50 protein-coding genes and 1 pseudogene (1 of these 51 cut by a window edge) are annotated in these 55,802 nt (G+C 69.0%); 25 read left to right on the forward strand and 26 right to left on the reverse strand.

The features are described from left to right. Together HLH35_RS05070 and gpmI are read right to left on the reverse strand one after the other, a co-directional pair. Nucleotides 1–1,330 carry the 5' portion of a murein hydrolase activator EnvC family protein gene (locus tag HLH35_RS05070; protein ID WP_338029295.1) on the reverse strand. Its footprint begins 2 nt before the window's first position, so only the first 1,330 of its 1,332 coding nucleotides appear in the window; it begins with the start codon at nt 1,328–1,330; its stop codon straddles the left edge of the window (only 1 of its three bases is visible, at nt 1). A gap of 364 nt (nt 1,331–1,694) precedes the next feature. Next, complete coding sequence (gpmI, locus tag HLH35_RS05075; RefSeq protein ID WP_182978108.1) at nt 1,695–3,245, reverse strand: 2,3-bisphosphoglycerate-independent phosphoglycerate mutase; 1,551 nt, start codon at nt 3,243–3,245, stop codon at nt 1,695–1,697. 116 nt (nt 3,246–3,361) lie between these two features. On the opposite strand from gpmI, the gene msrB reads away from it, so the two are divergent. The 3 genes from msrB (at nt 3,362) to HLH35_RS05090 (ending at nt 4,757) form a co-directional block, all read left to right on the forward strand. Beyond that, nucleotides 3,362–3,775: a peptide-methionine (R)-S-oxide reductase MsrB gene (gene msrB, locus HLH35_RS05080; RefSeq protein ID WP_182978109.1), complete on the forward strand. Its 414-nt coding sequence runs from the start codon at nt 3,362–3,364 to the stop codon at nt 3,773–3,775. A gap of 51 nt (nt 3,776–3,826) precedes the next feature. Beyond that, nucleotides 3,827–4,483: a uracil phosphoribosyltransferase gene (gene upp, locus HLH35_RS05085; protein WP_182978110.1), complete on the forward strand. Its 657-nt coding sequence runs from the start codon at nt 3,827–3,829 to the stop codon at nt 4,481–4,483. Between the two features lie 61 nt (nt 4,484–4,544). Further along, entirely contained in the window at nt 4,545–4,757 is a 213-nt protein-coding gene (locus HLH35_RS05090; RefSeq protein WP_182978111.1) for a dodecin, read from the forward strand. Nucleotides 4,758–5,100: 343 nt separating this feature from the next. Here HLH35_RS05090 and HLH35_RS05095 read toward each other — a convergent pair whose 3' ends face one another. The 4 genes from HLH35_RS05095 to carA form a co-directional block, all read right to left on the reverse strand. Then, a complete protein-coding gene (locus HLH35_RS05095; protein ID WP_182978112.1) occupies nt 5,101–6,297 on the reverse strand; it encodes a threonine ammonia-lyase in 1,197 nt (398 codons plus the stop codon). Nucleotides 6,298–6,308: 11 nt separating this feature from the next. Further along, the gene (gene greA / locus HLH35_RS05100) at nt 6,309–6,782 is read right to left on the reverse strand and encodes a transcription elongation factor GreA (protein WP_182947311.1); all 474 of its coding nucleotides are present in this window, start codon (nt 6,780–6,782) and stop codon (nt 6,309–6,311) included. 132 nt (nt 6,783–6,914) lie between these two features. After that, nucleotides 6,915–10,169 carry a carbamoyl-phosphate synthase large subunit gene (gene carB / locus HLH35_RS05105; RefSeq protein ID WP_182978113.1) on the reverse strand — a complete coding sequence of 1,085 codons (3,255 nt, stop codon included), beginning with the start codon at nt 10,167–10,169 and terminating at the stop codon, nt 6,915–6,917. Between the two features lie 13 nt (nt 10,170–10,182). Further along, nucleotides 10,183–11,607, reverse strand: coding sequence for a glutamine-hydrolyzing carbamoyl-phosphate synthase small subunit (carA, locus tag HLH35_RS05110; protein ID WP_182978114.1), 1,425 nt, complete (start codon nt 11,605–11,607; stop codon nt 10,183–10,185). Nucleotides 11,608–11,814: 207 nt separating this feature from the next. On the opposite strand from carA, the gene HLH35_RS05115 reads away from it, so the two are divergent. The 8 genes from HLH35_RS05115 (at nt 11,815) to HLH35_RS05150 (ending at nt 19,930) form a co-directional block, all read left to right on the forward strand. Next, the gene (locus HLH35_RS05115; RefSeq protein ID WP_182978115.1) at nt 11,815–12,270 is read left to right on the forward strand and encodes a GatB/YqeY domain-containing protein; all 456 of its coding nucleotides are present in this window, start codon (nt 11,815–11,817) and stop codon (nt 12,268–12,270) included. Nucleotides 12,271–12,274: 4 nt separating this feature from the next. Then, complete coding sequence (gene dnaG, locus HLH35_RS05120; protein WP_182978234.1) at nt 12,275–14,107, forward strand: DNA primase; 1,833 nt, start codon at nt 12,275–12,277, stop codon at nt 14,105–14,107. Nucleotides 14,108–14,325: 218 nt separating this feature from the next. Continuing rightward, nucleotides 14,326–16,263 carry an RNA polymerase sigma factor RpoD gene (gene rpoD / locus HLH35_RS05125; RefSeq protein ID WP_182978116.1) on the forward strand — a complete coding sequence of 646 codons (1,938 nt, stop codon included), beginning with the start codon at nt 14,326–14,328 and terminating at the stop codon, nt 16,261–16,263. Between the two features lie 187 nt (nt 16,264–16,450). Continuing rightward, entirely contained in the window at nt 16,451–17,017 is a 567-nt protein-coding gene (locus HLH35_RS05130; protein WP_182978235.1) for a GNAT family N-acetyltransferase, read from the forward strand. 153 nt (nt 17,018–17,170) lie between these two features. Further along, nucleotides 17,171–17,647, forward strand: coding sequence for a 30S ribosomal protein S6 (gene rpsF, locus HLH35_RS05135; RefSeq protein ID WP_182978117.1), 477 nt, complete (start codon nt 17,171–17,173; stop codon nt 17,645–17,647). A 6-nt stretch (nt 17,648–17,653) separates the two neighbouring features. Further along, nucleotides 17,654–17,929: a 30S ribosomal protein S18 gene (rpsR, locus tag HLH35_RS05140; RefSeq protein ID WP_114726487.1), complete on the forward strand. Its 276-nt coding sequence runs from the start codon at nt 17,654–17,656 to the stop codon at nt 17,927–17,929. Between the two features lie 12 nt (nt 17,930–17,941). Further along, complete coding sequence (gene rplI / locus HLH35_RS05145) at nt 17,942–18,508, forward strand: 50S ribosomal protein L9 (RefSeq protein ID WP_182978118.1); 567 nt, start codon at nt 17,942–17,944, stop codon at nt 18,506–18,508. Nucleotides 18,509–18,670: 162 nt separating this feature from the next. Then, nucleotides 18,671–19,930, forward strand: coding sequence for an SAM-dependent methyltransferase (locus tag HLH35_RS05150; RefSeq protein ID WP_182978236.1), 1,260 nt, complete (start codon nt 18,671–18,673; stop codon nt 19,928–19,930). A gap of 22 nt (nt 19,931–19,952) precedes the next feature. Here the strand turns inward: HLH35_RS05150 and rsmA are convergent, their stop codons facing one another. The 9 genes from rsmA to cysQ form a co-directional block, all read right to left on the reverse strand. Further along, a complete protein-coding gene (gene rsmA / locus HLH35_RS05155) occupies nt 19,953–20,789 on the reverse strand; it encodes a 16S rRNA (adenine(1518)-N(6)/adenine(1519)-N(6))-dimethyltransferase RsmA (RefSeq protein WP_408870097.1) in 837 nt (278 codons plus the stop codon). Between the two features lie 20 nt (nt 20,790–20,809). Continuing rightward, nucleotides 20,810–22,129, reverse strand: a complete 1,320-nt coding sequence (locus tag HLH35_RS05160) for a peptidylprolyl isomerase (protein WP_246384853.1) — start codon at nt 22,127–22,129, stop codon at nt 20,810–20,812. Between the two features lie 70 nt (nt 22,130–22,199). Next, on the reverse strand, nt 22,200–24,548 hold the full coding sequence (locus tag HLH35_RS05165; protein WP_408870098.1) for an LPS-assembly protein LptD: 2,349 nt from the start codon (nt 24,546–24,548) through the stop codon (nt 22,200–22,202). Further along, on the reverse strand, nt 24,548–25,657 hold the full coding sequence (lptG, locus tag HLH35_RS05170; protein WP_182978121.1) for an LPS export ABC transporter permease LptG: 1,110 nt from the start codon (nt 25,655–25,657) through the stop codon (nt 24,548–24,550). Before lptG ends, HLH35_RS05165 begins: the two co-directional genes overlap by 1 nt. Continuing rightward, the gene (gene lptF / locus HLH35_RS05175) at nt 25,654–26,799 is read right to left on the reverse strand and encodes an LPS export ABC transporter permease LptF (protein ID WP_246384854.1); all 1,146 of its coding nucleotides are present in this window, start codon (nt 26,797–26,799) and stop codon (nt 25,654–25,656) included. Before lptF ends, lptG begins: the two co-directional genes overlap by 4 nt. A gap of 279 nt (nt 26,800–27,078) precedes the next feature. Beyond that, nucleotides 27,079–28,527, reverse strand: a complete 1,449-nt coding sequence (locus HLH35_RS05180) for an FAD-binding oxidoreductase (protein WP_182978123.1) — start codon at nt 28,525–28,527, stop codon at nt 27,079–27,081. A gap of 127 nt (nt 28,528–28,654) precedes the next feature. Next, the gene (locus HLH35_RS05185; protein ID WP_182978124.1) at nt 28,655–29,200 is read right to left on the reverse strand and encodes a hypothetical protein; all 546 of its coding nucleotides are present in this window, start codon (nt 29,198–29,200) and stop codon (nt 28,655–28,657) included. 49 nt (nt 29,201–29,249) lie between these two features. After that, the gene (locus HLH35_RS05190) at nt 29,250–30,221 is read right to left on the reverse strand and encodes an L-threonylcarbamoyladenylate synthase (protein WP_182978238.1); all 972 of its coding nucleotides are present in this window, start codon (nt 30,219–30,221) and stop codon (nt 29,250–29,252) included. Between the two features lie 51 nt (nt 30,222–30,272). Beyond that, complete coding sequence (cysQ, locus tag HLH35_RS05195; RefSeq protein WP_182978125.1) at nt 30,273–31,073, reverse strand: 3'(2'),5'-bisphosphate nucleotidase CysQ; 801 nt, start codon at nt 31,071–31,073, stop codon at nt 30,273–30,275. Between the two features lie 172 nt (nt 31,074–31,245). Between cysQ and HLH35_RS05200 the strand changes: the two genes are divergently transcribed. The 9 genes and pseudogenes from HLH35_RS05200 to HLH35_RS05240 form a co-directional block, all read left to right on the forward strand. Then, nucleotides 31,246–32,715 carry a leucyl aminopeptidase gene (locus tag HLH35_RS05200; RefSeq protein WP_182978126.1) on the forward strand — a complete coding sequence of 490 codons (1,470 nt, stop codon included), beginning with the start codon at nt 31,246–31,248 and terminating at the stop codon, nt 32,713–32,715. Between the two features lie 19 nt (nt 32,716–32,734). Beyond that, nucleotides 32,735–33,184 carry a DNA polymerase III subunit chi gene (locus tag HLH35_RS05205; RefSeq protein ID WP_182978127.1) on the forward strand — a complete coding sequence of 150 codons (450 nt, stop codon included), beginning with the start codon at nt 32,735–32,737 and terminating at the stop codon, nt 33,182–33,184. Between the two features lie 103 nt (nt 33,185–33,287). Continuing rightward, nucleotides 33,288–34,142 (forward strand): aldo/keto reductase, encoded by an 855-nt coding sequence (locus HLH35_RS05210; RefSeq protein WP_182978128.1) that lies wholly within the window; start codon nt 33,288–33,290, stop codon nt 34,140–34,142. Between the two features lie 70 nt (nt 34,143–34,212). Continuing rightward, nucleotides 34,213–35,976 carry a hypothetical protein gene (locus HLH35_RS05215; protein ID WP_182978129.1) on the forward strand — a complete coding sequence of 588 codons (1,764 nt, stop codon included), beginning with the start codon at nt 34,213–34,215 and terminating at the stop codon, nt 35,974–35,976. Continuing rightward, the gene (locus HLH35_RS05220) at nt 35,973–36,929 is read left to right on the forward strand and encodes a hypothetical protein (RefSeq protein WP_182978130.1); all 957 of its coding nucleotides are present in this window, start codon (nt 35,973–35,975) and stop codon (nt 36,927–36,929) included. Before HLH35_RS05215 ends, HLH35_RS05220 begins: the two co-directional genes overlap by 4 nt. After that, nucleotides 36,929–37,483: a hypothetical protein gene (locus HLH35_RS05225; protein WP_182978239.1), complete on the forward strand. Its 555-nt coding sequence runs from the start codon at nt 36,929–36,931 to the stop codon at nt 37,481–37,483. Before HLH35_RS05220 ends, HLH35_RS05225 begins: the two co-directional genes overlap by 1 nt. After that, nucleotides 37,480–38,658, forward strand: a complete 1,179-nt coding sequence (locus HLH35_RS05230; RefSeq protein WP_246384855.1) for a hypothetical protein — start codon at nt 37,480–37,482, stop codon at nt 38,656–38,658. The genes HLH35_RS05225 and HLH35_RS05230 overlap by 4 nt, the downstream gene beginning before the upstream one ends. Continuing rightward, on the forward strand, nt 38,655–40,163 hold the full coding sequence (locus HLH35_RS05235) for an NADH-quinone oxidoreductase subunit D-related protein (RefSeq protein ID WP_182978131.1): 1,509 nt from the start codon (nt 38,655–38,657) through the stop codon (nt 40,161–40,163). The genes HLH35_RS05230 and HLH35_RS05235 overlap by 4 nt, the downstream gene beginning before the upstream one ends. 11 nt (nt 40,164–40,174) lie before the next feature. Continuing rightward, nucleotides 40,175–40,615 (forward strand): annotated as a pseudogene (locus HLH35_RS05240) (NADH-quinone oxidoreductase subunit B family protein); the annotation flags it as partial. Here the strand turns inward: HLH35_RS05240 and HLH35_RS05245 are convergent. The 3 genes from HLH35_RS05245 to HLH35_RS05255 form a co-directional block, all read right to left on the reverse strand. Then, nucleotides 40,507–41,481 carry a CDP-alcohol phosphatidyltransferase family protein gene (locus HLH35_RS05245; RefSeq protein WP_246384856.1) on the reverse strand — a complete coding sequence of 325 codons (975 nt, stop codon included), beginning with the start codon at nt 41,479–41,481 and terminating at the stop codon, nt 40,507–40,509. The pseudogene HLH35_RS05240 and the gene HLH35_RS05245 sit on opposite strands and share 109 nt — an antisense overlap. Before the next feature lie 5 nt (nt 41,482–41,486). Next, the gene (locus HLH35_RS05250) at nt 41,487–42,164 is read right to left on the reverse strand and encodes a phosphatidylserine decarboxylase (protein ID WP_246384857.1); all 678 of its coding nucleotides are present in this window, start codon (nt 42,162–42,164) and stop codon (nt 41,487–41,489) included. 84 nt (nt 42,165–42,248) lie between these two features. Next, nucleotides 42,249–42,974 (reverse strand): methyltransferase domain-containing protein, encoded by a 726-nt coding sequence (locus HLH35_RS05255; protein WP_182978133.1) that lies wholly within the window; start codon nt 42,972–42,974, stop codon nt 42,249–42,251. 72 nt (nt 42,975–43,046) lie between these two features. Between HLH35_RS05255 and gloB the strand changes: the two genes are divergently transcribed. Further along, nucleotides 43,047–43,775, forward strand: coding sequence for a hydroxyacylglutathione hydrolase (gene gloB, locus HLH35_RS05260; RefSeq protein ID WP_182978134.1), 729 nt, complete (start codon nt 43,047–43,049; stop codon nt 43,773–43,775). Here the strand turns inward: gloB and HLH35_RS05265 are convergent. The 3 genes from HLH35_RS05265 to dhaL form a co-directional block, all read right to left on the reverse strand. Further along, complete coding sequence (locus tag HLH35_RS05265) at nt 43,772–44,527, reverse strand: GolD/DthD family dehydrogenase (RefSeq protein WP_182978135.1); 756 nt, start codon at nt 44,525–44,527, stop codon at nt 43,772–43,774. The two genes, gloB and HLH35_RS05265, sit on opposite strands and share 4 nt — an antisense overlap. A 45-nt stretch (nt 44,528–44,572) precedes the next feature. Further along, nucleotides 44,573–45,955 (reverse strand): MFS transporter, encoded by a 1,383-nt coding sequence (locus HLH35_RS05270; RefSeq protein ID WP_182978136.1) that lies wholly within the window; start codon nt 45,953–45,955, stop codon nt 44,573–44,575. A 134-nt stretch (nt 45,956–46,089) separates the two neighbouring features. Next, nucleotides 46,090–47,862: a dihydroxyacetone kinase subunit DhaL gene (dhaL, locus tag HLH35_RS05275; protein ID WP_182978137.1), complete on the reverse strand. Its 1,773-nt coding sequence runs from the start codon at nt 47,860–47,862 to the stop codon at nt 46,090–46,092. A 347-nt stretch (nt 47,863–48,209) separates the two neighbouring features. Between dhaL and HLH35_RS05280 the strand changes: the two genes are divergently transcribed. The 4 genes from HLH35_RS05280 (at nt 48,210) to phaR (ending at nt 51,221) form a co-directional block, all read left to right on the forward strand. Further along, nucleotides 48,210–48,659 (forward strand): RpiB/LacA/LacB family sugar-phosphate isomerase, encoded by a 450-nt coding sequence (locus HLH35_RS05280; RefSeq protein ID WP_182978138.1) that lies wholly within the window; start codon nt 48,210–48,212, stop codon nt 48,657–48,659. 4 nt (nt 48,660–48,663) lie between these two features. Beyond that, nucleotides 48,664–49,728 carry a sugar-binding transcriptional regulator gene (locus HLH35_RS05285; protein ID WP_182978139.1) on the forward strand — a complete coding sequence of 355 codons (1,065 nt, stop codon included), beginning with the start codon at nt 48,664–48,666 and terminating at the stop codon, nt 49,726–49,728. A gap of 48 nt (nt 49,729–49,776) precedes the next feature. Next, nucleotides 49,777–50,373, forward strand: a complete 597-nt coding sequence (locus HLH35_RS05290) for a glutathione S-transferase family protein (RefSeq protein WP_182978140.1) — start codon at nt 49,777–49,779, stop codon at nt 50,371–50,373. A 233-nt stretch (nt 50,374–50,606) separates the two neighbouring features. Continuing rightward, nucleotides 50,607–51,221, forward strand: a complete 615-nt coding sequence (gene phaR, locus HLH35_RS05295; protein ID WP_246384858.1) for a polyhydroxyalkanoate synthesis repressor PhaR — start codon at nt 50,607–50,609, stop codon at nt 51,219–51,221. Nucleotides 51,222–51,232: 11 nt separating this feature from the next. On the opposite strand, the gene HLH35_RS05300 is transcribed toward phaR, so the two are convergent. From HLH35_RS05300 to HLH35_RS05320, 5 genes are all read right to left on the reverse strand, one after another. Beyond that, entirely contained in the window at nt 51,233–52,333 is a 1,101-nt protein-coding gene (locus HLH35_RS05300) for a DUF2125 domain-containing protein (RefSeq protein ID WP_182978142.1), read from the reverse strand. 307 nt (nt 52,334–52,640) lie between these two features. After that, nucleotides 52,641–53,411, reverse strand: a complete 771-nt coding sequence (locus HLH35_RS05305) for a lysophospholipid acyltransferase family protein (protein ID WP_182978143.1) — start codon at nt 53,409–53,411, stop codon at nt 52,641–52,643. 99 nt (nt 53,412–53,510) lie between these two features. Beyond that, nucleotides 53,511–54,134 carry a YdcF family protein gene (locus HLH35_RS05310; RefSeq protein WP_182978241.1) on the reverse strand — a complete coding sequence of 208 codons (624 nt, stop codon included), beginning with the start codon at nt 54,132–54,134 and terminating at the stop codon, nt 53,511–53,513. A gap of 11 nt (nt 54,135–54,145) precedes the next feature. Continuing rightward, the gene (locus HLH35_RS05315) at nt 54,146–55,126 is read right to left on the reverse strand and encodes a cell division protein FtsX (RefSeq protein WP_182978144.1); all 981 of its coding nucleotides are present in this window, start codon (nt 55,124–55,126) and stop codon (nt 54,146–54,148) included. Next, nucleotides 55,119–55,799 (reverse strand): cell division ATP-binding protein FtsE, encoded by a 681-nt coding sequence (locus HLH35_RS05320; RefSeq protein WP_182978145.1) that lies wholly within the window; start codon nt 55,797–55,799, stop codon nt 55,119–55,121. The genes HLH35_RS05315 and HLH35_RS05320 overlap by 8 nt, the downstream gene beginning before the upstream one ends. Nucleotides 55,800–55,802: the final 3 nt, after the last annotated feature.

Raw genomic sequence — 55,802 nt, forward strand, 5'->3', positions numbered from 1 at the left:
ATAGAAACGGGGCGGGGTCGACCGCGCCGCCGCCGTGCCGCAACTGCACGAACAGGGTCGGCCGGGCGCCCTGGCCGCTCCAGTCCGGCATGCGGCCGACCGGGGCGCCACGGGCCAGTGCCTGGCCGGTCGAGACGGCCAGCCCCCCCAGCCCCGCCATGACGAAACGATAATGGCGCCCGCAATTGAGGATGACCATCTGGCCGTAGGAGCGGAACGCGCCTGCGAAATCGACCTGGCCTGCGCAGGGGGTGCGCACGGCGGCGCCGGAGGGCGGGGCGTAGGTGATGCCGGTGGCCGGCCCGGCCTCGGTCGCGGCCCCCCAGGCGGTGACGATCGTGCCCGGGACGGGGGCGCCGCGCCCGGCCGGCGTGCCGGGTGAGGTGGTGCTCAGCCCTGGGCCCGGCCCCTGGGCAATGGCGGCGGCCCGGGCGCGGGCGGAGGCGGCCTCGTCGGCGCGGTGGGCCCGGGCGGCGGCCTGGGCCGCCTGTTCCAACTGGTCCTCGGCGGCTTTTTCCAGCGCCTCGATCCGGTTGACGGCGTCTTGCAGGCTGCTGGCCCTGCGGGTCGCGTCCTCGACCTGGCGGGCGGCCTGGGTGGCGGCGCTGTTCGAGCGCTGCTGGGCCTGGCGGGCGGCCTCGGCGGCGCGGGCGACGCTGTCGCGCTGGGCTGCCTGCTGCTGCTGGAGGTCCGACAGCCGCGCGCCTTCGCGCGCCAGGTCGGCGTCCAGCCCGGCCAGGACGGCACGGCGGGCGCGGATGGCACCGGCCCGTTGTTCGAGTTGCGCGGACAGGCCCTGGATGACCAGCAACCCGGCGATGGCGCGGTCGGGCGGGACCGGGGCGGCCAGCAGTGTGTCGGCCGGGTAGCGCGCCAGCCGCGCCGCCAGCGGCAGCATTGGCGTGACGGACGCCGAATCGCGCGCGAGTTCCGTGCGCAGCCGGGTCTGTTCGGCGCGCAGGGCGGCGACTCGGTCGCCGAGTTCGGCGGTCTGCTGTTCGGTCTGCTGCAACTGGGCGGTGGCGTCGACCGTCGCATCCGACAGGGCAGCGGCCCGGGCGGCGTCCTGACGTGCCTGGGCGCGGGCGGCGTCGCGGGCGGCGGTGCGGGCTGCCAGGTCGCGGGCCTGAAGCTGCTGGCGGGCGATCAGGGCCTGCTGGGCGGCGCGGGCCTGCGCCACCGCGCGGCGCGCGGTGGCGGCTGCGTTATCGGCGGCCGCGCCTTGGCTGGAATGCCGGGCGGCATGGTGATGTGGGCTGTTCTGGGGTGGGTGGGGCGAGGCTGCGTGGGACGGGCCGGGGACTAGCCCGGCGAGCAGGCTTGTGGCCACCGCCGCCAGCGCGCTTTGGCAAAATGGTGGGGAATGTCTGTCCGGAAACGTGGGCTGGTGAGTGAGAGCGGCCCATAGGGGGGCCGCGCCCGGCGTGTGTTTCCGAGCACCGAAGCGGAGCGGCCTTGATGGAAGTGAGCATCGGAGCACAGGAAACGCGCGTCGGATCGCCGCCAGCGCGTTTTGGCAAAATGGTGGGGAATGTCTGTCCGGAAACGTGGGCTGGTGAGCGAGAGCGGCCCATAGGGCCGCGCCCGTCGTGTGTTTCTGAGCACCGAAGCGGAGCGGCCTTGATGGAAGTGAGCATCGGAGCACAGGAAACGCGCGTCGGATCGCCGCCAGCGCGCGTTTACGGGCAGACATTTCAGAAGCCGTGTTTGGGGGCCAGCAGTGAGACGCCCGTCATCGCTTCCGGCTTCGGCAGGCCCATCAGGGCCAGCAGGGTAGGGGCGAGGTCGGCCAGGCGGCCGTCGTGCAGTTCCACTTCCCGCACGCCGGACAGCACCACCGGGACCACGTTGAGCGTGTGGGCCGTGTGCGGGCCGCCAGTTTCCGGGTCGAACATGGTTTCGGCGTTGCCGTGATCGGCGGTGACCAGGATGGCGCCGCGCTGGCGATGGATGGCCTCGACCAGTTGCTTCAGCCCCCGGTCCACGGCCTCGATCGCCTTGACCGCCGCGCTGAAGATTCCGGTATGCCCGACCATGTCGGGGTTGGCGTAATTGAGGATGATGAGGTCGTAAGTGCCGCTGTTGATGGCCTGGACGGCCTTTTCGGTCAGTTCGGGCGCGGACATTTCCGGCTGGAGGTCATAGGTCGCGACCTTGGGGGAGGGGACCATGATCCGGTCCTCGCCCGGCAGTTCCCCTTCCTTGCCGCCGTTGAGGAAGTAGGTGACGTGGGGATATTTCTCGGTTTCGGCCATGCGGAGCTGGCGCAGGCCGGCCTTCGAGACCACGTCGCCCAGCAGATCGTCCAGCGATTGCGGCGGGAACAGCACGCCGATCAGCGCCGCCAGGCGGTCGCTGTAGCGGGTCATGCCGACGGCGGCGGAGACATGGACCACGCGCGAGCGGGGGAAGCCCTGGAAATCCTTCTCCAGCACCGCGTCCAGCAACTGGCGGATGCGGTCGGCGCGGAAATTGAAGGACAGGATGGCGTCGCCGTCCTTGATGCCCTTATAGCCGCCGAGGACGGTCGGCGGCAGGAATTCGTCGGTGGTGCCGGCCTTGTAGGCGGAATCGAGCACCGCCAGCGGGTCGTCGCCATGCGGGCCCTGGGCCGAGACGATGGCGTCGTACGCCTTTTCCACCCGGTCCCAGCGGCGGTCGCGGTCCATGGCGAAATAGCGGCCCGAGATGGTGGCGATGGTCACGGTGGGCGGCAGGTCGGCGATCAGGCGGGCGACAAAGTCGCGGCCCGAATGGGGCGGCGTGTCGCGCCCGTCGGTAAAGATATGGAAGGCGACCGGCACGCCGTTATTGGCGAGGATCTTCGCCAGGGCCACGGCGTGGTCCTGGTGGGAGTGGACGCCGCCGGCGGAGACCAGGCCCATCAGGTGGCAGGTGCCGCCGGTCTTCTTCACGGCCGCGATCAGGTCGGTCAGGGCCGGGTTGGCTGCCAGGCTGCCGTCACGGATGGCGGCGAAGATGCGCGGCAGTTCCTGCATGACGACACGGCCGGCGCCGATATTGAGGTGGCCGACCTCGGAATTGCCCATCTGCCCTTCCGGAAGGCCGACATCCTCGCCACATGTCTTGAGGAAGGCGCGCGGTCCCTCCTGCCACAGGCGGTCGAAGGTGGGGGTATAGGCCGCGCGCACGGCGTTGTCGGCCACGTCCTCGCGCCAGCCGAACCCGTCGAGGATGACGAGCATGACGGGACGGCGGGGGTGAAGCTGGGTCTGGTCGGCCATGGGTATTCTCTCCCGTTATTTTGTCGTCCATGATGGCACCAATTGCCGGGATTGCGAATGGCCCGGAATGGGGCCGGCCCCGGTGGTGTCGGCGCCCCCCGGATGGAGGAAGCGTGATGACAGCGAATGAAGCGGACCCGACGGAGGGACCGGCCTGCGGTAGCGGCTGCGGCCCGCTGACGCCGGAGCAGATCCGGGTGATGCGCGACCACGGAACGGAGCGTGCCGGATCGAGCCCCCTGAACCATGAAAAGCGGGCGGGGTTGTATCGTTGCGCGGCCTGTGGGACGCCCCTGTTCCGCTCGGAGACCAAATATGACAGCGGCAGTGGCTGGCCGTCTTATTATGACGTGCTGCCCCATGCGGTGGAAAGCCGAACCGATGCCAGTCACGGGATGGTCAGGACCGAGATCCATTGTGCTTCCTGCAAGGGGCATCTGGGGCATCTCTTTCCCGACGGGCCGAGGCCGACTGGGTTGCGGTACTGCATCAACGGGCTTGCACTGAATTTTGTGCCCGATGCCGCCTGAGAAGGCGGGTAGCCCTTTCGATTCCGCCATGATCTGCCGTAAAAGGGCAATATGAGCGAGAATGTGATAACCCCCCCGTCCGCGCCCGTGGTGGTGCTGGATCATCCGCTGGTCCAGCACAAGCTGACCCGGCTGCGCCAGGCGAGCACGTCCACCGCCGGTTTCCGCCGCCTGACGCGCGAGATCAGCCTGCTGATGGCCTATGAGGCGACGCGTGAACTGCCGCTGGAGACGGTGGAGATCGAGACGCCGCTGGAGCACATGGAAGGGCGGCTGCTATCCGGCAAGAAGCTCTGCCTGGTGTCGATCCTGCGGGCCGGCAACGGCATCCTGGACGGCATGCTCGACCTGCTGCCGGCGGCCCGGGTGGGGCATATCGGCCTGTTCCGCGACCCGGAATCGCTGGAGCCGGTCGAATATTACATGAAGCTGCCCGAGGATATCGATGCGCGGTTCTGCATTGTCGTCGACCCGATGCTGGCGACCGGGCACAGTGCGTCCGCCGCGATCGACCGGCTGAAGGCGGCGGGCGTGCGGCAACTGGTCTTTGTCTGCCTGCTGGCGGCACCCGAAGGGGTGGCGTTTCTGTCGGTGGCGCATCCGGACGTGAAGATCGTCACCTGTGCGATCGACCGCGAACTGGACGACCATGGCTATATCCGGCCCGGCCTGGGCGATGCCGGGGACCGGCTGTTCGGCACCAGGTAACCAGGCCGGAACCCCGACAGGCGGGCATCGTTGTTCCTCCATCAGGACAGGGAGGAACATCATGTCCGGACATGTCTACAAGGTGGTCGAGCTGGTGGGGTCGTCACCCGATACGATCGAGGCCGCGATCGCAAGCGCGCTGTCCCGTGCATCGGACAGCGTGCATGCCATCCGCTGGTTCGAGGTGGTGAATACGCGCGGCCATGTCGTCAACGGGCAGGTCGGCCACTACCAGGTGACGCTGAAGGTCGGCTTTACCATCGACGAGACGTAGGGTGGCGCCTTTAGGGAGGCTGTTTCAAAAGTTCCGATGGTGAGTGGAAGCGTGGCGTCAGCCACGCGTCTGGCGGTGGTTTTTGAGCATCGGAGCGGAGCGGCCTTGATGGTCGCCCGCCGCGAAGCGCAGGAAACCGCCGTCAGGCCGCCGCCAGCGGGGCTTTTGGAGCAGCCTATCAGAGCCTGATTGTAAATGTGGGCTGCTGAGCGAGAGCGGCCCGAAGGGCCGCGCCCGTCGTGCGTTTCCGAGCACCGGAGCGGAGCGGCCTTGATGGCCGTGAGCACCGGAGCACAGGAAACGCGCGTCGGATCGCCAGCAGCGCGCATTTACAATCAGGCTCTCAGACGCGGCGGACGATGTAGGTCTTGGCCAGCTCTTCCATGATCTGCTGGGCGTGGAGGGGGTCGCGGGCCTCGATCATCACTTCCAGCTCGGCCGCCTGGACGCTGGCGGCGGTGAACAGGCGCTGGTGCGAGACCTCGATGATATTGCCGCCGGCGTCGCCGATCGTGCGGGAGATGTCGGCCAGCACGCCGGGCCGGTCGGGGATGTCCATCTTGAGGCACAGCAGCCGCCCGTCGCGCAGGAGCGTGCGCAGCAGCGTGTTGGCCAGGATGCGGCTGTCGATATTGCCGCCGGTGACGGGGAGTGCGACCCGCTTGCCGCGGAACAGCTCGGGGTAGGTCAGCACCGCCGCCAATGCTGCGGCGCCCGCGCCCTCGCTGACCTGCTTGGCGCCTTCGGCCATCAGGGTGATCGCGTCCTCGACCGCGCGTTCGGGCACCACCAGCACGCGCGAGACATGGTCGCGGATGACCGAAAGCGGCTGGCGGCCGATTTGCAGCACCGCGATGCCTTCGGCGATCGTGGCGCCGCCCGGCGGCATCAGTTCGTCGCCGGGGAAGGCGGACAGGGAGGAATAGGCTTCGACCTGCACGCCGACAATGTCCATCTCCGGCCGCAGGGCGGAAGCGGCCACGGCGCAGCCCGAGAGCAGGCCGCCGCCGCCGATGGGACCGACGAAGACATCCAGCGGGCCTGCATCCTCGAACAGTTCGAGCGCGAAGGTGCCCTGGCCGGCCATGACCGCCGGGTCGTCGTACGGGTGGACGAAGACGCGCCCTTCCGCCGCGCAGAGCGCGTCGGCATGGGCGGTGGCTTCGGCGAAATTATTGCCTTCCAGCACCACGCGCGCGCCCCAGGCGGCGGTGCGCGTGACCTTGGCGGCGGGGGTGAAGCGCGGCATGACGATGACCGCGTCGATGCCCAGCAGGGATGCGTGGCGGGCGACGCCCTGGGCATGGTTGCCGGCCGAGACGGTGATGACGCCGCGGCTGCGTTCCTCCGGCGTCAGCAGTGCCAGCTTGTTGGCGGCGCCACGCTCCTTGAACGACCCCACGGCCTGGAGATTGTCCAGTTTCAGTACGATCTCCGCGCCGGTCGCCTTCGACAGGGCATGCGAAGGGACCGTGGGCGTGCGCAGGACGCGCCCCTCGATCCGGGCGGCGGCGGCCCGGAGGTCGTCGAGCGTGATCATCGCCGGCTGCCTCAGCCGTAGGTGACGGCCAGGATTTCGTAGGTCCGGTCGCCGCCGGGGGCGGGGACCGAGACCGAATCGCCGATCTTCTTGCCGATCAGCGACTTGGCCAGCGGAGAGGAAATGGACAGCAGCCCCTGCTTGATGTCGGCCTCGTGCACGCCGACGATCTGGTAGGTGGCTTCCTTGTCGGTTTCCTCGTCCACCAGGCTGACCTGGGCGCCGAATTTCACCTGGTCGCCCGACAGGGTGGAGGGGTCGATCACCTCGGCCGAGGAGACGATTTCTTCCAGTTCCAGAATCCGGCCCTCGATGAAGGACTGGCGTTCGCGCGCGGCATGGTATTCGGCATTTTCCGACAGGTCGCCGTGGCTGCGGGCCTCGGCGATCGCGCGGATCACGGCCGGGCGTTCTTCACTCTTGAGTTTGCGAAGTTCATCTTCCAGCCGTTGCAGGCCCTTGCCTGTCATCGGAAATTTCTGCAAGGCGCGTCCCCAGCGTGAAGGTCGGTCAGGTGGCCGACATGGCAAATTGCGACAAGAGCATCCCACAAGACCGACAGCGCCGGAAACGGGGCCAGCGGAGGCTGCCCTGTTCCCGGCGTCGGTATGGTACGCTCAGAACGATCCGTTAAAGTAGGATTGAAGAGGCGCGACTTCAAGCGGTCCTTCCCGCATCGCCGCGATCGCGTGCGTGGCGGCCCGTGCGCCGGCGATCGTGGTGAAGTGGGGAATGCCCGAAGTCAGGGCCGAACGGCGGATGTCGAAACTGTCCGCGACCGACTGCGCGCCGTGGGCGGTGTTGATGATCATCTGCACCTCGCCCGAGCGGATGGCGTCCACGCAGTTCGGCCGCCCTTCCAGCACCTTGTTCACCACCTGGACGGCGATGCCGGCCTCGCGCAGATGCTGCGCGGTGCCACGGGTGGCCAGGATGGTGAAGCCCATATCGACCAGGCGGCGGGCCAGCGCCGGCACTGTCGGCTTGTCGCTGCGGCGCACCGACAGGAAGACCGCGCCCGACAGGGGCAGCCGCACGCCGGCGGCGAGCTGCGACTTGGCGAAGGCGCGCTCGAACGAGGCGTCCAGGCCCATCACCTCGCCGGTCGAGCGCATTTCCGGACCCAGGATCGTGTCCACGTTCGGGAAGCGGTTGAACGGGAAGACAGCTTCCTTGACCGCGACATGCGGGGCCACGGCCCGGTCGTCGAGGCGGAATTCCGCCAGCCTGGCGCCGGCCATGACCCGTGCGCCGATCTTGGCCACCGGCACGCCGGTCGCCTTGGCGACGAAGGGCACGGTGCGCGAGGCGCGGGGATTGACCTCCAGGACGAAGATCTCCTGGTCCTTGATCGCGTACTGGACGTTCATCAGCCCGACGATGCCCAGTTCGCGGGCCATCGCCTCGGTCTGTGCCTTCAGTTCGGTGACGATGGCGGGCGAGAGCGTGTAGGGCGGCAGGGAGCAGGCGCTGTCGCCGGAATGGATGCCCGCTTCCTCGATATGCTCCATGACGCCGGCGACGTAGACTTCCTGCCCGTCGGCGATGCAGTCGACATCGGCCTCGATCGCGTCGTTCAGGTAGCGGTCGATCAGCACCGGGCCGGAGGCGATGTCCTGGCCGGCCAGTTGCAGGGCCACGCGCATGTAGCGCTGGAGGCTGGTGCGGTCATGGACGATTTCCATCGCCCGGCCGCCCAGCACGTAGGAGGGGCGGATCACCACCGGATAGCCGATGCGCTCGGCCACGTCCTCGGCCTCGGCCGCCGAGCGGGCGATGCCGTTGGCGGGCTGGCGCAGGCCCAGCCGGTGCAGCATGGCCTGGAACCGCTCGCGGTCCTCGGCGCGGTCGATCGCGTCGGCAGGCGTGCCCAGGAGCGGGATGCCGGCGGCTTCCAGCGCGTGGGACAGTTTCAGGGGCGTCTGGCCGCCATACTGCACGATGCAGCCCAGCACGGTGCCGCTTTCCTGCTCGCGGCGGATCAGGGCGATCACGTCCTCGGCGGTCAGGGGCTCGAAATACAGCCGGTCCGAGGTGTCGTAGTCGGTCGAGACGGTCTCGGGGTTGCAGTTGACCATGATGGTCTCGAACCCGGCCTCGCGCAGCGCATAGGCGGCGTGGACGCAGCAATAGTCGAATTCGATACCCTGGCCGATGCGGTTGGGGCCGCCGCCGAGGATCACGACCTTCTGCCGGTCGGTGGGCCGGCTTTCGCATTCCGGCGTGCCGAACCCGCCTTCATAGGTCGAATACATGTAGGGCGTGCTGGAGGCGAATTCGCCGGCGCAGGTGTCGATGCGCTTGTAGACCGGTGTGACCGCCAGGCGGGTGCGCAGGGTCGCGATTTCGGCCGCCGCGGTGCCCGACAGGCGGGCGAGCTGGACGTCGGAGAAGCCCATCGCCTTCAGCCGGCGCATGTCCTGGGCGTCGCGCGGCAGGCCGTCGCGGATCACGCCGTGTTCGGCCGCCACGATCTTGGCCAGTTCGCGCAGGAACCAGGGTTCGAACTTGCAGGCGGCGTGGATGTCTTCGATGCTCAGGCCGGCACGCAGGGCCTGGGCGGCCATGAGAATCCGTTCCGGCCGGGGCTGCGACAGGGCGGCGCGGAAGGCGTCGGTGCCGCCGTCGCCGGGGGCTTCCACCGGGTCCAGCCCGGCCAGGCCGGTTTCCATCGAGCGCAGGCCCTTCTGCAGGGCCTCGGGGAAGGAGCGGCCGATGGCCATCGCCTCGCCCACCGATTTCATGCTGGTGGAGAGCAGGGCCGGGGTGCCGGGGAATTTCTCGAAGGTGAAGCGGGGGATCTTGACCACGACATAGTCGATCGTCGGCTCGAACGAGGCGGGGGTGGAGCCGGTGATGTCGTTGGCCAGTTCGTCCAGCGTGTAGCCGACTGCGAGCTTGGCCGCGATCTTGGCGATCGGGAAGCCGGTGGCCTTCGATGCCAGGGCGGAGGAGCGCGAGACGCGGGGGTTCATCTCGATGACGACCATGCGCCCGTCGGTCGGGTTGACGCCGAACTGGACGTTCGAGCCGCCGGTCTCGACGCCGATGGCGCGCAGGCACGCCAGCGATGCGTCGCGCATGCGCTGATATTCTTTGTCCGTCAGGGTCAGGGCCGGGGCGACGGTGATCGAGTCGCCGGTATGCACGCCCATCGGGTCGATATTCTCGATCGAGCAGACGATGATGCAATTGTCCGCGCGGTCGCGGACGACTTCCATCTCGAACTCCTTCCAGCCCAGCACCGATTCCTCGATCAGGACTTCGGTGGTGGGGGAGGCGTCGAGGCCCGAGGCGACGATCTGGTCGAATTCCTCGCGGTTATAGGCGATGCCGCCGCCCGAGCCGCCCATGGTGAAGGAGGGGCGGATCACGGCCGGCAGGCCGACCTGCTCCAGCGCCGCGCGGGCCTCGTCCAGCGTGTGGGCGATGGTGCTGCGCGGGCTTTCGATGCCGATCGCATCCATCGCCTCGCGGAATTTCTGCCGGTCTTCGGCGCGGTCGATCACCTCGGCGTCCGCGCCGATCAGCTCCACGCCGTGCTTCTTGAGGAAGCCCGACTTGTCGAGCGCCATCGCGGTGTTCAGCGCCGTCTGGCCGCCCATGGTGGGCAGCACCGCGTCGGGCTTCTCGCGCAGGATGATGCGCTCGACGAATTCCGGGGTGATCGGCTCGATATAGGTGGCATCCGCCAGGCCGGGATCGGTCATGATCGTGGCCGGGTTGGAGTTGACCAGGATGACCCGATAGCCTTCCTCGCGCAGGGCCTTGCAGGCCTGGGCGCCGGAATAGTCGAATTCACAGGCCTGGCCGATGACGATCGGGCCGGCGCCGATGATCAGGATCGAGCGTATGTCTGTCCGTTTGGGCATGGGGGCGCGACTTTCAGGCGGGCTGATTGGTGCGGTCGATCAGGGCGACGAAGCGGTCGAACAGATAATGGCTGTCCGACGGGCCGGGGCTGGCCTCGGGATGGTACTGGACCGAGAAGGCGGCGTAGCGCGTGGAGGCGATGCCTTCGTTCGAGCCGTCGAACAGGCTGCTGTGCGTCACGCGGACATCGTCGGGCAGGCTGGATTCGTCCACCGCGAAACCGTGATTCTGGCTGGTGATCTCGACCTTGCCGGTGCTGAGGTCCTTGACCGGCTGGTTGGCGCCGCGATGGCCGCGCGCCAGCTTGTAGGTGCGGGCACCCAGCGCCTGGGCCAGGAGCTGGTGGCCGAGGCAGATGCCGAAGATCGGCTTGCCGGCGTCCAGCACGCCGCGGATCGCGGGGACCGCATATTCGGCGGTCGCGGCCGGGTCGCCGGGACCGTTCGAGAGGAAGACACCGGCGGGATCGAGGGCGAGGATCTCTTCCGCCGTGGCGGTGGCGGGGACGACCGTGACGTCGCAGCCCGCATTGGCCAGGCAGCGCAGGATGTTGCGCTTGGCGCCGTAATCGACGGCGACGACGCGGCGGCGCTTCAGGGGAAGCGGAAGGGTGCCGCCGGGCCAGGTCCACACGCCCTCGTCCCAGCCATAGGCCTTGGCGCAGGTGACGTCGCGTGCCAGGTCCATGCCTTCCAGGCCGGGCCAGGCGGCGGCCTGCGCGCGCAGGGCGTCGAGGTCGAAGGCGCCGTCGGCCGGGTAGGCCAGGATGGCGGTCTGCGGGCCGCCATCGCGGATGCGCAGCGTGATGGCGCGGGTATCGACGCCGCAGATGCCGGGCACGTTGCGCGCCTTCAGCCAGCCATCCAGGCCCTGCGTGGCGCGCCAGTTGGCGGGTTCGGTCAGGTCCTGCTTCACGACCAGGCCGCGGGCCGCGACGCGGGCGGCTTCGTCATCGGCTGCGTTGGTGCCGACATTGCCGATATGCGGGAAGGTGAAGGTGATGATCTGCCCGGCGAAGGACGGGTCGGTCAGGGTTTCCTGATAGCCGGTCATGCCGGTGGAGAAGCACAGCTCGCCGATGGCGGCGCCGGTGGTCGGCGTGTGCGCGCCGAAGCCGCGCCCCCACAGGGTGGTGCCGTCGGCCAGCACCAGCGCGGCGGTGGCGCCCGTGGGAATGGCGGCGGGGGGCGAGGCGGGAACCTGGCGCTCGGTCATCTGGGTCTCCGGTCCATCGTACGCTTTATGGGGGGGCACGCTATCGGGTTGCAGGTCGGAAAGGCTGAGGCCGGTATGGCGCAGGATCACCGTCCAGTGCTTGGGCGGGATCGCGCCGGCCTGACGCCATTTGCGGATGGCCTCGGTCCCGACGCCGGTCAGGCGGGCGGCATTGTCGGCCCCGCCCAGACGTTCGATGATGTGGTCGATCGATGACGGCATGGAGAGTCTTCCTTCCGGGATTGTCTCCTACCAGCCTCCCGCGAGCCTGGGAAGAAAATTCCCACGTCGGGCGACATGTCAGGTATGGGAAAAATATTCCGGCTGTCCCAGGCCGGATGGAAGCGGGATCGCCATTGTGGGGCGGCCCGAATCGCAACATTTTAACGGGCGGGCCGGCATGGTCCGGCCGGTCAGGAGTACGGGATCATGAGCCTGCGCGCACGTTTCATGGAAGACCTCAAGGCCGCGATGAAGGCCGGGCAGAGCGGGCAGGTCGCGACCCTGCGCATGGTCAATGCGAAGCTGAAGGACGCCGATATCGTCGCCCGCGCGCGTGGCGCGGAGGTGTCGGAAGACGAGATCGTGTCGATGCTGCGGGGGATGATCAAGTCGCGGACCGAGTCGGCCACGATGTATCATCAGGGTGGCCGGCCTGAGCTGGCCGAGAAGGAAGAGGCCGAGATCGCGATCATCCGCGCCTATCTGCCCGCCGAGCTGGACGCGGCGACGCTGGAGGCCGCCGCGCGTGAGGCGATTGCCGAACTGGGGGCCGCGTCGATGAAGGATATGGGCAAGGTGATGGCGGCGCTGAAGGCGCGCTTCGGCGCGGCGCTGGATGCCGGCCAGGCCAGTGGCATGGTCAAGTCGCTGCTGTCTGCCTGACGCGGTGGCGCTCGACCCCGCCTTTCTGGAAGAGCTTCGGGCCCGCACGCCGATCGCCGCCGTGATCGGGCGGCGGACCCGGCTGATCCGTTCGGGACGGAACTGGAAGGCGTGCTGCCCCTTCCATGGTGAAAAGACGCCGTCCTTCTATGTCTATGACGACCATTTCCATTGTTTCGGATGTGGCGCGCATGGCGATGTGATCACGTTCGTGATGCAGAGCGAGGGGCGGGGCTTTCCCGAAGTGGTTGCCGAACTGGCGGCCGAAGCGGGGCTGGAGGTGCCGCGTGCCAGCCCCCGGCAGCGCGAGAACGAGCAGCGTACCCGTGACCTGGCCGAGGTGCTGGAGCTGGTCCAAGCCGCCTGGGTGCGGCGGCTGCATGCGCCGGAAGGGCGGGGCGGGCTGGCCTATCTGCGCGGGCGCGGCCTGTCCGACGAGACGATTGCCGGGTTCGGGCTGGGCTGGTCGGGTGATGGCAGGGGCGGTCTGCTGGAGGAATTGCGCCCGAAGGGGGTGACGCAGGACCTGCTGGTCAGGGCCGGGCTGATGCGGGTGGATGAGGAGGGGCGGCCGAAGGGCGAGCTGTTCTTCAATCGGGTCACCTTTCCGATCCGGGACCGCAAGGGGATGCTGGTGTCGTTCGGCGGGCGCATCCTGGGGGATGGGCAGCCGAAATATCTCAACGGGCCGGAAACCGAGCTGTTTTCCAAGCGGCGGGTGCTGTTCGGCATGGATCGTGCCCGCAGTGCCCTGCGGATGGCGCGGCCGCGTGGGGCGCCGCCGGTCGAGTTGCTGGTCGTCGAAGGCTATATGGACGTCATTGCCCTGCACCAAGCCGGATTCCCGGGTGCGGTGGCCCCGCTGGGTACTGCCCTGACGCCTGAGCAGATGGAGGCGTTGTGGCGTCTGGCGCCGGCGCCGATCCTGTGTTTCGACGGGGACGCGGCCGGGCAGCGCGCGGCGGTGAAGGCGGCGGAGACGGCGCTGCCGCTGCTGTCGATCGAGCGGACGGTCCGGTTTTGCTCCCTGCCTGAGGGAGAGGACCCCGACAGCCTGCTGCGCGCGCGGGGCACCGGGGCAGTTGCTTCCCTGGTGGAAGGCGCGCGGCCGCTGAGTGCGGTTCTGTTCGAATTGCTGACCCAGGGGGTACGCGATCCGGGGCCCGAGCAGCGGGCGGCGTTGCGCCGGCGGCTGACCGACGCGGCGGCGATGATTGCCGACAAGGGGCTGGCCTCGGAATATCGTTCAACCCTGATCGACCGGTTTTTCGAGACCTATCGGCGCCGGCCGGGTGGCGGGCCGCGACGTGAGGGGGCGGTCAGGTCGTCCATCGCGTCGGTGGCTGCGGCGCCATTCGATGCCCTGGCGGCGACGGAGGAGCGCATGCGGATTCTGACTGCGATCCTGCTGCGTCATCCCGCGCTGCTGCCGGAGGTCGAGGATGCCTATTGCCGGCTGGACCTGCCGCCGGCGCTGGGGCGGGTCCGGGCGGGGCTGATGGATGCGGCCTCGGAAGATGCTCTGACGGATGCCGGCGCGCTGGCCGCCCGGCTGGACGAGGCCGGTCTGGCGGAGGAACGCGCCGCCGTGCTGTCGGCCCGGCCGCTGCCGATGGCGCTGACCGCGCCGGACGACCTGATGGCGGTCGATGTGGCGCAGGAATGGTGGCATTTCTATGCGTTGATGAATGTCCGCCAGTTCGGCGAGGATCTGCGGATGGATACCGAACGGATGTGTGCCGGCACGCTGGACGAGCGGGCGTGGGCCAGTCTGCGCCCCCGGCTGCTGGCCTGGGAGACCCTGCGGCGGGGGGAAATGTCCTCCGACGATGGATGAAGTTACATGGCCTGAAACATGCCGGGCCTTGACTTTGGCGGGTGAATCGACCACCTGCACACCACTTGTAATTTGTCAGATGCGATAGAATGGCCGTTTCGTATCCGGAGGTTTGCATCCCACGCGCTTAAGGTGGGACCGGATGTGAGGCAGGGCCGGCGATGCCGTGGCGCGGCGAAAGCGTGGCGGCGGGTTAGCGCTTAGGGATAGGGCAGGCGATGGCTACAAAGACAGCCGCGGGTTCGGAAGCGACTGCTGGCGACCAGGATAACGACACCACTCTGCTGGATACGCAATCCGGAGCTGTCAAGAGGCTGATCGCCCGCGGGAAGGAGCGGGGGTACATCACCTTCGACGAACTGAACGCCGTCCTGCCGCAGGACCAGATGTCCTCGGAGCAGATCGAGGACGTGATGGCGGTGCTGTCGGAGATGGGCATCCAGGTCGTCGAGAACGAGGATAACGACGACACCGAGGCGAACCGCGAGGAAAAGGCCGAGGAAGCCGAGGCCGAGGAAGAATCCGGCAGCGGCAACGTCGACACCGAGAGCCTGGGCCGTACCGACGATCCGGTGCGGATGTATCTGCGCGAGATGGGCTCGGTCGAACTGCTGTCGCGCGAGGGCGAAATCGCCATCGCCAAGCGGATCGAGGCCGGCCGCGACGAGATGATCGGCGGGCTGTGCGAAAGCCCGCTGACCTTCGGCGCCATCATCTCCTGGCATGAGCGGCTGAAGGCCGGCGAAATGCTGCTGCGCGACATCGTGGACCTGGAGGCCATGCAGTCGGGCGGCGCCGAGGAAGAGGGCGTCGAGGCTCCGCAGGAAGACGGTGCCTTCGAGGCGCCGGCCGAGAACGAGGAAGGGGAGGAGGGCGACAGCGCCGGCCTGTCCCTCTCGGCGCTGGAGGAGAAGCTGAAGCCGGAGATCCTGGCGCAGTTCGAGGAGATCGAGGAGCTTTATTCGCGGCTGCAGAAACTGCAGTCCAAGCGGCTGGAGACCCTGACCTCGGGCGCCGAGATGTCGGACAAGTCCGAGAAATCGTACGAGAAGCTGCGCGAGGAGCTGGTCGGCAAGGTGCAGCAGGTGCATCTGCACAATACCCGGATCGAGTATCTGGTGCAGCACATGAAGGAGATCTTCCAGCGGCTGAACGGGCTGGAAGGGCGGATGCTGCGCCTGGCCGAGAGCACCAAGGTCTCGCGCGAGGACTTCCTGATCAAATATCGCGGCAGCGAGCTGGACCCGGGCTGGATGGACATGGTGTCCGCCCTGCCGGGCAAGAGCTGGAAGAACTTCGTCGCCAAGCACACGCTGACCGTGCTGGAACTGCGCGGCCAGGTGGCCGCCCTGTCGCAGGAAACCGGCCTGCCGGTGGGCGAGTTCCGTCGCGTCTATGCCACCATCTCGCGCGGTGAGCGGGATTCGGCCCGTGCGAAGAAGGAGATGATCGAGGCGAACCTGCGCCTGGTGATCTCGATCGCCAAGAAATATACCAATCGCGGCCTGCAGTTCCTGGACCTGATCCAGGAGGGCAATATCGGCCTGATGAAGGCGGTGGATAAGTTCGAGTACCGTCGCGGCTATAAATTCTCGACCTATGCCACCTGGTGGATCCGGCAGGCGATCACGCGCTCGATCGCCGACCAGGCGCGGACCATCCGTATCCCGGTGCATATGATCGAGACGATCAACAAGCTGGTCCGGACCTCGCGCCAGATGCTGCATGAGATCGGGCGCGAGCCGGCGCCCGAGGAACTGGCCGAAAAGCTGGGCATGCCGCTGGAGAAGGTGCGCAAGGTCCTGAAGATCGCCAAGGAACCGATCTCGCTGGAGACGCCGATCGGCGACGAGGAAGACAGCCATCTGGGCGACTTCATCGAGGACAAGACGGCGGTGATCCCGCTGGATGCCGCGATCCAGACCAACCTGCGCGAGGCCACGACGCGGGTGCTGTCCTCGCTGACGCCGCGCGAGGAGCGCGTACTGCGCATGCGCTTCGGCATCGGCATGAACACCGACCACACGCTGGAAGAGGTGGGCCAGCAGTTCAACGTGACGCGCGAGCGTATTCGCCAGATCGAGGCCAAGGCGCTGCGCAAGCTCAAGCACCCCAGCCGCAGCCGCAAGCTGCGCTCGTTCCTCGACGATAACTGAGAGCCTGACCGAAAATGTGGGCTGGTGAGCGAGAGCGGGCCGCCGGGGCCGCGCCCGGCGTGTGTTTCCGAGCATCGGAGCGGAGCGGCCTTGACGGCCGTGAGCACCGAAGCACAGGAAATGCGCGTCGGATCGCCATCAGCGCGCATTTCCGGTCAGGCTCTGAGGGCCGGGTGTCGTGAATGCGATGATCGGGTCCGGGTCGACGACCCGGATCGTCGTCGACGTGACGTTCCTGTGCATGGACGCGCCGCCTGCGGGCGTCGCGCCCGTGCTGCCGGATGCGTATCGGATCGTGCGTCAGCCGGCGCCGGACTTCGCCTTCTACCGGTTTCTCTATGACGGTGTGGGGCAGGATTATTGCTGGTGGATGCGCCGGGTCATGCCCGAGCGGGAGCTGACCGTCCTGCTGCGCGATCCGCGCGTCGAGGTGCATGTGCTGTGGCGGGACGAAGAGATCTGCGGGTTCTTCGAGCTGGACCGGCAGGTGCCCGACGAGGTCAACCTGGCCTATTTCGGCCTGATGCCGGGGCAGATCGGGCTGGGGATCGGCCGGATTTTCCTGCGCGCCGCCCTGGACGCGGCCTGGGCGTCGCGGCCCCAGAGCGTGCGGGTGAATACCTGCTCGGCCGATCATCCCAGGGCGCTGGAGACCTATCTGCAGGCCGGATTCCGCAAGGTGCGCACGGTGCGCGAGGTGTGGGACATTCCCGACCGGCTGGGGATGAGCGTGCCGTCCTGGCTGCGTGTGTAGTTTTTTCTTGTGATCGGGCGGGGTTTGTGCTTCACACCCCTCCTTCCCTGCTCGGGCGCGGCATCGCCCCGGCTATACCCATGCCCCCCGGGAGGGGCGCCGTGCGGACCGTGTCCGAGGCGGCCGGGTTGACCTTATCCGAAGGGAGTTCCCATGCCGTTATATGAGACCGTGTTCATCGCACGGAATGACGTGTCGCAGCAGCAGGTCGAAGCCGTCGCCGACGGAATCGCCACCCTGCTGGAGACTGACGGCGGCGCCGTCAAGAAGCGCGAATATTGGGGCCTGCGCAGCCTGGCTTACCGCATCAAGAAGAACCGCAAGGGGCACTACATGCTCCTGGGTCTGGATGCGAAGCCGGAGACGATCAAGGAGATCGAGCGCCAGCTGAGCCTCAACGAGGACGTGATGCGCGTCCTGACCCTGCGCGTCGAAGAGATCGACGAGGCGCCGTCCGTGATCCTGTCCCGCAAGGGCGACGAGCGCGAGCGCGGTTTCCGTGGTCCGAAGCCGGCCGGCCGGTTCGAGAGCGGCCGCGGCGGTCCCCGTCGCAGCTATGACGACCGCGAGGAATTCCGTGCCCGTAACGAACGGGACGAGCCGCGCGACACCGACGGCGAAGCGGAGTAAGAATCCATGTCCGACACCACTGAAATCAATCCCGCCGCCCGTCGCACGGCCGTGGGCGCCCGTCGGCCGTTCTATCGCCGCCGCAAGTCCTGCCCGTTCTCCGGCCCCAACGCGCCGAAGATCGACTACAAGGACGTGCGTCTGCTCAGCCGCTTCCTGTCCGAGCGCGGCAAGATCGTGCCGAGCCGCATCACCGCCGTTTCGGCGAAGAAGCAGCGCGAGCTGGCCCAGGCGATCAAGCGGGCCCGCTTCCTGGCCCTGCTGCCTTATATCGTCGGTTGAGGGAGGCAGATCATGTCCGCAGTAGAACTGATCCTGCTCCAGCGCGTCGAGAATCTGGGGCAGATGGGCGAGATCGTGAAGGTGAAGCCGGGCTATGCCCGTAACTTCCTTCTGCCCCAGGGCAAGGCGATCCGTGCCAACGGCATGAACCGCGAGCGCTTCGAGCGCGAGCGCGTGCAGCTGGAAGCGCTGAACCTGAAGCGTCGCGAGGAGGCCGAGCGCCTGTCCGAGCGCATGCATGGCCTGTCCGTCATCCTGATCCGTCAGGCCGGCGACAGCGGCAGCCTGTATGGCTCGGTCACGACCCGTGACGTGGCTGACGCCACCACGGCCGCCGGGCTGACGATCGCGCGCACCCAGGTGGTCCTGGAGCACCCGATCAAGCAGCTGGGCCTGTACACCGTGCGCGTGGCGCTGCACCCGGAAGTCTCGATCCCCGTCACGGTCAACGTGGCGCGTTCGGAAGAGGAAGCCGAGCGTCAGGCACGCGGCGAGGCCATCGGCGTCGAGGACGAGCCTGCCGGTTTCGTCGAGGAAGCGCTGATCGAAGAGACGGAAGAGGCCTCGGCCGAAGCCTGATCGACCTGCGCGGCGCAGACGCGCCAGAGCTGCGAAAGGCCCGGAAGAGTTCGCTCTTCCGGGCCTTTTGTCGTTGAAAAGCCATCGAAAGCCCCTTCGCTCGTTCTTTACGGATGGCGCCGCAGACTTCATGCTGTTCCCCGCACGACAGGGAGCTGAATGATGACGCCGGTGATCGACAGGATCTTTCGCAGCTTCATCACACAGGGACGGCTGGATGTCGTCTTTTCGGACGGGTCGCGGCGGACCTATGTCGGGACGGAGGGCCCGGTTGCGTCCATGCGGATTCTCGCGCCTTCGGTGGAGCGGCGGCTGATCGCCAATCCCGGCCTGGCCTTTGGCGAGGCCTATATGGACGGGCTGGTCGAGCCGGTGGGCTGCACGCTGTACGATCTGCTTGATCTGCTGATGACCAACAGCATGCAGGCCGGCCATATCGGCGAAGCCGTGGCGGCGGTGATCCGCTATGGCAAGCGCACCTGGACCCAGTTCAATCCGGCATCGCGGTCGCGGCGGAACGTCGCGCATCATTACGACCTGAACGGGGCGTTGTACGACCTGTTCCTGGATAGCGACCGGCAATATTCCTGCGCCTATTTCCCGCGGGGGGACGAGACGCTGGAAGAGGCGCAGGTGGCCAAGAAGCGGCATATCGCCGCCAAGCTGCGCCTGGACCGGCCGGACCTGGAGGTGCTGGATATCGGCAGCGGCTGGGGCGGCATGGCGCTGACGCTGGCACGGGATTATGGCGCCCGCGTCACGGGCATTACCCTGTCGGAAGAGCAGCTTGCCGTCTCGCGCCGTCGGGCCATGGAGGAAGGGCTGGCGGACCGGGTCCGGTTCGAACTGGTGGATTACCGGGACGTGACGCGACGCTTCGACCGTATCGTGTCGGTCGGCATGTTCGAGCATGTCGGGGTTGGCCATTACCGGCAGTTTTTTGAGCGGGTGCGTGCGATCCTGGCGCCGGACGGGGTGATGCTGCTGCATTCCATCGGGCGCAATGACGGGCCGGGCTCCACCAATCCTTGGATAGACCGCTACATCTTTCCCGGCGGCTATTCGCCGGCGCTGAGCGAGACCTTTGCCGCGATCGAGAAGGCGGGGCTATGGGTGACGGATTGCGAAATCCTGCGCCTGCATTACGCGCAGACCATCGCCCATTGGCGGGAGCGGTTTGCCGCCAACCGCGACCGTGTGGCCGCGCTGTATGACGAACGGTTCTGCCGGATGTTCGAATTCTATCTGGCCGGGGCGGAACTGTCGTTCCGCGTCCAGGGCCATCTGAATTTCCAGTTGCAGATTACCCGCTCGATCGATGCAGTGCCGTTGACCCGCGATTACATGGTCGAGGCCGAGCGGGAAGCTGCCGCCCCGCCGGGCCGCCGGGGGCGTGCCCGCAAGGCCGGGACGTCGGGGTAGGAGGGCCGCCCGCTCCGGCTCATCAGGCGGTGCGGGTGGCGTGGCAGCGTGCCAGCCGGTCGAATTCGGCGATCGACAATGTTTCCGCCCGTCGTTCGCCGCTGATGCCGGCCTGGTCCAGCAGGGTTTCGCCGCCGATCCCGCGCAGGGAGCCGCGCAGCATCTTGCGTCGCTGGCCGAAGGCTGCGGCCGTGACCTGTTCCATGGCCCGGAACAAAGCGGGTTCGGGCTGGGTTTCGTGCGGGGTCAGGCTGACGACGGCGGAATGGACCTTGGGCGGCGGGGAGAAGGCGCCGGGGGGGATGCGCATGACCATGCTGGCCTGGCTGGTCCATTGGGCCAGCACCGCCAGGCGGCCATAATGGCTGGTGTTGGGGGCGGCGCAGATCCGTTCGGCCACCTCCATCTGGAACATCAGGGTCAGCCGTTCCCACGATGCGGCCTGGCGCAGCCAGCCGACCAGCAGCGGGGTGCCGACATTATAGGGCAGGTTGGCGATGATCTGGCGCGGTGCGGGGCAGAGTTCCGTCAGGTCGCGCGTCGTCGCGTCGGCTTCCACCAGCCGTAGCCGGTCGGGGAAATGGGCGACCAGTTCCTCGATGACGGCGACGGCCCGACGATCGATTTCCACCGCCGTCACGCTTGCGGCCGGGGTGGCCAGAAGGGAACGCGTCAGGCCGCCGGGACCGGGGCCGACCTCGACCACATGCCGGCCGGTCAGGTCGCCGGCCAGGGCGGCGATCCGCGCGGTGATGCCGGGATCGAGCAGGAAATGCTGGCCCAGTGCCTTGCGGGCGTCCAGCCCGTGGCGGGCGATGACGTCGCGCAGCGGCTCCTGGGCCGGATCGGGCATGGCCATGGCCGGATGGTCCGGGCTGGTCACACTTTCGACCGGATGTCGATGACCGCGCGGCGGCGCAGGTCGCGGTTCAACTGCCGCGATGTCTGCTCCACCCGCTCGTTCATCAACTGGTCCGCGATTTCGCTGGGCGTCTGCTGGGCGAAATTCTTCTGCTGGCGCGCGCAGACCATCAGCACGGCGATGCCGTCGCCCGAGACCAGGGGGTGGCTGGCCTGGCCGGGGGGCAGGTTGGCCAGGATCTGCTGCATCTGCGGATTGATGCGCTCCAGCTGCAGGTCGCCGGGATTGGCGGGGCGCTTGTCGCCGTAACGGTGGTTCGCCGCCTCGAGATCGGCGCAGGAATGCGCGCTGGCGGCAAGCTGCTGGGCCTGTTGCAGCATCGCGCGCTGCTGCTCCGAAGGGGCCTGGGGATTGAGCGGCGTGGTGAAGGGCAGGTAGGCCTGACGCAGCGTCAGCATCGTGCCCATCTGGTGGCCGATGACGCGGCGGCCGTTCAGCGTGGCGATGACGTAGCCGCCGGCGACGCGGATCGGGTTTGAGATGGCGCCTTCCGGCATGGCGCGTGCGACGGCGACCACTTCCGGGTCCAGGCTGTCTTCCTGCACCCAGCCCATCATGCCGCCTTCCAGCGCCGTCTGGCTCTGCGAGAACTGGGCGGCGACGATGGGGAAGGGCGCGCCGTTGCGCAGTTCCTGGATGATCGTCTGGGTGAATTTGAGCTCGTCCTCGGAGTGACGGGCGTCATCCACCGGGATGAAGATCTCGCTCATCAGATATTGCGACTTGCCGTCTTCGCGGCGCAGCGCTTCCTCGCGCTGGGCGATCTCGGCGGCGGTGGTGCGGCCGCGCGATCCCATTTCCTCGCGCAGGACCTGGGTCCAGCCCAGCTGAACCCGGATCTGGTCGATCATGGTGGTCAGGGAAATGCCGTCGGCGGCCAGATGGTCGCGCAGGGCATTGTGGGGCATGTTGTTGCGGCGCTCGATATCGGCGATCGAGGCGGCGATCTGCTCGGGCGGCACGTTGATGTGGCGCGAGAGCATTTCCTGCTGGCGCAGGCGCTCGTCGATCAGCTGCCGGACGATCTGCGGGCGCAGGCGGGTCATCAGGTCGTCGGTCAGGTCCAGGCCGGCGGACAGGGCGAACAGGCGGCCACGATTTTCTACGTCACGCCGTGTCAGCACCGTGCCGTTGATGACGGCGACGATCGAATCCTGGGGGATCGAGCCGTCCGAGGCCTCGGCGGCTGGTTTCGGTGCCAGCGCATGCGCGGCATCTGCCGGCACGATCGCGCCTGCCGTCCAGGCGGCCAGCCCGGCGGCCGCGATACGGGCCATGAGGTTCGATGGAAATCCGGTCGGGGAAAGGCGGCGTCGCATTCTGTTCGGTCTCTCGCGCGTCGTCGGGTCAGCCATGGATACCAAAGGCCCCGATGGTCTTGAAGGTCAGGGTGAACATGATGGTCGAATTGCGCTGTTCGCCGCCGATCGAGGTATATTGCTTGATATACATGATATTGAAGGCGAAGCAGTCATTCTGGTAGCCGGCATTGCCGCCCATGCTGACGAACTCCTGGCGGGACAGGCTGCGCCGGACGAAGCCGGAGAGGCTGTAGCCGCTCCAGTTCGTCGTGGCGCCGAGCGTCAGCTCGTTGGTGCGGACGAAGTAGGCGGAGGTCGGGCTGCCGGTCTGGAGGTTGGTGGCATAGTAATAATAGGGCGTCACCGGCTCGTAGACATAGCCGCCCGTGACGCGGAAATGCTGGACGCCGGTGGAGAACAGCGCGTCGCCGAAATCGATGCGTCCGGCATAGGGGTCGATGCGGGTGCGGCCGGTAAAGTCGACATACTGGTTGGGGGCGATGCGCGCCCGGGCCACCACATCGGACAGGTGATGGTTCAGCCCCGAATAGGGGATGCGGTTGTGGTCGATATGTTCCTGGACGCTTTCGCCGACCAGCGTGTCGATTTCATGTCCGTCCCATGTCCAGTTGGCATGGACGCCGAAATTGCCGCGCAGGCCGCCGTCCAGCCTGTCGGTTCCAGGATAGCGGTTCAGCGAGAACAGGGTCGAGTCGGTGAACTCGTATGCCAGGCTGTCTTCGTTGGGCATGTTGCGGGTGACGCTGTTGCCCGTATTGGGAGCGGCGATGATCTGGGCGATCGGCTCCAGGATCTGGGTGCCGCCGCCATGCTGGAAGGTGCGGAGGAACGGCCAGTTCATCTTGAGCGCCACGGTCGGCAGGACCTGGCCGGTGACAACCGCGCGGCGGGCCGCCGTCGGGTCATAGAGCGGTTGCTGGTTCAGGCTGGTGGCGCGATGGATGGCCGATTCCAGATGCAGGGTCAGCGTCCAGAGCTGGCCCAGCCGGTTGCGGAACGGCCGGTCCCAGTTGGCCGAGAGCTGGGCGCGCTGGTCCGACACGCCGTCATTGCGGTAGACGTAGAAATCGTTGGTATCCAGCGCCAGACGGCCGCCCCAGGCGTCGGGCTGGCCGAAATAGCTGAAATTATAGTGCGGCAGCACCCAGGGCAGGTCGTTGTTGCGGATGACGCCCTGGTTCAGGCCCTGATAGGCCTGGGCGTCGAGGCGCGAATAGGAACCGGTGCCGAACCCTTCGAGGAAGACGTTCGACGTCAGCATTTCCTGCCCGTAGCCGGTCACCCGGTAGTCGCGCATGTAGTTGGCGGAGGTGGCGAGGTTGATGTTCATCCCCGCTCGCCATTCCCGCGAGAGCGAGGCCTGGCCCTGGGCGAAGATGTAGCCCTGCACCCCGTGCTCGTTCGCCGAGCCGACGGTGTTGCCGAATGTGTTGATGTACGCCCCCTGACGATGGGTATCGTACGCAAGGCCGCCAAGGATGTTCAGCGTGCCCCAGTTGAAGAGGTTGCGGTACTGCGTGCTGACCTGCGGCCCGGTGCGGGTCGAGAACAGGCCCTGGACGGTCAGATCGGACTGGCCGTCGATCACCCAGTAATAGGGAATGGTGGCGTAGGCGCCCAGATAGCGGTCGTGCGGTGTGATGCCGGGGGTGAGGAAGCCGCTCTGCCGCCGGACCGAGGGGTCCGACATCGAGAAGACCGGCAGGTACATGACCGGAATCCCGAACATGTCGAGATAGGCGTCACGGAATTCGATGCGCTTGTGCTCGGTATCGTCGATCGCATCATAGGCCCGCAACTGCCAGAATGGCGGGCGGGTGGGGTGTTTGGCGCAGATCTCGCAGGCGGTATAGACGGCGCGGGTCATGTCGTTGACGCGCCCGCCGGTCCGGCGCATGCCGTTGGCGGCAAGCTTGGCGTTGTCGGCCATCAGCGCGTGCAGGCGCGTCATGATGCCATCGCGCATGCCGTTGCTGAGTTCGGCATAGTCGCTGAACAGCACGGTGCCGTCCGCCTCGACGATCGCGACATTGCCCCGTGCCGCCGCGATGCCGGTATTGCGGTCATAGGTGACCGTATCGGCCCGCAGCACATGGTCGTTCTGCCAGATCTGGACGTTGCCCGACCAGGTGATGGTGCCCTGGGCGTTGTCGTACGACACCTTGTCGGCCTGGAACGTCACCGGGGCCTTCTGGGAAACCGGCGAGCCCGCGTCGACATGCAGCGGGTGGACCTGCGCATGGGCGTGATGGATCTGGACCGCGGCCCCCAGCAGCGTGCCGCCAAGCATGGTGGCAGCCAGCAGCATGCCGCGTGCCTGCGCGGATTGGCCCCCGACGGGGAGAAACAGGCGACGAGGCAGGAGAAAGGGCATCATCCATCTTCTAAATGAAGCAGAAGAGAAACTGCAAGGCAGAGACCCGCTCCGGTCGGGGCCCAGGCAGCAAGAATCGGCGGCATGGCGCCGGATTCCCCGAATTGCGCCGCCACCTTGGATACCGTGAACAGCGCGAAGCCCGCCGCCACCCCGCCGCCGATCATGCGCGCCACGCCGCCGCGCCGGGTCGGGCGCATCGAAAAACCGGCCGCGACCAGCGCCATGGTGCCTGCCAGGATCGGCAGCGTGAGCAGCGACTGGAAATGCAGCCGGTGCCGGATGGACGAGAAGCCCGAGCGCTCGAGAAGCGAGATGAAGCCCGGCAATGCCCAGACCGACAGCGTGTCGGGCGAGGCGAAGCTTTCCTGGACGCGCGCGAGCGTGAGGTCGGTCGGCAGGGTGAAGCGTCCCACCTGGACGGGCAGGCGGTCGGGCCGGATGGTGTGGGTATCGTCAAGCACCCATTCCCCCTGGCCCAGATGCCCGCTGGGGGCTTCCACGCGGACGATCATGCGGTCGGTCTCGTCCAGCCGGAACAGGCTGATGCCGCTGATCCGCAGCACGCCGTCCTGCAGGTGCACGCCACGGGCATGCAGGATCGCCACCCCGTGGGGGGCCAGGGCATTGTCGGCCTGACGGATCCACAATGCGCCGTCGGCGAGATTCAGCGGGCCGCCGCTGCGCAGATAGACATGATCCAGTGTTTCCGCCCGCCGGTACATGAGCGAGGACAGCGGCGACAGCGCGCCGGTGGCCAGCGCGCCGATCAGCAGGGCGCAGGCCAGCGGGCCGGTCAGGAACTGCCACGCCGAAATGCCGGCGGCCCGCGCCACGATCAACTCGGACGAGCGCGTCAGTCGCCAGAAGCAGACGAGCCCGCCCAGCAGCACGCCGAAGGGCAGGATTTCGATCGTGAAATAGGGGATGTGCAGGAGCGCGATCTCGCTGACCAGGCGGGTGGGCACGTTGGGACGCGTTGCGACCCGCCGCAGCAGGTCGATGAAATCGAACAGCGAGACCAGCCCGGTCAGCGACAGGATCATCGCCAGGACCGCCAGCGTGAACTGCCGCGCGATGTAGAAGGAGAGGGTGACCGAGACGGTCATGGGCGGGGCGCCTGGCCGGACGGGATGGATGCGGGAAGCGGCGGCCCCGCCATCGGCTGCTGCCGCTGGCGCCATTCGGGCAGGAAGAGCGTGATGGCGCACACGGCGCCCGGCAGGATGGCCTCGATCCACATCAGGGGCACCAGCCCGGGATTGCGGCCGGCCAGGTTCTGCACCATCAGGCTGAGGGCCAGCAGGCACACCACGCTCATGATCGCGGTGAATGGCCGCAGGATGTTGCCGTGCCGCGAGAAGGTGCCGCCCAGCACGCTGACCAGCCCGATCATCGCGAAGGAAAAGGCGGTGAAGGGCGAGGTCAGGCGCCGCCAGGCCTCGACCGCGAACTTGCCGCGATCGCGGTCCGAGACCTGGTGCGGGTCGGGATGCAGCAATTCGTGCAGTGCCATCTCGCTGGCGTCGCGATAGCGGGTCTGCTCGCCCCGGGGAGTGGTCAGGTCGATGGTGTTGCGCGCGAAGGTCAGCACGTTCAGCCGGCCGGTCCGGCGGTCGATTTCCTGCCGCGAGCCGTCGAAGAGGACCACGCGGGGCTGGTCGTTGATGACCAGCATGGTACCGCGCTCGGCCAGGATGGTCGAGGGATTGTCGGGCTGGCGGCCGTCCTCGACCATGATGCCGTGGAGCGTGCCGTCATGATCGCGGGAGCGGACATAGACGGTCATGGTATTCGACAAGGGTGTGAAGACGCCGTCCTGCAGCATGAAGGCCGCGATGCGGTTGCGGATCTGGAATTCGTACTGCTTGAACGCGTGAAAGGCCTGCGGGACGATCCACACATTCAGGAGCAGGCAGAGCAGCACCGACGCGCCGGCGCACAGCAGGCCGGGCCGCGCCACATGGAAGGGCGACAGGCCGGCCGCGCGCATGACCGTCAGTTCGCGATCGCTGGCCAGGCGCTGATAGATGAACTGCACCACAACGAAGGTCGTGATCGGCAGGATGATGGCGACGAAGGAGGGGACGAGCAGGCTGGTCAGTCCGATGAAGACCCGCAGGGACAGGCCGCGTTCGACCACCAGGGAGACGAAGCGCAGGGACTGGGTAAGCCAGATCAGGGCCGCCAGGCCGCCCGTGGTTGCCGCCAGTGCCATGAGGAGCTGCCGCAGCACGTAGCGGTCGAGCATCGGCAGGTGCGCCCTTGACGGACGTCTGATTGCGGATCGGGCGAACGACATAGGCTTGTGTAGCTCCCCGGAGGATGTGGTGAAAAGCCCTGTGTCCAGGGGTGGTGCGACCGTTACGGCTGGTCGTCCCACCGGTTCCCGACCGTCATCAAGCACCGGCCGGCTGAAGCAGATCCCGTCCCGATGGTTTTATTGGGGCCGGCGAGGATGCCAGTGGAAAATCGAGGAGCCGGAAAGAGGTCCATGGGCCGCCCCCGCGCGGGACACGCGGACGGTACGCTAGCCTGCCGGGGGGAACAGCGTGCCGGGATTCATCAGCCCGTGCGGATCGATTGCGTCCTTGATCCGGCGCATGGTGGCCAGTTCGGCGCCTCCGCGCCAGCCGGGCATCATGTAGGGCTTCAGGCGTCCGACGCCATGTTCGGCCGAGAAGGAGCCGTCCAGGTCGCGCACGATGGCGGCGACCGCGTCCATGATCCGGTGATCCTGCGCCAGGAATGCGGCCGGGTCCATGCCCTCGGGCTGCACCAGGTTGAAATGGATGTTGCCGTCGCCGATATGGCCGAACGGCGCGGGGCGGATGCCCGGGATCAGGGCCGCGCAGGCGGCGCTGGCGCGGTCGATCAGTTCCGGCACGCGCGAGACGGGGACCGAGACGTCGTTCTTCACGCTGGCGCCGGCGCGGCGCTGGGCCTCGGCATGCTCTTCGCGCAGTTTCCACAGCGCCAGGCGCTGGCCCTCGCTTTCCGCGATCACGGCGTCGCTGACCGTGCCGGCCTCGAACATGCAGGCCAGGACGTCTTCCAGCACTGTGCGCAGGTCGGCATTGCGGCGCGGGGTCGCCAGTTCCACCAGCACATAGGCCGGGGCGGGCTCGGCCAGCGGCAGGCTGGTGCCGGGCACCAGCCGCGTGACCAGGTCCATCCCGGCGCCCGACATATATTCGAAGGCCTGGATCAGCGCCGGGTCCTGGGCGCGGAAGGCGCTGAACAGCGCCAGCGCCGCGCCGGCGTCGGCGACCGCGCACAGCGCGGCCTCGACCGCGCGCGGCTGGGGCTGCAATTGCAGGATGGCCGAGGTGATGAAGCCCAGCGTGCCCTCGGACCCCACGAAGAGCTGGCGCAGCGCATAGCCCGTATTGTCCTTGCGCAGCCGGCGCAGCCCGTTGAAGACGCTGCCGTCGGGCAGCACGACCTCCAGCCCCAGCACCAGCTCCCGCGCATTGCCGTAGCGCACGGTGTTGTTGCCGCCGGCATTGGTGGCCAGCACGCCGCCGATCTGGGCCGAGCCTTCGGACGAGATCGAGAGCGGCAGCATCAGGCCGGCTTCGCGCGCCGCGTCCTGCGCCGCCTTCAGCGTGACGCCGGCTTCGATGTCCATCGTGTGGTCCAGCGGGTCGATCTGCCGCACGCGGTTCATCCGCGACAGGCACACCACGATGTCCCGCCCGCTCTCGTCGGGCGTGGCGCCGCCGACCATGCTGGTATTGCCCCCCTGCGGCACCATCGCGACCCCGGCCGCGGCGCATAGCGAGACGGCCTGGGCCAGTTCGGCGGTGCTGGCCGGGCGCAGGACGGCCGCCGCGCGCCCGTGATAGAGCGAGCGCCAGTCGGTGCAGTAGGGCGCGACGTCTGAGGTCTCGGTGAGGATGCCCGACGGTCCCAGCAGATCCGCCAGACGGGCCAGCAGGTCGGCGGTCGGGGGAGCGGAGGAGGGGGTGGCGGTCATGGCGGGTTTCCGGTGGCGATGGATGATCGGCGCGGGGGACGGCGCCTGTCTTGGGACAGAATGACCGGCAAGGCAATGTCCGGCCCCAGGTCTGGCCCCAGGTCTGGCCTTGGGGCCGATGGTTCCGTCAGTTGAGGGCCGTCGTCCGGAACGGGACGGTCGGCACGTCCATGGCGCGCACCATGCCCATGCCGATCGCGCCCACCAGGGCGCCGACGGCGACGGCCAGGGCGACGACCGAGCGGCGGCGCGGCGTGGGGCGTGCCCGCATCACGGACAGGGCGGCCTGCGTTTCGGCGCGGGCCTGCTGGGTCAGGTAGAGCTGCGACCGCAATTCCTCATTGCGGGCGCGTGCGCTGCGCAGGTCGAGATCGAGCCGGTTGACGCTTTCGGTCAGTTGCATGATCCGCGTGCGCGCGGCCTGCATTTCCTCGGTGGCGGCAGCGCCGGATGCGGCGCGGGAGGCGCGGGGGCGGGGCGGGGGGCGCTGCGGCGGGTTCGGCGCGATGGCGGTGAACAGGTTCTTCAGGGCCCCGCCGGTCATGGCGTTGCGGCGGGCACGGTTGCGGATGGCGTCCAGCGCATTGGCGGACTGTCCCGGATGGTCCTCCAGGACCAGGGCCAGGATATCCGCCAGAATCTTCAGTTCCTTGGGATCGAGTTTGTCGCTCATGGCGGCGGATCACGATGCTCGGGGCAGGCGGTTGCGGACGGATGCGGCATCATGCGGGACGGGGGGAGGCCGCGCGGCGCAGGCGGTCGCGGATGGCCAGCCCCAGCCCGGCGCGGGGGATCGGCATGGCGGCGATGCGGGTCAGGCCGCGCCGCGCGCCCTCGCTGTCCAGGAAGCGCAGCCCGGCGAACAGGCGGGCCGCGGCTTCGTCCACCGTGCCGGAGGGGCTGAGATTCCAGACCAGCCCGGCCCCCGGCAGTTCCGGCCCGAAGGCCAGCAGGGCCTCGTCGGTGCCGACCTCCTGCGCGTCCAGGCGGACCGGCAGGGAGGGGGCGTAGTGCGATTCCATCCGGCCGGGCGAGACCGGCAGGGTGTCGGCATAATCGTCGGGATGGGAGATCGGGCCGCAGATCTCGGCGAGGGCCTCGATCGTGACGCCGCCGGGGCGCAGCAGCATGGGCGCGGTGCCCGTCAGGTCGAGGACCGTGCTTTCCACCCCGACCTGGCACGGGCCGGAATCCAGCACCGCGTCGATGCGGCCGTTCAGGCCGCGCATGACGTGATAGGCGTCCGACGGGCTGACCTTGCCGGACAGGTTGGCCGACGGGGCCGCGACCGGGCGGCCGGTGGCGCGCAGCAGGGCCGCCGTGACCGCGCCGCGCGGCACGCGGACCGCCACCGAGGGCAGGCCGGCGGCGGCGAGGTCGGAGATCGTGCCGCCCGGCTGGCGCGGCAGGACCAGCGTCAGCGGGCCGGGCCAGAACCGCTCGGCCAGGCGCCGGGCGAGATCGTTGGGCATGGCCTCGGTGAAGGCGGCTTCGGCATCGGGGAAATGGCTGATCAGCGGGTTGAAGCGCGGGCGCTCCTTGGCGGCGAAGATACGGGCCACGGCGGTATCATTGGTCGCGTCGGCGCCAAGCCCGTAGACGGTTTCCGTCCCGAACGCGACCAGGCCGCCTGCCCGCAGCAGGTCGGCCGCGCGGGCGATGCCCGCGTCGTTTGCTTCCAGGCGTTCCGTCATCTCCCCTCTACCCGTCCGTTCGTGGCCGATCATGTCGTTGATCATAACGCGTCACGCGCCTGATTGCTCCCGCTTTCCGGCGCAGATGAAGTGCGGGTTGCGCCAGTGGGGCTTGCCGTAGCGCAGCGGTGCGCCATCCATCACGGTAACGCTACCGCCGGCGGCCTCGACAATGACCTGCGGGGCGGCGGTATCCCATTCCATCGTCGTGCCCAGGCGGGGGTAGAGGTCGGCCGCGCCTTCGGCCACGCGGATGAATTTCGCGGCGGAGCCGATATTGCCCAGATGGGCGATCTGCCGGCCGCCCAGGAACGACGCCAGGCGCGGATCGTCGGCATAATGGCGCGAGGCCAGCACCGTCAGCCCCTCCGGCGGAACAAGGCGGGCGTGGATGGCATGCGTGCCGGCTGCGTCGATACGGTGCGCGCCGGTGGCGACATGGCCGGCATAGAGCTGGTGATAGGCCGGCAGGGCGACGGCCCCCAGAACGGCGCTTCCGTCACGGACCAGGCCGATATTGACGGTGAAATCGTCCCGGCCCGCCGCGAATTCGCGCGTGCCGTCCAGCGGGTCGACCAGCCAGAATGTGTGACCGGCCTCGACGCGCACGCCGGCGGCGGCTTCTTCCTCGGCGATCACGGGAATTTCGGGCGCGGCGGCGCGCAGCCCGGCCAGGATATGGGCCTCGGCGGCGTGATCGGCCTCGGTCACCGGGGACGAATCGGATTTCGTCACGGTTTCGAACCCGCGCGCACGGATCGCGCGGATCAGTTCGGCGGCCTCGGAGGCCAGGCGGGTTGCCAGGTCCAGCAACGCGTCGTCGCCGGGATGGAGCAGGGAGGAACGATTCATGGGTTCATGGGATTAGCTCACTCGCGGCCGCGCGTCATGCGCCTTTCTCGAATCTTCGGGGTTTCGACGGGCCGGCTTTGGACAGATGCGCCCGCATGCGGCATGCTGGGGCACCTGTTCCAGGGTCCGGGGCGCGACCCTGACCGACCGATCGTTGCGGAGTATCAGCGCCATGTTGCAGACCGGTTTTTCCGATGCCGTCCTTCCCGCCGATGGCGTCCTGGCCATCCTGGTGTCCGAGGACGGGCCACGTCCGGCCACCTATCTTGCCGCCGACCGGGCGACCGGCGGCGCGCTGGAGCGCGCGGTCGGCGCCGCGTCGTTCACGTTCGGTGCCGGCCGGACCTGCATGTTGCTGGCCCCCGGCGGCGGGTTCGACCGTATTCTGCTGGTCGGGCTGGGCAAGGTGGCCGAGATCGGCGCCCGCACCGTTGAGAACGCGGCCGGCGCCGCCGTCACGGCGCTGGGCAAGCTGGCTGCTGCGGCGCGGATCGCGGCCGATGGCGTGGCACCCGCGCTGGTGGCCCATGTCGCCCAGGGTGCGACGCTCGCCGCCTTTCGCTTCGACAGCTACCATACCCGCCTGCCCGAGGATGCGCGCTGGCGGCTGACGGAGATCACGATCCTGACCCCGGCCGCCGCCCAGGCGGAGGCGGCGTGGGCGGACCTGTCCGCCGTGGCGCGGGGTGTCTATCTGGCGCGCGATCTGGTCAGCGAGCCGGCGAACGTCCTGCGTCCGCCCGAATTCGCGACCCGGATCGAGGCGCTGCGCGAACTGGGGGTGGCGGTCGAGATCCTGGATCGGGATGCGATGGCCGAGCTGGGCTTCGGCGCGCTGCTGGGGGTGGCGCAGGCCAGCGATGCCCCGCCGCGCACGGTGCTGATGCGCTGGAACGGCGCCGGCGATGATTCGGCGCCGCTGGCCTTTATCGGCAAGGGCGTGACCTTCGATTCCGGTGGAATCTCGATCAAGCCGGCGGCCGGCATGGAGGAGATGAAGACCGACATGGCCGGCGCGGCCGCCGTGGTGGGGCTGATGGCGGCGCTGGCCGGCCGCAAGGCGCGGGTCAATGTCGTGGGTGCGGTCGGGCTGGTGGAGAACATGCTGGCCGGCAATGCCCAGCGGCCGGGCGACGTGGTGCGGACCTATTCCGGCCAGACGGTCGAGGTGATCAATACCGATGCCGAGGGGCGGCTCGTGCTGGCCGACGTGCTGTGGTACGTGCAGGAGCGGTTCAAGCCGCGCCTGATGGTCGATCTGGCCACGCTGACGGGCGCGATCGTCGTTGGGCTGGGGCATGAATATGCCGGGCTGTTCTCGAACGATGACGCGCTGGCCGGGCGGCTGGCCGCGGCGGGCGAGGAAACGGGCGAGCTTCTGTGGCGCATGCCGCTGTCCGATGCCTATCGCGACGCGCTGCGCTCGGACATCGCGGATTTCAAGAATGTCGGCGGGCGGCCGGGCGGGTCGATCACGGCGGCCAAGTTCCTGGAACATTTCGTCAATCAGGTGCCGTGGGCGCATCTGGACATTGCCGGCACCGCCTGGGCGCGGAAGACCGTGCATTGCACGCCCAAGGGAGCCACGGGTTTCGGCGTGCGTCTGCTGGAGCGCTTCGTGCGGGAAAACCACGAGGGTTGAGGCGGGATCGCGGCGCGCCATGGCGGAAATCGGCTTCTATCACCTGACGCGGACCAGCGTCGACCAGGCGCTGCCGGCCCTGCTGGGCCGGACGCTGGAGGCCGGGCGGCGTGCCGTGCTGCGCTGTGGCGACGCGCAGCGGGTCAAGGCGATGGACGAGGCCCTGTGGCGCGCCACCGATCCGGTCTGGCTGCCGCATGGCAGTGCCGCGATGGGGCACGGGCCGTTGCAGCCCATATGGCTGACGGCCGGGGACGATGTGCCGAACGGGGCGACCTATCTGTTCCTGATCGACGGGGTGAACTGTCCGGACGCGGCCGCGTTCGAGCGGGTGTTCGACCTGTTCGATGGAGGCGACCCGGAGGCCGTGGAAGCGGCCCGCCGGCGGTGGACCAGTGCCCGCGAGGCCGGGCACACGCTTGTCTACTGGCGGCAGCAGGCAAAAGGATGGACCCGAGGGGCGCGCTGAGCCTGACCGCAAATGCGCGCTGGTGGCGATCCGACGTGCGGTCGGACTCTGAGGGTGGCTTTCGCGCATGGCAGCACAGAATCTGTGAGGAGGACCGCGCGGCATGGTCAATTCCGTCATGTTTCCGGGTGGTGCGCGCGTGCCGGCGCTGGGCATGGGGACCTGGGCGCTGGGCGACAGTGCCGAGCGCCGGACGCAGGAGATCGCCAGCCTGCGGCTGGGGCTGGATCTGGGGTTGCGGGTGGTCGATACCGCCGAGATATACGGGACCGGGCGGTCGGAACGGCTGGTGGGCGAGGCGATCGCCGGCCGGCGGGATGAGGTCTTTCTGGTCACGAAGGTGCTGCCGTCCAATGCCTCGCGCGCCGGGGTGGCAGCCAGTTGCCGGGCGTCGCTGCGGCGGCTGGGCACCGATCGGATCGATCTGTACCTGCTGCACTGGCGGGGGGCCGTGCCGCTGGGCGAGACGATCGGGGCCTTCGAGCGGCTGAAGCGGGAAGGGCTGATCGGCGCGTGGGGTGTATCGAATTTCGATGTCGGGGATCTGGATGACCTGGCGCGCGTCGCCTCGCCCGATCCCTGTGCCGCCAACCAGATCCTCTACAGCCTGGATTATCGCGGGGTGGAATTCGATCTGCTGGAGGCGGACCGGCGCCGGTCGATCGTGACCATGGCCTATTCCCCGCTGGGACAGGGCGGGAACCTGCTGCACCAGCCGGTGCTGGCGCGGATCGCAGGTCGGCACGAGACCAGCCTGGGGCCGGCGACGCCCGCCCAGGTGGCGCTGGCCTGGGTGCTGCGGCAGCCGGGCATGCTGGCGATTCCCAAGGCGGGCAGCCCGCGGCATCAGCGCGAGAACGTGGCGGCCACCGAACTGGTGCTGACATCGGAGGATCTGGCGGCGATCGACCGGTCGATCCCGCCGCCGCGACGCAAGGTCCCCCTCGCCATGATCTGAGCGGCGTGGTTTGATGGCGGTTCGATCGGACCCGTGATTCGGGGATGGGGCCATCCTGCCGCTGTTTCTCATGCTTGTGCTGTCGGTGCTGCTGCTGGACGGCCTGATGCCCCGGTTCGCGGTGCCGCAGGCGGCCCGCGCGGGGTGGGGGCTGGCCCTTGTGCTGGCACTGGCGATGGCCGTCCTTCCTCCGGGCCCGGTGTCGGTTCCGGAAGCGGGGGCGATGGCCCTGTTGCGCGTCGATGCGCTGTCCTTGCCATTCGTGCTGATCCTGTCGGTGGCCGGCCTGGCCTCGGGCGAGCGGACGCCGGTGCTGGCCGGCGCGGCGCTGACGGTCGGCACCGGCAATCCCCTCCTGTTTTCGATCGGCGCGGCGGCCTTGTTGCCGCTTCTGTGGGCTCGGGGTGCCGTGCCGCGTGCCATGGTGGCCTGGGGGAGTGTCGGGGTGGCGACGGCGACCGCCCTGCTGGCGGGTTCGGGCGGCTGGCGGCTGATCGTGCTGCCGGTTCCGGCACTGGTGGCGGCCGCGGCGCTGATGGGGCTGTCGCTGCGGCCGCTGTCTGGCGCACGGCATGGCGCGCCTGTCGGGGTTGGGCATCTGGCGGGGATGGTGGCCGGGCTCTGCCTTGCCGTGCGCATGCTGGTCGACTGGCCCGGGGGGGCGGTCGGCGCCTTCTGGGGGGGCGCGCTGGTCGTTGTGGGGTTGATGCTGGCCCTGGTGGCGTGTGGACGCGCCCTGAGCGCGCGCGATGCGGGCCGTGTGATGGCCGGCATGCTGGGGGGCTGGGGTGGCTTGGCGCTGCTGCTGGTCGGGCTGGTGGTGACCGGGCGGGCGGATGACCTGCCCTTGCTGGCGCTGGGGGCGTTCCGTGCCCTGATGCTGCTGATGGGTGGGGTCGGGTTGGCGTTTCTGGCCGCGATCCTGACATTGGCGCGGATTGCCGAGGCGGCGGGTTCGCTGGGGCTGATGCGTGCCGGGGGGCTGGCGGCCCTGATGCCGAAGGCGTCGGGCATGCTGGCCCTGGCGCTGGCCGGGGCGTGCGCCCTGCCGCCGTCGGGCGGGTTTGCGGTGGCGTGGCTGCTGGTCCAGTCGCTGCTGGCGCTGCCGCGTGCCGAAGGGCTGGCGGGCGCGATGCCGTTGCTGGCATCGCTGGCCGGAGTCGGGCTGGTCGGCGGGTTGTTGATCCTGGCGGCGGTGCGTCTGTTATCCTGCCTGGTTCTGGGGCGGCCGCGCACGCCGCGCGCGGCCGGGGCGACCGACCCCGCGACGGGAAAGCTGGCGGCGCCGGTCGCGTGCCTGGGGGGGAGTGCGGTCATGGTGCTCGTGCCCGGAATCTGGCTGTGGCTGACGCGCGGCGCGGGGTGGGACATTGCCGGCCTGCGCGGGATGATTCCATCGGGTGCGCGGCCGGACTGGCTGGTTCTGGCGGCGCCGGGTGGTGGCGGGGTGCTGTATCCGATCGGCATTGTGGCGCTGTTGGGGCTGGCGGGCGCCGGTGTGCTGGCATTGTCGCGTCTGGCCGGCACGGTGGCGTCGCGCCCGGTGGCGGCCTGGACCGAAGGGGCGCCGCCTTCGCCGCCGTGGATGCCGTTCGGCGAGCCGGCGGCGCAGGCCGGGCCGGCACAGTTTGCCGGTGCGCTGGCGTGGGGCCTGGGGGGTGGATGGCCCCTGCGGCGCACTGTACGGCGGATGGCGCGCAGGGTACGGGATGCGGGTCGTCGCATGCTGGCGCTGACGGAGGGGGGCGTGGCCTGGGCGTCGCGCCATGCCATGGGGCTGGTGCTGCTGTGGCTGGCCGTGGCGGCGCTGGTCCGGATGTGGGGCCGTTCGTGATGGTGTCGTGGGCGATGATGTCGGCCGGGATCGTGGGATGCGCGCTGCTGGCGGTGCATCTGGTGCTGATGGTCGCCTGCGCGCCGCTGGCGCGGGGGCTTCTGGCGGCCGGCATGGCCTGGGCGGGCAGTACCGAGCGTGTCCCGGTGCTGGCGCGCTGGCGGCTGATCCGGTCCTGCGCGCGCCGGCATGGGGTGCGCGCTGCCGGCGTGGCCGAGATTGCGCCGGCGATGACGCTGGCGACTGTGCTGGCCGCCTGTGCGCTCGTGCCCTCCTTCGCGCTCGGCCTGCCGGGAAGCGGGCTTTCGGACCTGCTGACGGTTTCGGGGCTGCTGGTGCTGGCGCGTCTGCTGCCGCTGCTGGCGGCATTGGCGCCGGGCGGCGCACGGGCCGGGTTGGCGTCGGCCGGAGGCGTGGGCGCCCTGGCGGCGATGCAGGCGGTTTTTCCGCTGGCGGTGGCGGCGGCAATCATGGCGACCGGGCATGGGGGGATCGATGCCCTGCTGGCGCGGCTGCGCGACCCCGATCCGGGGGGCGGGCGGGTGTCGGCGATGTTGCTGGCCGTCGCCCTGTTGCTGGCCGGGCCGGATATCGGCCCCGGCGATGATGCGCGCGCGGCGGACATGATGGTCGATCTGGGCGGACGCGGCCGTGCCGCCATGGAACTGGCACGGGATCTGGGGCTGATCGCCTGGATCACGCTGGCGGGGGATCTGGCCTGGCCGGGTGGGCTGGCGATGCCGCGGGACGGGGCGCTGTTGCCGGCGGCTGCATCGCTGCCGGGTGCCGTGGCGGCATGGCTGGCGCGGACGGGGGTGATCTGTGCCGGCATCGTCGCGGCGCGGGTGGTGGTGATGGCCTCGGCGCGCGGGGCGCGCGGCCGGCTGGTGCTGGCGCTGCTGTTCGCGGCGCTGGCGGTCGTGGTGCTGTTCGCGGATCAGGAGGTCGCGTGATGGGATCGCCGCTTCCCGGCCTGCTGATTGCCGCCTCGGTCGTGCTGTCGGGCTTGCGCTGGGCCTTGCCCTGGCAGGCCGGGCTGGTGGTGCTGACATTGCTGGCGGCGGCGCTGGATGTCGACGCGCCGGTGCGTCCCTGTCTGGCGGCCCTGTTCGTGGTGGCGGGGACGGCGCCGCTGGTATGGGGGCTGGCGCGGCTGGAGGATCGGCCGCCGGTGCCGGCGGAGCGGATATCGGGGGTGGGCGGCGGCCTGATGCTGACGATCCTGGCCGTGCTGGCGGTGCCGCGCGGCCTGATCGACGCCGTGACGCGGCCGGACCTGATTGCGGCGCTGGTGGCCATTCTGTGCGGTGTGCTGGCGGCCGCGGTCCGTCGTTCGGTGGTGGGGCAGTGCGTGGGGCTGGCGGCGGCCCTGAACGGATTGATGCTGCTCGCCGGGCTGGCCGGGCGGGACGCGGTGCTGGCGGGGGCTGTGGCATTGCAGGCGGCGCTGCTGGTGGTGGCCTTTGTCTGCCTGCGCCGGATTGCCTGGGGGCGGGAACCGACGTGAGCATTCCGCCTGTTTCGCTGCCGGTTTCCCTGCCGGTGCTGATGCCGCTGGCGCTGTGCTGGCCGTTCCTGTCGATGGGGGTGCTGGCGGCCTGCTCGCCGGCCTCGGCGCGGGCGGCGGGGATGGGTCTGTCGGCGGTCGGGCTGGGGCTGGCCGCCCTGGCGGTGGCGTTGCGGAGCGTCTGGCCGGCGACGCCCTTTGCCGTGCCGCCCGGCGCGTTGGGACTTCTGCTGCCGTTGCCGCTGCTGGCGCTGTTTCTGGCCTGTCTGTCGGCCGACATGGCGCCGGGACGGCGGGGGGCGGGCGTGCTGATGCATGGGTTGGCCGGTGGCGCGGCCGTTGCCACCGCCTGCGCCGATCCGCTGTCGGGCGCGGTCGCGGTTGGTGGGGTGGCGATGCTGGTGGCGCTGGCGACCGCCGTGACGCGTGGCGCGGCACGGGCGGGGTGGGATCTTTTTCGTCTCAGCCTGTCCGGCATCCTGCTGGCCGTGCCGGGTGCCGCGCTGCTGGCGGCGTCTGACGCGGCGGGACGGCTGGAAGGGCTGGGCGGCCTGTTGCTGACGGTCGGGCTGGGGACTGTCGCGGGGCTGGGGCCTGCCGCCCCGGTCGTGCTGGCGGCCGGGGATGCGGTGGCGCCCATGGCCCTGGCGCCGGTCATGACCGCGATCCCGGTGCTGCGTCATCTGGCGCAGGGCCAGGACCGGATAGGGGTGATGGCGCTGGGGCTGGTGACGCTGTGGCTGATGGCGCTTTCCATCCGCGTGGCGCCCCCGGAGCGGCGGGGCCGGTTGTCGGTCGGGTTGATGATCGGCCTGGCGGCGGTAGCGGCCGGAGCGGGTGGCGGTGCCGGTCAGGCGGGATTGGTGGCGCTGCTGCTGTCGGTCGCGCTGATGGGGCCGCTGGCGCGGCAGGCGGGACCCGGCCGGCGTGGGCCGTGGGAGGGGGGCATTGCGCCCTTGATCCATTCGCCGTTCCTGCCGTTCGGGGGACTGGTGCTGACGCTGGTCGCGCTGGGCGATGCAGCGCCGATTCTGGTGCTGCCGGTGGCGGTCGGGGTGGTGGTCGGCAGCCCGCTGCCTGTCGGTGGCGCGGTCCGGATGGGCTGGCTGGGACGGGGCGTGACCGCCATGCTGCTGGGCGGTCTGGTGGTGCTGGTGCTGCGAGGGTGGCGATGATCCGCGCCGAGCCCGATCCGGCCCCGCGTACGGCCGCCGCGCTGATCAGGCGCGGAGAGGCTGAAGCCGGCGGGTGGCGCTTTCGGCTGGAGGAGGAAGGCTGGCACGATCTGGCCGAGGCGCTGCGGCATGACCCGCTGCCGTTCGTGACCCTGTGGGCCGATGGGCGGGATGTGCATGCCCTGTTCCTGGAGGGGGGCGAGCGCCCGTTGGTGGCGAGCGTCGAACCCTATGGCGGGCGCTATCTGGGCCTGTCCCCGGAGCGTCCGGCGGCGGCGCCGTTCGAGCGTTGCGTGCAGGATCTGTGGGGGTTTTCGGCGATGGAGGCGCGGGATGTGCGTCCATGGCTGGACCATGGGCTCTGGACCGCGACCTGGCCGCTGAGTGCGCGGCCGGGGCCGGCCGCCTGGCCGCCCGACCCGCCGGATTTTCGGCCGGTGCCGGGCGAATGCATGATCCTGGGCAGCGGGCCGGCCGATGGCGGGCACCATACGCCTGCCCATCTGCGCCTGGCGGTGGATGGCGGGGGCGTGGTCGGGCAGGCGGAATGGCGGCTGGGTTATGCGCATCGTGGGGTGGTGGCCCGGCTGGTGGGGCTGGATGCCGATGCTGCGGTGCGGTTGGCCGGACGGGCCGCCGCCGGGGCGTCGGTCGCCCATCAATCGGCGTTGTGCCGGGCGATCGAGGTGGCGGCGGGGCAGGCTGCCGATGCCGCCACCGTGCGCACGCGCGTGCTTCTGGCGGAAATCGAGCGGGCGGCGACGCATCTGCATGATCTGTCGCGCGTGGCGCGGGCGGCCGGAGGGGCGGCTCTGGCGGCGGAATGCGAGCGGCTGCGCGAGGCGATCCTGGACCAGTGCGGCCGGATCGGCGGCCACCGGCTGCTGATGGACCGGGTTTGCCCTGGTGGAGCGGGCGATCCGGCGATGGACGACGCGGCCGTTTCCATTGGCGGCCGGGTGGCGGATCTGCTGGAGGCCGGCCGGGCCGCGCTGATGCGCGGTCGGGGGTGGCCGGGGCTGGAGGCGCGCATGGCCGGGGTGGGCGTGCTGGAGCAGTCGGCGGCGCGGGCGCTGGGCGTGGGGGGCGTCGTGGGCCGGGCGTCGGCGCGCGAGGAGGATCTGCGGCGGCTGGTGCCGGGCTATCGGCGCGAATGGCTGGATAGCGGCGTGCGGCGCGGTGGCGATGTGGCGGCGCGCATCGACCTTCGGCTGACGGAGCTGGGCGGCGTCGCGCGGCTGTTGCGGGCGGCGGCCGGCAGCATGCCGGATGCCGGGTGGAAACCGCAGGCGGTCGGTGAGGGAGTCGGCTTTGCCGAGGGGCCGCGCGGCGCGGTGTGGTATTGGGTTCGTATGGTCGATGGCTGTGTTGCGGCGGCGCATGCGTGCGACCCCGCGCTGGCCCAGGCCTGTGCGCTGGAGCATGTGCTGGCCGGGGCGCAGGCCGAGGATGTGGGGATGATCGTGCACTCGTTCGGCCTCTCGGCCGCGGGCGCGGACCTGTAGGGAGGCGATTCTTGGCGCTGCTGCGTGCGATTCTGGCGCGGGGAGTCCGGCCTGCCATCCGCCTGCCGACCGTGGGGCCGATGGCGGTGTTTCACGTGGATACAGGCGGGTGCGAGGGATGCGCGATGGAGGTCTCGGCGCTGGACGGGGCGGCCTATGCGCTGCCGGCGACGGGCCTGCGTTTCGTGACGACGCCGCGCCTGGCCGATGTGCTGCTGGTGACCGGGCCGCTGACCCGCGCCATGGCCCCGGTGCTGGAGGCGGCATGGCATGCCATGCCCGACCCGAGGGCGCTGGTGGCGGTGGGGGCCTGTGCGATCGATGGCGGCCCGTTTGGGGAGAATTATGCCGTTCTGGGCGGGCTGGAGGGCCGGGCGCCGCTGGATGCGTCGATCCCCGGCTGTCCGCCTTCGCCGGCGTCCATCGTCGCCGGGCTGGCGGCGTTGCTGGGGGCCTCCGGATTGTCTTCCTCGGCCTGAAGAGCCAGAGCCTCCTGCTTCAGGCGGTGGAAGCTGCGGCGGCTGAGGGGGAGCAGGGCGATGTAGATCACGCCCGCGGCGGCCAGGGCGCCCCACGGGTCGGCGACCAGTACGGCGGCATAGGCGCCCGTGCCCAGCATCAGCGGCAGCACATAGGCCGATGGGACCTTGAAATTCTTGAACGACCAGACGGGCAGCGTGGAGACCAGCAGGAACGCGGTGAAGCTGAGCGTCAGCGCCGGCAGGATGGGCAGGCGGGTCAGGTCGTAGATCTGGTTCCAGCCCAGCTTGTGGGCCTCCAGGCCCAGGAACAGCGGAAACATCGCCAGTCCAGCCCCGGCGGGGGCCGGGACGCCGGTGAAGAAATTGCTGGCGTATTGGGGCTTTTCGGTATCGTCCAGGCTGGCGTTGAAGCGCGCCAGGCGCAGCGCCATGCAGACCGTGAACATGATGCAGGGCAGGTAGCCGTAGCGCCCGGCATCGCGCAGCGCCCACAGATACAGGACGAAGCCCGGCGCCACGCCGAAACACAGGAAATCGGACAGGCTGTCGAATTCCGCGCCGAAGCGGCTGGTGCCGCGCAGCAGGCGGGCGATGCGGCCGTCCAGCCCGTCGATGCACGCGGCGATCAGCAATGCCACCGCCGCGTCGCCGAACCGTCCGTCCAGCGCGAAGCGCATGCCCGTCAGCCCCGCGCACAGGCCCAGCATCGTCATGATGTTGGGGATCAGCCGGTTGAAGGACGGGCCGCGAACGCGGGGCCGTCGTCTGCGAATCAGCCGGCGGCGCCGCCGCGGCGTGGCCGGGGCGGAGGAGGGGGGCGTGTCGGGCAGGGCCATCGGGGTCAGAGACGCGCCATGACCGTTTCGCCGCCGATCATGGTCTGGCCGGCCGAGACCAGTGGTTCCACGCCCGGGGGCAGGTACAGGTCGGTGCGCGAACCGAAGCGGATCAGGCCGAAGCGCTCGCCGGCTTCATAGGTCATGCCTTCCTCGGCATCGCACAGGATGCGCCGGGCGATCAGGCCCGCGATCTGCACCACCGCCAAGTTGCGCCCGTCTTCCAGCGTCAGGCGCAGGGCATTGCGTTCGTTGAGGTCGGACGCCTTGTCCAGGCTGGCGTTGAGGAACTGGCCGGGGTGATAGGCCACACGCGTCACGGTTCCGGCGGCGGGCATGCGGTTGACGTGCACGTCCAGCACCGACAGGAAGGTGGCGATGCGCCAGACCGGTGCGTCGCCCATGTCGAGCGATGCGGGGGGAGAGATCTTTTCCACCGACACCACGCGGCCGTCGGCGGGGGCCACCGCCAGATGCGGGTCGGCCGGCGGCACGCGCTCCGGATCGCGGAAGAAATAGAGGCAGAAACCGAAGAACAGCCCCGCCGCGTGGCTGAGCCAGCGGGCCGGGCGCCAGGGCAGGAGCCGGGCCGCCAGCGCGGTTGCACCCGACGCCAGGAGGAAGGGACGGGCGGCCGGATGCGGCCGCGCGAGGACGAGTTTGATGGACTGGATCAGGGACATGGATCGAGCTTCATGGGGTTTGCGGGGGGATGGGTCAAGCGTGGCGCCGGTGGGACACCAGTGTGGCATGGATCGGAGGGACGGTCAGCCGGGTTCGTAGATCCGTCGTGGCGCGCGGATCAGGGCCGGCGCGGTCAGGGCCGGAACGCCGGAATAGACGTCCTTGACCGCCTCGATGACGAAGACGCCGCCCAGTTGCGGCAGCAGCATGTGGCCGGCATTTTCGGCCAGCGTGCCGGCGCGCCGGTGCCGGGCCCCGGGCGGGGGCATGAATAGCGCGCCGTCATGCCGTTCGGCGCACAGGAAGGCCTGCGACAGGCGCCGCGTGATCTGGCGGGCGGAAAAGGGCTCGCCCTGGCCGAAAGGCGTGCCGTCGGAATGGGCCCACCAGCCGGCGCGGTTGGGCACCACCAGCAGCAGGCGGCCATGATCCTTCATGACCTTCCATACCGAGCGGAGGAGGGCGTCGGGTCGTGGGGTGATTTCCAGTGCGTGGACCAGTAATACCCGGTCGAAGGACAGGTCGGGGAAGGGCAGGCGGTCTTCGGCCGCCAGGCAGTCGCGCACGCCCTCCGGCCTGAAGACGGGGGCGTCGCGGGTGACGGGTGTGTCCATCCGCGCCGAGATGCAGGGCGCGCCGTCCGGCCGGGCCCAGAGCGGCAGGAAGGGCAGCGTGTAGCCCAGCCCCAATATCCGGTCGTTGCCTGTATGGGGCCAGAACGCATGCAGGCGATGCCGCAGCAGCCGGGCGGTGTTCTCGCCCGCGCGGCCGGCATAGAATCTGGCTGCTGTGCAGATATCGTCTTGCATCAGGCCCGATTAGCACAAACTGTTGGATAATGGCGGGCCGCCCCGGAACCGCGTAGGAGACGGAGAGAGATCATGGTGCTTGCCATTCACCCGGTGCCGATCCTGGCCGACAATTATGCCTGGCTGCTGCGCGACGAGGAAAGCGGTGCCACGGCGCTGGTCGATCCGGCCGAGGAGGCGCCGCTGGTCGCGGCGGTGGAGCAGGCCGGGGGCCGGCTGGACCAGATTTTCCTGACGCATCATCATGCCGATCATGTGGCGGCGACCGATGCGCTGCGCAAGCGCTACGGTGCGATTGTGACCGGGGCGGCGGCCGATGCCTACCGGCTGCCGATGCTGGACCAGGCGGTGAATGACGGCGACGGCGTGACGCTGGGCGGGGCCATCGGCACCGTGATGGAGACGCCGGGCCATACGCGCGGGCATATCGCCTATTACTTTCCGCTGACCCCGGCGCTGTTCTGCGGCGACACGCTGTTCAGCCTGGGCTGTGGGCGGCTGTTCGAAGGCACGGCGGAAGAGATGTTCCAGTCCCTGCGCCGGATCGCCGCCCTGCCGGACGCGACGCTGATCTGCTGCGGGCATGAATATACGCAGTCCAACGCGCGCTTCGCGCTGGCGGTCGATCCCGACAATGAAGCGTTGCGCGAACGTGCCGCCGAGATCGACAGTCTGCGGGCCGAGGGACGGCCGACCGTGCCGGTGCGGCTGGGGGTGGAAAAACGCACCAATCCGTTCCTGCGCGCCCCCGACGTGGCGGCGTTCGCACGGCTGCGGCGGGAAAAGGACGGTTTTCGTTAACGGATCGTATAGCCTCCATCGACGACCAGGTTTTCGCCGTTGACCATCGCGGCGGCGTCGCTGACGAGGTAGGTGACCGCGCAGGCGATCTCGTCGGGCTGGGCGAAGCGGCCGGTGGGGACCTGGGCGCGGAAGGCGTCGCCGACGGGGCCGGACCAGACCTGCTTGCCGAGTTCGGTTTCGACCACCGTGGGCGAGATGGCGTTGGTCGTGACGCCGCGCGGGCCCCATTCGAGGGCGAGGGTCTTTGTCAGGCCGAGGATGCCGGCCTTGCTGGCTGCGTAGGCCGCGTGGCCCTCGAGCGCGACCAGGGCCGCCTGGGACGCGATATTCACGATCCGGCCGTAGCCGTTGGCGCACATCAGCGGGCCGAGGGCGCGCGCGAAGAGGAACGGCGCGCGCAGATTGATGGACAGGGTGGTGTCCCAGGCCTGGGTGCTGAGTTCGGCAGCCGGCGCGATCAGCGCGATTCCGGCGTTGTTGATCAGGATGCCGATCTTGCCGGCCTGCGCGATGGCTGAGTCGCAGGCGCGGGTGATGGCGGCTTCGTCGGTGACGTCGGCTTCGATGCCGATATGGCCGGACCCGAGGCGGGAGGCGGTCTCCCTGACGGTGGGGCTGCGGTCGACGAGGCAGAGGCGGGCGCCCTGCTCGGCCAGGCGTTGCGCGATGGCGAGGCCGATGCCCGACGCGCCGCCCGTGACCAGGGCGGTGCGGTTGCGCAGGGAGAAGAGTTCAGGAAACGGTTTCATGTTCGATTGTCCTTGGTGTGTCTTGAGGGTTCTGGATCGGTCTGTTCATTTGGCCAGGCTGGCGTGGGGCAGGGGGCGGACCGCCGGCGCCCTGGAAGATCGCCTTGCCCGGTCGAGTTCGGCCTGGAGGTCGGGCTCCAGGGTCAGGAACCAGGTCAGGATGGCGCTGAGCACGTAGATCGCGGCGTAGACCAGCATGACGCCGAAGATCCCGAATGAGGGCTCGACGAGATAGACCACGGCGGGGCCGATCCAGACGCTGGCGCCGGCGCCGAGATTGAGCAGCGACATGGCGGCGGGTTTGTCGTCCGGCGCGAGGTAGGGCATCAGCGCGGAAAGCGGGACATAGGCGGCCAGCGTCATGCCGTAGAGAGCCCCGGCGAACAGGGTCGGCATGATATGCTCGGGGCCGAACCAGGTGGGGCACCAGTAGAGCAGCATGGTGCTGACGGCCGAGCCGATGCCGCCGCCGATCATCACCGTGCCGCGCCAGCTCAGCCAGTCGCTGAGGATGCCGAACAGCAGGTTCCAGATCACGTTCGAGATGAAGATGGCCTGCAGGACCAGCAGCCACTGGCTGAGGGTGAAATGCAGGTCGTGCATGAAATAGATCGGCAGGCAGACGAGGAATCCGAATTCGGCGGAAGTGTCGATGGCGCGGACGATGCAGCCGATGCCGACTTTCGGCCGCTGCCAGGCGATGGAGAGCGAGGCGAACAGGGTCCGCAGCGGATGCTTTTCAGCGCCTGGGACATGCTGGTTGCCGTGGGGTTCGCGGATGCCTCGGAGGGCCATTGCGCCACCCAGGATGACCAGCAGCAGGGCCGTCCATAACGTATGGATTGAGCCGATCCAGGGAATGGTCGTTCGTGCGAACATCGAGCCCAGCGTGGGCATGCCGCCGGTGAAGCAGAACCAGAACCACCCGACGGCAGAGCCGAGGCGGCGTGGATGGACGGAGGTGACGACCCAGACCAGGAAGCCGAAGGCGAAGAGCGGGTAGCCGAATCCCCTGATGCCATAGAACAGGATCATCAGCGGGTAGGAGTTGGACGGCAGCGCGAAGGCCAGGAATCCGACCTGGAAGACGATCCAGATGGCCAGCCCGGTCATCATGACGCGGCGGGCGCCCCACAGGTCGGAAAGTGCGCCGGACAGCCAGGCGGAGATGGCGGCGCTGAGCCCGTAGATGGTGAAGAGCAGGGCGACATCATGTTCCGTCAGGCCCGTGCTGACGAGATAGGAGGAAAGATAGCCGCTTTCCACGCCGTCGCCGGACATGAAGATCAGCAGGCCGATGAAGCCCCATGCGAGTGATGGCGGCATGCCGATGCCGAGAAGCAGGCGCCCGATCGCCGTGCGCGGACGTTCCTCGGCGGGGATTTCGTCCTGGGGACGAACGGGATATGTCGTGATGGTTCCAGCCATTTTTGTTGCCCCGGTTTGGTGGCCCGCAGGCGTGGGCGCCCGCGGGCCGTGAAGGCATTCTTTTTTTATTTATGGTGACTGTATCGTCGGTATTTCTTGTTTTTTTGGTCCCTTTGGGCGTTCGGAGCCGCCCTTCAGGCTGGGTCGATTTTTGCCAGTTCTTCCGCCATCGTCTGCAGGATCAGGCAGCAGGAGGTCGCGCCGGCATCGAGGACGCCGCGCGAGCGCTCGCCGAGGCGGCTGGCGCGGCCGATGCGGGCGACGAGGTTGATGGTGGAATCGCGGCCTTTCTCGGCGGCGGCCGAGGTGGCGGCCAGGGCGGCTTTCAGCCCCTGTGCTTCGGCGGCGTGGCAGGCCCGGACGGCGGGGACGAGCGTGTCCATGAGCGTCTTGTCGCCGACATCGGCATTGCCCAGCGAGCGGATGCCGGCCTCGGCGCCGTCGAGCATGAGGCCGAATACCTTGGCGTCGATATAATCGGTGTTGGCGAGCGGCAGGGCCATGCCGGCGAAGAAGCGCCCATAGAGCGGGCCCATCGACCCGCCGATTCCGGCCAGGAGGGCGTCGGACAGGATCTGCAGGGCTTCCTGGAGCGGTGGCGGGTTGGCGCCGAGCGCCTGGCCGCAGCGTTCGAACCCCTTGGCCATGTTGATGCCGTGGTCGCCGTCGCCGATCTTGCCGTCGATTTCGCTCAGCCAGTCCCGGGCGCCGACGATCGCGTCGATCAGGGCGGGGATGACGGATCTGGTATCCGTTACGGGAATACCCTTGCCGGCGCTGTATTTTTCGGCGGTGAAGACATTTTCGACATCGGCCTGCGTCGCGGCGGCGATGGCGGGGGCTTCGACCGGTGGCGCCGTGTAGAAGGTGCCGATGCGGGTGAGGCCGATCGAGTGGGTGGGGTGGGACATCAGCCGGTCCAGCTCCGCATCGAGCTTCATGACCGTCAGGGTCGCGCCCTTCATTTCCAGCGAGGTGAAGAAATTGCCGACGAAACTGTGCCGGATTTCGATCCCGCGCTCTTTCATGATCTCCGCCACGTCGGCGAAGAGCACATAGAGTTCGATGATCGGGGTCGCGCCCAGGCCGGAGAGGAGGACGACGACATCGTCACCGGCCGAGAAGGGCAGGTCGCCCAGCACATGGTCGCACATCATGCGCGCGATCTCGTGCGAGCGTTCGAGCGGGCGCACTTCGACGCCCGGTTCGCCGTGATGCCCGATGCCGACTTCCATGGTCCCGGCGTCGATGGTGAAGTTCGGGTGGCCGTTGGCGACGATCGTGCAGGGCGACAGGCCGACCCCGATGGAGCGGGTGTTGTCGATGGCCTTCTGCGCGGCCGCCAGGACCTCCTCGAGCGAGCCGCCTTCTTCCGCGCGGGCACCGCCGGCCTTCCACATCAGGATTTCGCCGGCGACGCCGCGCCGGCGGCCGGCATCGCCCCTGGGCGCGGAGGCGACGTCGTCATTCGCGACGACCGATCCGACCGTGATGCCTTCCCTGGCGGCGTCGCTCATGGCGAGGCGCACATTCATGGTGTCGCCGGCATAATTGCCGAACAGGCAGGCGACGCCCGCCCCCATGTCGGCGACGCGCATGGCATCCAGGAAGCTCGCGGCGGTGGGGGACGAGAAGATCTCGCCGATGGCGGCGGCATCGAGCATGCCGGTGCCCACGTACCCGAGGAAGGCCGGCTCGTGACCCGAGCCGCCGCCCGTGATGACGCCGACTTTCCGGACCGGGCTGCCTTCGCGGCGGCGGACGACGCGCGGATTGTCGGTCGCGGCCAGGATGTTCGGGTGGGCGAGCAGATACCCGCGGACGGCATCTTCGACGATGTGGTCTGGACTGTTGAAGATGCGGTCCAGCTTGGGAATGGAGCGGGACTTGGGATCGATAGTGTTCATGGGATTTCCCCGGGCTCGCGGGCGGTATGGGCCGCCCTGTCGTTTTTATGCGGATGGACCTGAACGAAACATTGGAATCAGGAACATTTGTTCAAGGCGTGGTATGGTCCGGCTGATGGGCCTTGTGGGTGTTTTGGCGATTAACGCATAGTTTTGGGTGGGAACGGTATCACTAATCTGTGAATATGGCGCCAACGCCCCGGATCTCGGTCCTTGCGTCTTGAACATTTGTGCAATTTGATTTGCATTTGTGTAGTGGCCCGCGCAGTCTCCGCAAGACGCGGGGTCGGTTGCCGCTCCTGAAACGGGACGTCAGGCATCGGCGCGCGAGCGTTAAGGAGGACGGGATGAGAATCGCCATCGGCTGCGACGAGGCGGCCACCACACTCAAGGACATCATCAGGCTCGCCGTGACGGAGGATGGGCATGACGTCACCGATTACGGGACGTTCGGGGCCGAGCCTGTGCTCTACCCGGATGTCGCGGTCGCGGTCGCGAAGGCGATCATGGCGGGGAAGCATGATCGCGGCATCCTGCTGTGCGGGACCGGGATCGGGGTTGCGATCAGCGCCAACAAAGTGCCGGGCATTCGGGCCGCGCAGACCCATGACACCTATTCCGCCGAGCGGGCCATGAAGAGCAACAACGCGCAGATCATCACGCTCGGCGCCCGGGTCATCGGGCCGGAGCTTGCCAAGTGTATCGTGCGTGCGTACCTGTTATCCGAGTTCGGCAATGGGGCATCGGCGGAGAAGGTCGATCGCATTGCGTATTATGAGGGCCTTCTTCCAGCATGAACGCATGAGGGACGAGTCTGACTGCCCGGACGGCGCGCCATCGCCCCAGGCCCCTGACGAGGGGGCGCGGGGCAATGGAGAAGCGCGCCGGAGCACGCGCGCGGACATCTCGCCCGAGCAGCTGACGGAGATCGCGGCCCTTTATTATCTGGAGCAGGTGACGCAGGAAGAACTGTCGCGGCGTTTCGCGCTCTCGCGGCCCACGATCAGCAAGCTGCTGAAACGGGCGCGGGAAGAGGGGATCGTCGAGATCCGGGTGCGGACGCGGCCGGCCGCGTCGGCGGAGCTGGAGCAGGAATTCCGCAGGCGCTTCAGGATCGAGCGGCTGCTGACGGCGGTGGAGCAGCGCGACCCGGATGCGCAGCGGGACGGTGTTGCCGCGTTGCTAGCGTCTCATCTGGAAAACATTCTGCGCGACGAGATGATCGTGGCGGTCGGGATGGGCCGCAATGTGGCGGCCATTGCCGACCAGGTGGGCACGCAGGTCGCGCGGGAGATCGTGTTCGTCTCGGCGATCGGCGGGTCGACGCGCGCGGGCGAATATATGAGTTCCGACCATATCTGCCGGCGGCTGGCGGCCCGGTTCGGCGGGGAGAGCGAGACGCTCTATGCGCCGGCGCTGGTGGCGGACCCGGAGATCCGGCGGGCGCTGATGCAGAACGAGGTGGTGCGGCGCACGCTGCACCGGGCGCAGAGGGCCGACGTGGCGCTGATCGGGATCGGCGATGTCAGCGAGGAGAGCAACATGGTCCGCATGGGCTGGTTCTCGCCCCAGGAGGTGGCGGCGGCCAAGCTGGCGGGCACGGTCGGCGACATGATGGGATATGATTTCATCACCGTCGACGGCCAGGCGGCCGATGTTCCGATGCAGGGGCGGGTGATCGGACTGTCGCTGGACGATCTGCGGCGGATTCCCAATGTCGTGGCGATTGCCAGCGAGAGTTCGAAACTCGTGGCCATCATGGCCGCGTTGCGCACGGGCACGATCACGACGCTGGCGACGACGGAGACGATCGCACGCGATATTCTCCGCCTCGATGGGGAGAGCGATCCTGTTCGTGCCCGTTGATTGTGCCGGTCGCCGGTGTGCGACGGACTGCCGGAGGATAGCCGTCCGATGAAGCTCTATCACGCCCCGCTGAGCCCCTATGCGCGCAAGGTGCGGGCCGCCGCGATCCTGCTCGGGCTGGAGGCGCGCGTGACCGAAATTGCGGTGCGGGTTTCGGACTCGCCGCCTGCCGTGCTGGCGGCGAACCCGCTTTGCAAGATCCCGACCCTGGAACTGCCGGATGGCGAGGGCGTGTACGACAGCCGGGTGATCGTGGATTATCTGGACGGGCTGGCCGGAGGCGGGCGGCTGGTCCCTGCCGGGGGCGAGGCGCGCCGGCGGGTGCTGCGGATGCAGGCGCTGGGCGATGGGCTGGCCGATGCCGCGATCCTGGTCCGGACGCTGATCCCCGCCGGGCTGGCCCACGACCATCCGCTGGTCCAGCGCCAGCTTGCGGCGGTCAGGCGCAGCCTGGACCGGCTGGAAAGCGAGCCGCCCGCGCTGGAGCCGATCGATATCGGCGGCCTGTCGGTGGCGTGTGCGCTGGGATATCTGGATGTACGCTTCGCCGATGATCCGTGGCGGCTGGACCGTCCGGCGCTGGCGGCCTGGTACGAGGCGGCCTGCCGGCTGCCGTGCCTGGCCCGGACGGCGGTCACCTTATAATCCGATCGGGGCGGGCACTGCCGGGCCGCCGGCGCGTTAGGCGTTGCGGGCGCGCGGCCTGTGCATCGGATAGGCGGTCATGCTACGGTTTTCGACCCTGTTGCCGATATCCGGGTGGTCGTCCTGCGATTGCCTTGGGTGGATGTCATTTTCGTGTTGTCTCGCCGGAGCTTGCACGGCGGTTCGTTTCATGCCCCGGCCACCCGCCGGCCCAGCCGTTGATGGAGGGTATATTGCCGGATGCCAGCCGCCCGTGCGCCCCGGTCGTCATCAAGAAATATGCTAACCGACGTTTGTACGACACCGAACGCTCGATCTATATCACGCTCGACGCGCTGGCCGACATGGTCCGTTCCGGCAGGGATTTCGTGGTTTTCGATGCCCGTACGGGCGACGACATCACCCGCGCCGTGCTGACCCAGATCATCATGGAGGAAGAGACCAAGGGGCGCGCCATGCTGCCCGCGAGCTTCCTGCGGCAGATCATCCGTTTCTATGGCGACAGCATGCAGGGGCTGGTGCCGGAATATCTGGACCAGATGATGGAGCGTTTCGCGGCCAACCATCACCAGGTCCGTACCACCATGCAGCGGACGATGGCGGCGTTCCTGCCGCCGGAAATGGAGACGCTGGATCGCCAGGACATCGAGATGATGGACCGGGCGATGTCGGTGTTCGCCTCGTTCTGCGAGCCGGCGGCTTCGCATGAGGATGGGAACGGTAACGCGGTGACGGTGGTCGAGGGCGCGGCCGGGAGCGGCGAGAGCATGGAAGAGGAAGTGCTGCGTCTGCGCCGCGAGGTTGCGGCCCTGCGGGCCGCGCTGGCCGCGTCGTCCGGCGCAGGCTGAGGCGCATGAATTCAGTTGAGCCAGTCTGTCAGGTGGCCTAGCGGAATTGTGCCGACGAACAGCGTGCCGACGAACAGCGTGCCGGCGCTCAGGCGCAGCGGCAGGCTCAAAGGGCGGTCGGTGGGGGGTGGGGCCTCGGGTGTGGCGGGTGCGGTGCCGCCCGGATAACGGGTGGCCAGCCGGTCGATCGTCGTGACGGCCCTGGCGAGGTCGGGGGACAATATGCCGGCCTGGTCCAGCGTGCGGACGGTCTGGCCGATCCCTGCCACGGAGAGGGTGAAACTGCCCTCCGGGCCATTTTGCACCGAGAGATGGGCGTTTCCTATCACCGACAGGGACAGGTGTGTCCAGCGCGCATGCAGGTCCTGCACCAGCAGGGTGGGCTCCGTGCCGCCCGGGAGGGAGAGGGTGAGGCCGGCATCCGACAGGCGGTGCGCGTCGGTGAGCGCGGGCGGCAGGGGCAGGGTTGGCGGCAGGTCGATCGCGGCGGCATGGCTGGTCAGGGCGATGCGGCTGGCGTCGGGGCCGGCGCGGTCGTTCCATAATCCGTGGCCGCGCAGATCGTGCAGTGTCAGGTCGGTCGTGCGGCCGTCCGGTTGCAGGATCTGGAGGGTGAGCGCGCGGGCGGCCCATGCGGCCTGACCGGCCACGGCCCCCGGCGGCAGGCCGAGCGGGACGAAGATGCGGGCATCCTCTCCCTGGACCCTGACGGCCCGGATGGTGTCGGGGCCGGTCATGCGGGCGGCCTGCGTGCCCTCGAGGCCGATCCGGATGGTCAGCGGGTGCAGCATGGACAGCGACAGCGTGACGCTCTGTGCGCCCCAGGCGATGGTCCGGCCGCCGGCCTGGCCGTCCAGGCGGGGGTTGCGCAGGGTGAGCCGGGCGGTCAGGGGGGAGCCGCCCCGGGTAGGGAGGCCGGGCTGCACGGTCCAGCCCTGCTGGCGCAAGCGGGTGCTCCAGCCTGCCGCCATCCTGTCAAGCGCGTGCTGCGCGGCCTGCCAGGCGAGGCCGTCGATGGCCGCAACCCCCAGCAGGGCCAGCGCGGCGCGGCGGAGCCACGGGCGGCGGCCGGATGGGCGATGGCGCACGGGCCGGGGGGAGTGCTGCGGCATGTCGTTCTTGATAAGGCATCTTGCGGAAGGCCGGGAACAGATTGATTCACAAATCTTTCACATGCCGCGCCCGGTTGGAAAAAAGAGCGGGGGACCGAATTTATCCACAGTTTCGGCGAACGGGGAGCGGGCGGCAGCGCGCGCAGAGGCCGCCGGCAGGCCCGGCGCCGGGTCTGTCGGGAAAATATATTAAAAATAGGTGTGAATTTAATATGTTATTGCGCGATTTTCGGCTGTCCGCCGGATGATGGCGTGGCGTGGAGGCCGCCGGTAGCGGAGGGGCGCCAGCCTGTGGGCAAACGGACAGTCACAGGCCCGCCGGATGACCGGTCTGACTGCCCACAGAGTTATCCACAGGTTTCTCCGCGCCCTCGATCCTGCCGAACCGGCTGGACGATTCCTGCCATCGTGCGGTGATTTCGCTCAGGATGCGGGCCTTGCCCACATCGGCGGGCAGGGCGGGGCCGATGGCGATGTGGATCGGCCCGGGACGTTTGACGAAGGCGTTGCGCGACCAGCGCAGGCCGGAATCGGTCGCCACGGGGATGATGGGCAGGCCGGTATGGGTGGCCATGGCGACGATGCCGGGGTGCAGGCGCCTGGTCTCGCCGGCCTGGGTGCGGGTGCCCTCGGGGAAGATGACGATCTGGCGCCCGTTGGCGGCCGCCTGACCGGTGGCGGTCAGCAGCGCGCGCAGGGCGCGGGCGCCATCGGCGCGGCGGACCGGGATCATGCCGGCCAGCAGCAGCATCGGGCCGACCAGCGGGATGCGGGTCAGTTCCTCTTTCATCACATAGGCCGGGCGGTCGACCAGGTTCATCCACACCAGCGTGTCGAAGGCCGACTGGTGCTGCGAGGCGAGAAGGCAGGGGCCCGCCGGCAGGTGTTCGCGGCCCGTCACGACGACCCGGATGCCGCAGATATGGCACAATCCCGCCACCGAGAGCCGGGTCCACAGCTTGGCGTACGGCAGGGCGAGGCGCCGGGCGAACAGGCGGATGGGCATGGCGGCGATGCCCATCACGACCGTCAGCAGGACGAAATAGAGATTGAACAGGCACGCGCGGACGAAAATCATGACGGGCGGGGGCATTCCGGACAGGTCAGGCACGACTGGCGTGCGACGGGGCGGCGTACATCAGAAAAACGGCCGCGAGACAAGAGCCGGTCGCTTCCGTCAGTTCTGTGCCCGGGTCGTCATGTTGCGGGTGAGGCCCAGGCTGGCCATCAGCCACTTGTCGTATTCCGTCGCCAGCAGCCGCAGCGAGGAGCCGCGCAGCGGCGCACGCAGCGCCGGGGGACGGACCGCGTAGGGATAGAGCGCCACGTCGGGCAGGGTGCGGTGGATTTCCATGATCGCGCGGCGGATATGGTAGCCGGCGGTGACCACGATCAGCGAGCGCAGCCCGTTGGCGCGGGCCCATTGCGCGGTTTCGTCGGCATTGCCGATGGTCGAGGTGGCGTGGCGGCCCAGCGTGACCTGCCGCCACAGTGCGGGCGGCAGGCTGGCCGCGAGGTCCGGCGGGAGGGCGCCGGCGACGCTGGCGGTGGTAGCGTGGGGGGCGACGCCGGAGATGAGCAATTGGCGCGCCTGACCGCCGGCCAGCAGCCGCAGCGAGGCCTCGATCCGGCCCTGGCCGCCGGTGAGGGCCACGATGCCGTCCGCGACGGGGGGGCGAGAGGGCGATTTCAGTGCGTCGTGGACGAACCAGGCGAAGCCCGTTCCCCACAGGAGCATGCAGCCCAGCAGGCCGGCCAGCGTGCCAAGGAGGAATCGTCTGGCCGTGCCGCCCCGGTTCATTACGGGAGTCATTACGGCAGGTTTCGCAGCCAGGCGCGCACCGTGGCCTGGGTCGTCAGCCAGCCGATCAGCGCCGCCGCCGGGGCGAGGGCCAGCAGGGTGGCGACCAGGGGGGTGGGCAATGTGGCGAGCAGCGTGTGGGCCAGCATGGTCCAGTCGGCTGAAGATGCGGGCGTGGGCGTTGGGGTTGCCGCCGCGAAGGGGGCCGCCACGCGGGACAGCAGCACCAGGATCGGCAGGGCCAGCACGCTGCCCGCCAGCCCGCCGATGAAGGCGAGCAGGGCGGTGCGGCGGGCGAAGCGCCCGGCGATATAGCCGTCGGTCGCGCCCATGGCGTGGATCAGTTCGATCGGCAGGCGCCGGGCCGCCAGCCCGGCGCGGGTGGTGGCCGCGATCAGCACCACCGCGATGCCGACCACGATCGCCACCGCCAGCAATGCGCAACTGTGCAGGCTGTCGGCCAGCCGGCCCAGCCGCTCGCCCCATTCGGCATTGCGTTCGATCAGTGTGCCGGGAGCGATGGTGTTCAGGCGGCGGGCGAGTGCCGTGGCGTCGGCTTGCGTGCCGGTGGCCATGTGCAACTCGATGATGGCGGGCAGGGTCAGGGCGAAATCATGGTCCTGCCCGAGCCAGGGGGCCAGCAGGGCGCCCAGTTCCGCCTTGTCCAGCCGGTGGACGCGCGAGGCGCCGGGACTGTCCGCCAGGGCGGCCAGGACGGCGTCGGAGCGCGTGAGATGGGCAGTGGTGCCTGCTGTCGTTGTCGGGGTCTCCGGGTCGGGGACCTGGATGGTCAGCATCGACGCGGCGCCGTTCGACCAGCGGGCGGAGAGGATCTGTGCGCCCGTGGCGCCCGCGAGCGCCAGGGCGGCCAGGACCGCCATGGCGGCGACCAGCAGCGGCAGCAGCCGGTCGGGCAGGGCGCGGCGCAGGGCCAGCCCGTCCGCGCGCCTTGCCTGGTTCCAGCGGGTGAAGAGGCCCGGCCGCTCAGCCATCGCGCAGCAGCCTGCCCTGGGCCAGTTCCAGCTCATGGGCCGGATAGCGGCGGATCAGCGCGTCGTTATGGGTGGCGACCAGGATCGTGGTGCCCAGCCCCGACAGGTCGCGGAACAGTTCCATCAGCCGGTTGGCCTGGTATTCGTCCAGCGCGTTGGTGGGCTCGTCGGCCAGCAGCAGGGCCGGGCGGTGGATCACGGCGCGGGCGATGGCCACGCGCTGCTGCTCGCCGCCCGAAAGCTGGGGTGGGCGGGCCGTGGCGCGGGAGGCGAGGCCGACCCAGTCGAGGATGGAATGGACCTCGTCGCGCACTTCGTCCTCCGGCCGGTGTTGCAGGCGCAGGGGCAGGGCGATGTTGTCGAAGACCGGCAGGTCGGGCAGCAGCCGGAAATCCTGATGCACGACGCCGATGCGCCGCCGCAGCCGCGCCAGTGCCGCGCGGCGTGCCTGGGCGACGCTGCTGCCCAGGATTTCCAGCGTGCCGGAAGTCGGGCGCGCGGCCAGCGCCAGCAGGCGCAGCAGGCTGGATTTTCCGGCGCCCGAGGGGCCGAGCAGCCAGCGGAAACCGCCCTGTGGCACTTCGAACGAGATCTGGCGCAGGGCCACGGGGGCCGAGGCGGCAGAGGCGCCGGCGGCATCATAGCGGAAACCGACGTCGCGGAGCCGGATCACGGG

Source organism: Gluconacetobacter asukensis, assembly GCF_014174375.1.
Lineage (GTDB): Bacteria > Pseudomonadota > Alphaproteobacteria > Acetobacterales > Acetobacteraceae > Gluconacetobacter > Gluconacetobacter asukensis.

Bases quoted from the DNA above. Each gene is read 5' to 3' on its own strand.
- gpmI (WP_182978108.1), bottom strand. From the start codon at position 3,245: ATGGCCGACCAGACCCAGCTTCACCCCCGCCGTCCCGTCATGCTCGTC.
- msrB (WP_182978109.1), top strand. From the start codon at position 3,362: ATGACAGCGAATGAAGCGGACCCGACGGAGGGACCGGCCTGCGGTAGC.
- upp (WP_182978110.1), top strand. From the start codon at position 3,827: ATGAGCGAGAATGTGATAACCCCCCCGTCCGCGCCCGTGGTGGTGCTG.
- HLH35_RS05090 (WP_182978111.1), top strand. From the start codon at position 4,545: ATGTCCGGACATGTCTACAAGGTGGTCGAGCTGGTGGGGTCGTCACCC.
- HLH35_RS05095 (WP_182978112.1), bottom strand. From the start codon at position 6,297: ATGATCACGCTCGACGACCTCCGGGCCGCCGCCGCCCGGATCGAGGGG.
- carB (WP_182978113.1), bottom strand. From the start codon at position 10,169: ATGCCCAAACGGACAGACATACGCTCGATCCTGATCATCGGCGCCGGC.
- carA (WP_182978114.1), bottom strand. From the start codon at position 11,607: ATGCCGTCATCGATCGACCACATCATCGAACGTCTGGGCGGGGCCGAC.
- HLH35_RS05115 (WP_182978115.1), top strand. From the start codon at position 11,815: ATGAGCCTGCGCGCACGTTTCATGGAAGACCTCAAGGCCGCGATGAAG.
- rpoD (WP_182978116.1), top strand. From the start codon at position 14,326: ATGGCTACAAAGACAGCCGCGGGTTCGGAAGCGACTGCTGGCGACCAG.
- HLH35_RS05130 (WP_182978235.1), top strand. From the start codon at position 16,451: ATGATCGGGTCCGGGTCGACGACCCGGATCGTCGTCGACGTGACGTTC.
- rpsF (WP_182978117.1), top strand. From the start codon at position 17,171: ATGCCGTTATATGAGACCGTGTTCATCGCACGGAATGACGTGTCGCAG.
- rpsR (WP_114726487.1), top strand. From the start codon at position 17,654: ATGTCCGACACCACTGAAATCAATCCCGCCGCCCGTCGCACGGCCGTG.
- rplI (WP_182978118.1), top strand. From the start codon at position 17,942: ATGTCCGCAGTAGAACTGATCCTGCTCCAGCGCGTCGAGAATCTGGGG.
- HLH35_RS05150 (WP_182978236.1), top strand. From the start codon at position 18,671: ATGACGCCGGTGATCGACAGGATCTTTCGCAGCTTCATCACACAGGGA.
- rsmA (WP_408870097.1), bottom strand. From the start codon at position 20,789: ATGGCCATGCCCGATCCGGCCCAGGAGCCGCTGCGCGACGTCATCGCC.
- HLH35_RS05160 (WP_246384853.1), bottom strand. From the start codon at position 22,129: ATGGCCCGTATCGCGGCCGCCGGGCTGGCCGCCTGGACGGCAGGCGCG.
- HLH35_RS05165 (WP_408870098.1), bottom strand. From the start codon at position 24,548: ATGCCCTTTCTCCTGCCTCGTCGCCTGTTTCTCCCCGTCGGGGGCCAA.
- lptG (WP_182978121.1), bottom strand. From the start codon at position 25,657: ATGACCGTCTCGGTCACCCTCTCCTTCTACATCGCGCGGCAGTTCACG.
- lptF (WP_246384854.1), bottom strand. From the start codon at position 26,799: ATGCTCGACCGCTACGTGCTGCGGCAGCTCCTCATGGCACTGGCGGCA.
- HLH35_RS05180 (WP_182978123.1), bottom strand. From the start codon at position 28,527: ATGACCGCCACCCCCTCCTCCGCTCCCCCGACCGCCGACCTGCTGGCC.
- HLH35_RS05185 (WP_182978124.1), bottom strand. From the start codon at position 29,200: ATGAGCGACAAACTCGATCCCAAGGAACTGAAGATTCTGGCGGATATC.
- HLH35_RS05190 (WP_182978238.1), bottom strand. From the start codon at position 30,221: ATGACGGAACGCCTGGAAGCAAACGACGCGGGCATCGCCCGCGCGGCC.
- cysQ (WP_182978125.1), bottom strand. From the start codon at position 31,073: ATGAATCGTTCCTCCCTGCTCCATCCCGGCGACGACGCGTTGCTGGAC.
- HLH35_RS05200 (WP_182978126.1), top strand. From the start codon at position 31,246: ATGTTGCAGACCGGTTTTTCCGATGCCGTCCTTCCCGCCGATGGCGTC.
- HLH35_RS05205 (WP_182978127.1), top strand. From the start codon at position 32,735: ATGGCGGAAATCGGCTTCTATCACCTGACGCGGACCAGCGTCGACCAG.
- HLH35_RS05210 (WP_182978128.1), top strand. From the start codon at position 33,288: ATGGTCAATTCCGTCATGTTTCCGGGTGGTGCGCGCGTGCCGGCGCTG.
- HLH35_RS05215 (WP_182978129.1), top strand. From the start codon at position 34,213: ATGCTTGTGCTGTCGGTGCTGCTGCTGGACGGCCTGATGCCCCGGTTC.
- HLH35_RS05225 (WP_182978239.1), top strand. From the start codon at position 36,929: ATGGGATCGCCGCTTCCCGGCCTGCTGATTGCCGCCTCGGTCGTGCTG.
- HLH35_RS05235 (WP_182978131.1), top strand. From the start codon at position 38,655: ATGATCCGCGCCGAGCCCGATCCGGCCCCGCGTACGGCCGCCGCGCTG.
- HLH35_RS05245 (WP_246384856.1), bottom strand. From the start codon at position 41,481: ATGGCCCTGCCCGACACGCCCCCCTCCTCCGCCCCGGCCACGCCGCGG.
- HLH35_RS05250 (WP_246384857.1), bottom strand. From the start codon at position 42,164: ATGTCCCTGATCCAGTCCATCAAACTCGTCCTCGCGCGGCCGCATCCG.
- HLH35_RS05255 (WP_182978133.1), bottom strand. From the start codon at position 42,974: ATGCAAGACGATATCTGCACAGCAGCCAGATTCTATGCCGGCCGCGCG.
- gloB (WP_182978134.1), top strand. From the start codon at position 43,047: ATGGTGCTTGCCATTCACCCGGTGCCGATCCTGGCCGACAATTATGCC.
- HLH35_RS05265 (WP_182978135.1), bottom strand. From the start codon at position 44,527: ATGAAACCGTTTCCTGAACTCTTCTCCCTGCGCAACCGCACCGCCCTG.
- HLH35_RS05270 (WP_182978136.1), bottom strand. From the start codon at position 45,955: ATGGCTGGAACCATCACGACATATCCCGTTCGTCCCCAGGACGAAATC.
- dhaL (WP_182978137.1), bottom strand. From the start codon at position 47,862: ATGAACACTATCGATCCCAAGTCCCGCTCCATTCCCAAGCTGGACCGC.
- HLH35_RS05280 (WP_182978138.1), top strand. From the start codon at position 48,210: ATGAGAATCGCCATCGGCTGCGACGAGGCGGCCACCACACTCAAGGAC.
- HLH35_RS05285 (WP_182978139.1), top strand. From the start codon at position 48,664: ATGAGGGACGAGTCTGACTGCCCGGACGGCGCGCCATCGCCCCAGGCC.
- HLH35_RS05290 (WP_182978140.1), top strand. From the start codon at position 49,777: ATGAAGCTCTATCACGCCCCGCTGAGCCCCTATGCGCGCAAGGTGCGG.
- HLH35_RS05300 (WP_182978142.1), bottom strand. From the start codon at position 52,333: ATGCCGCAGCACTCCCCCCGGCCCGTGCGCCATCGCCCATCCGGCCGC.
- HLH35_RS05305 (WP_182978143.1), bottom strand. From the start codon at position 53,411: ATGATTTTCGTCCGCGCGTGCCTGTTCAATCTCTATTTCGTCCTGCTG.
- HLH35_RS05310 (WP_182978241.1), bottom strand. From the start codon at position 54,134: ATGAACCGGGGCGGCACGGCCAGACGATTCCTCCTTGGCACGCTGGCC.
- HLH35_RS05315 (WP_182978144.1), bottom strand. From the start codon at position 55,126: ATGGCTGAGCGGCCGGGCCTCTTCACCCGCTGGAACCAGGCAAGGCGC.